General features: G+C 39.5%; 52 protein-coding genes and 2 pseudogenes. 36 read left to right on the forward strand and 18 right to left on the reverse strand.

The window, feature by feature from the left end:
- The first annotated feature begins 355 nt into the window (after positions 1 to 355).
- Both NDQ71_RS16490 and NDQ71_RS16495 read left to right on the forward strand, forming a co-directional pair.
- Complete coding sequence (locus tag NDQ71_RS16490) at positions 356 to 1,267, forward strand: hypothetical protein (RefSeq protein WP_192543198.1); 912 nt, start codon at positions 356 to 358, stop codon at positions 1,265 to 1,267.
- Positions 1,264 to 1,689, forward strand: a complete 426-nt coding sequence (locus NDQ71_RS16495; protein WP_192543199.1) for a hypothetical protein — start codon at positions 1,264 to 1,266, stop codon at positions 1,687 to 1,689. Before NDQ71_RS16490 ends, NDQ71_RS16495 begins: the two co-directional genes overlap by 4 nt.
- A gap of 339 nt (positions 1,690 to 2,028) precedes the next feature.
- Here NDQ71_RS16495 and NDQ71_RS16500 read toward each other — a convergent pair whose 3' ends face one another.
- Positions 2,029 to 3,246, reverse strand: coding sequence for an IS4 family transposase (locus tag NDQ71_RS16500; protein WP_301562681.1), 1,218 nt, complete (start codon positions 3,244 to 3,246; stop codon positions 2,029 to 2,031).
- Between the two features lie 96 nt (positions 3,247 to 3,342).
- On the opposite strand from NDQ71_RS16500, the pseudogene NDQ71_RS16505 reads away from it, so the two are divergent.
- From NDQ71_RS16505 to NDQ71_RS16535, 7 genes and pseudogenes are all read left to right on the forward strand, one after another.
- A pseudogene (locus tag NDQ71_RS16505) lies at positions 3,343 to 3,582 on the forward strand (integrase core domain-containing protein); the annotation flags it as partial.
- Between the two features lie 95 nt (positions 3,583 to 3,677).
- Positions 3,678 to 5,540: a hypothetical protein gene (locus tag NDQ71_RS16510; RefSeq protein ID WP_301561866.1), complete on the forward strand. Its 1,863-nt coding sequence runs from the start codon at positions 3,678 to 3,680 to the stop codon at positions 5,538 to 5,540.
- 71 nt (positions 5,541 to 5,611) lie between these two features.
- Positions 5,612 to 7,426, forward strand: coding sequence for a S8 family serine peptidase (locus tag NDQ71_RS16515; RefSeq protein ID WP_301561867.1), 1,815 nt, complete (start codon positions 5,612 to 5,614; stop codon positions 7,424 to 7,426).
- 195 nt (positions 7,427 to 7,621) lie between these two features.
- The gene (locus tag NDQ71_RS16520; protein WP_301561868.1) at positions 7,622 to 8,092 is read left to right on the forward strand and encodes a hypothetical protein; all 471 of its coding nucleotides are present in this window, start codon (positions 7,622 to 7,624) and stop codon (positions 8,090 to 8,092) included.
- A gap of 68 nt (positions 8,093 to 8,160) precedes the next feature.
- Positions 8,161 to 8,511 carry an IS66 family insertion sequence element accessory protein TnpB gene (locus NDQ71_RS16525; protein ID WP_301561869.1) on the forward strand — a complete coding sequence of 117 codons (351 nt, stop codon included), beginning with the start codon at positions 8,161 to 8,163 and terminating at the stop codon, positions 8,509 to 8,511.
- Positions 8,420 to 9,262, forward strand: a complete 843-nt coding sequence (locus tag NDQ71_RS16530) for a hypothetical protein (RefSeq protein ID WP_301561870.1) — start codon at positions 8,420 to 8,422, stop codon at positions 9,260 to 9,262. The genes NDQ71_RS16525 and NDQ71_RS16530 overlap by 92 nt, the downstream gene beginning before the upstream one ends.
- Before the next feature lie 10 nt (positions 9,263 to 9,272).
- Positions 9,273 to 10,358 carry a DUF4785 domain-containing protein gene (locus NDQ71_RS16535; RefSeq protein WP_301561871.1) on the forward strand — a complete coding sequence of 362 codons (1,086 nt, stop codon included), beginning with the start codon at positions 9,273 to 9,275 and terminating at the stop codon, positions 10,356 to 10,358.
- A 55-nt stretch (positions 10,359 to 10,413) separates the two neighbouring features.
- Here NDQ71_RS16535 and NDQ71_RS16540 read toward each other — a convergent pair whose 3' ends face one another.
- The gene (locus NDQ71_RS16540; protein ID WP_064665711.1) at positions 10,414 to 10,794 is read right to left on the reverse strand and encodes a hypothetical protein; all 381 of its coding nucleotides are present in this window, start codon (positions 10,792 to 10,794) and stop codon (positions 10,414 to 10,416) included.
- A 289-nt stretch (positions 10,795 to 11,083) separates the two neighbouring features.
- On the opposite strand from NDQ71_RS16540, the gene NDQ71_RS16545 reads away from it, so the two are divergent.
- The 4 genes from NDQ71_RS16545 (at position 11,084) to NDQ71_RS16560 (ending at position 14,726) form a co-directional block, all read left to right on the forward strand.
- Positions 11,084 to 12,115 (forward strand): metal-dependent hydrolase, encoded by a 1,032-nt coding sequence (locus tag NDQ71_RS16545; protein ID WP_192542698.1) that lies wholly within the window; start codon positions 11,084 to 11,086, stop codon positions 12,113 to 12,115.
- Between the two features lie 161 nt (positions 12,116 to 12,276).
- Complete coding sequence (locus NDQ71_RS16550; RefSeq protein WP_064665925.1) at positions 12,277 to 12,864, forward strand: ACP phosphodiesterase; 588 nt, start codon at positions 12,277 to 12,279, stop codon at positions 12,862 to 12,864.
- Between the two features lie 256 nt (positions 12,865 to 13,120).
- Entirely contained in the window at positions 13,121 to 13,426 is a 306-nt protein-coding gene (locus tag NDQ71_RS16555; protein WP_064665713.1) for a hypothetical protein, read from the forward strand.
- On the forward strand, positions 13,416 to 14,726 hold the full coding sequence (locus tag NDQ71_RS16560; RefSeq protein ID WP_192542697.1) for a type II toxin-antitoxin system HipA family toxin: 1,311 nt from the start codon (positions 13,416 to 13,418) through the stop codon (positions 14,724 to 14,726). The genes NDQ71_RS16555 and NDQ71_RS16560 overlap by 11 nt, the downstream gene beginning before the upstream one ends.
- Before the next feature lie 18 nt (positions 14,727 to 14,744).
- Here NDQ71_RS16560 and NDQ71_RS16565 read toward each other — a convergent pair whose 3' ends face one another.
- Positions 14,745 to 15,053 carry a hypothetical protein gene (locus tag NDQ71_RS16565; protein WP_064665715.1) on the reverse strand — a complete coding sequence of 103 codons (309 nt, stop codon included), beginning with the start codon at positions 15,051 to 15,053 and terminating at the stop codon, positions 14,745 to 14,747.
- Between the two features lie 220 nt (positions 15,054 to 15,273).
- On the opposite strand from NDQ71_RS16565, the gene NDQ71_RS16570 reads away from it, so the two are divergent.
- Positions 15,274 to 16,497, forward strand: a complete 1,224-nt coding sequence (locus tag NDQ71_RS16570) for a cytochrome C (RefSeq protein ID WP_192542696.1) — start codon at positions 15,274 to 15,276, stop codon at positions 16,495 to 16,497.
- Between the two features lie 255 nt (positions 16,498 to 16,752).
- On the opposite strand, the gene NDQ71_RS16575 is transcribed toward NDQ71_RS16570, so the two are convergent.
- A complete protein-coding gene (locus tag NDQ71_RS16575; protein WP_318782673.1) occupies positions 16,753 to 16,878 on the reverse strand; it encodes a hypothetical protein in 126 nt (41 codons plus the stop codon).
- 398 nt (positions 16,879 to 17,276) lie between these two features.
- Between NDQ71_RS16575 and NDQ71_RS16580 the strand changes: the two genes are divergently transcribed.
- Positions 17,277 to 18,278 (forward strand): family 43 glycosylhydrolase, encoded by a 1,002-nt coding sequence (locus NDQ71_RS16580; protein ID WP_192542695.1) that lies wholly within the window; start codon positions 17,277 to 17,279, stop codon positions 18,276 to 18,278.
- A 76-nt stretch (positions 18,279 to 18,354) separates the two neighbouring features.
- On the opposite strand, the gene NDQ71_RS16585 is transcribed toward NDQ71_RS16580, so the two are convergent.
- Positions 18,355 to 19,503, reverse strand: a complete 1,149-nt coding sequence (locus NDQ71_RS16585; RefSeq protein WP_192542694.1) for a hypothetical protein — start codon at positions 19,501 to 19,503, stop codon at positions 18,355 to 18,357.
- Positions 19,504 to 19,659: 156 nt separating this feature from the next.
- On the opposite strand from NDQ71_RS16585, the gene NDQ71_RS16590 reads away from it, so the two are divergent.
- The gene (locus tag NDQ71_RS16590) at positions 19,660 to 19,905 is read left to right on the forward strand and encodes a hypothetical protein (protein WP_192542693.1); all 246 of its coding nucleotides are present in this window, start codon (positions 19,660 to 19,662) and stop codon (positions 19,903 to 19,905) included.
- A gap of 60 nt (positions 19,906 to 19,965) precedes the next feature.
- On the opposite strand, the gene NDQ71_RS16595 is transcribed toward NDQ71_RS16590, so the two are convergent.
- Positions 19,966 to 21,663, reverse strand: a complete 1,698-nt coding sequence (locus NDQ71_RS16595; RefSeq protein WP_192542692.1) for a diguanylate cyclase — start codon at positions 21,661 to 21,663, stop codon at positions 19,966 to 19,968.
- Between the two features lie 159 nt (positions 21,664 to 21,822).
- On the opposite strand from NDQ71_RS16595, the gene NDQ71_RS16600 reads away from it, so the two are divergent.
- Both NDQ71_RS16600 and NDQ71_RS16605 read left to right on the forward strand, forming a co-directional pair.
- Positions 21,823 to 22,158, forward strand: a complete 336-nt coding sequence (locus tag NDQ71_RS16600) for a zinc ribbon domain-containing protein YjdM (RefSeq protein WP_192542691.1) — start codon at positions 21,823 to 21,825, stop codon at positions 22,156 to 22,158.
- Positions 22,159 to 22,216: 58 nt separating this feature from the next.
- Positions 22,217 to 24,904 (forward strand): DEAD/DEAH box helicase, encoded by a 2,688-nt coding sequence (locus tag NDQ71_RS16605; protein WP_301561872.1) that lies wholly within the window; start codon positions 22,217 to 22,219, stop codon positions 24,902 to 24,904.
- Positions 24,905 to 24,911: 7 nt separating this feature from the next.
- Here the strand turns inward: NDQ71_RS16605 and NDQ71_RS16610 are convergent, their stop codons facing one another.
- A complete protein-coding gene (locus NDQ71_RS16610) occupies positions 24,912 to 26,654 on the reverse strand; it encodes a SulP family inorganic anion transporter (protein ID WP_192542690.1) in 1,743 nt (580 codons plus the stop codon).
- A gap of 465 nt (positions 26,655 to 27,119) precedes the next feature.
- Here NDQ71_RS16610 and NDQ71_RS16615 point away from each other — a divergent pair, with 465 nt between their 5' ends.
- Positions 27,120 to 28,787, forward strand: a complete 1,668-nt coding sequence (locus tag NDQ71_RS16615) for a methyl-accepting chemotaxis protein (protein WP_192542689.1) — start codon at positions 27,120 to 27,122, stop codon at positions 28,785 to 28,787.
- A 122-nt stretch (positions 28,788 to 28,909) separates the two neighbouring features.
- Here the strand turns inward: NDQ71_RS16615 and dps (NDQ71_RS16620) are convergent, their stop codons facing one another.
- Positions 28,910 to 29,434 (reverse strand): DNA starvation/stationary phase protection protein Dps, encoded by a 525-nt coding sequence (gene dps, locus NDQ71_RS16620; RefSeq protein ID WP_192542688.1) that lies wholly within the window; start codon positions 29,432 to 29,434, stop codon positions 28,910 to 28,912.
- 338 nt (positions 29,435 to 29,772) lie between these two features.
- Here dps (NDQ71_RS16620) and corA point away from each other — a divergent pair, with 338 nt between their 5' ends.
- Positions 29,773 to 30,729 (forward strand): magnesium/cobalt transporter CorA, encoded by a 957-nt coding sequence (gene corA, locus NDQ71_RS16625; RefSeq protein WP_301561873.1) that lies wholly within the window; start codon positions 29,773 to 29,775, stop codon positions 30,727 to 30,729.
- Positions 30,730 to 30,881: 152 nt separating this feature from the next.
- Here the strand turns inward: corA and dps (NDQ71_RS16630) are convergent, their stop codons facing one another.
- Positions 30,882 to 31,394, reverse strand: coding sequence for a DNA starvation/stationary phase protection protein Dps (gene dps / locus NDQ71_RS16630; protein ID WP_192542686.1), 513 nt, complete (start codon positions 31,392 to 31,394; stop codon positions 30,882 to 30,884).
- Between the two features lie 96 nt (positions 31,395 to 31,490).
- Complete coding sequence (locus NDQ71_RS16635; RefSeq protein ID WP_086959932.1) at positions 31,491 to 32,459, reverse strand: IS30 family transposase; 969 nt, start codon at positions 32,457 to 32,459, stop codon at positions 31,491 to 31,493.
- A 319-nt stretch (positions 32,460 to 32,778) separates the two neighbouring features.
- On the opposite strand from NDQ71_RS16635, the gene NDQ71_RS16640 reads away from it, so the two are divergent.
- Positions 32,779 to 34,146 (forward strand): alkaline phosphatase PhoX, encoded by a 1,368-nt coding sequence (locus NDQ71_RS16640; protein WP_301561874.1) that lies wholly within the window; start codon positions 32,779 to 32,781, stop codon positions 34,144 to 34,146.
- A 44-nt stretch (positions 34,147 to 34,190) separates the two neighbouring features.
- Here NDQ71_RS16640 and NDQ71_RS16645 read toward each other — a convergent pair whose 3' ends face one another.
- A complete protein-coding gene (locus tag NDQ71_RS16645; protein WP_290210127.1) occupies positions 34,191 to 34,763 on the reverse strand; it encodes a PepSY-associated TM helix domain-containing protein in 573 nt (190 codons plus the stop codon).
- Positions 34,756 to 35,220, reverse strand: coding sequence for a DUF4920 domain-containing protein (locus NDQ71_RS16650; protein ID WP_301561875.1), 465 nt, complete (start codon positions 35,218 to 35,220; stop codon positions 34,756 to 34,758). The genes NDQ71_RS16645 and NDQ71_RS16650 overlap by 8 nt, the downstream gene beginning before the upstream one ends.
- Before the next feature lie 168 nt (positions 35,221 to 35,388).
- Between NDQ71_RS16650 and NDQ71_RS16655 the strand changes: the two genes are divergently transcribed.
- The 7 genes from NDQ71_RS16655 to NDQ71_RS16685 all read left to right on the forward strand — a co-directional run bounded on the left by NDQ71_RS16655 (position 35,389) and on the right by NDQ71_RS16685 (position 41,800).
- Positions 35,389 to 37,617 (forward strand): TonB-dependent receptor, encoded by a 2,229-nt coding sequence (locus tag NDQ71_RS16655; protein WP_301561876.1) that lies wholly within the window; start codon positions 35,389 to 35,391, stop codon positions 37,615 to 37,617.
- Between the two features lie 131 nt (positions 37,618 to 37,748).
- Positions 37,749 to 37,985: a hypothetical protein gene (locus NDQ71_RS16660; protein ID WP_301561877.1), complete on the forward strand. Its 237-nt coding sequence runs from the start codon at positions 37,749 to 37,751 to the stop codon at positions 37,983 to 37,985.
- A 92-nt stretch (positions 37,986 to 38,077) separates the two neighbouring features.
- The gene (locus NDQ71_RS16665) at positions 38,078 to 39,295 is read left to right on the forward strand and encodes an IS4 family transposase (protein ID WP_301562640.1); all 1,218 of its coding nucleotides are present in this window, start codon (positions 38,078 to 38,080) and stop codon (positions 39,293 to 39,295) included.
- Positions 39,285 to 40,070, forward strand: a complete 786-nt coding sequence (locus tag NDQ71_RS16670; protein WP_301561878.1) for a GNAT family N-acetyltransferase — start codon at positions 39,285 to 39,287, stop codon at positions 40,068 to 40,070. The genes NDQ71_RS16665 and NDQ71_RS16670 overlap by 11 nt, the downstream gene beginning before the upstream one ends.
- Before the next feature lie 122 nt (positions 40,071 to 40,192).
- Positions 40,193 to 40,807 carry a catalase gene (locus NDQ71_RS16675; RefSeq protein ID WP_301561879.1) on the forward strand — a complete coding sequence of 205 codons (615 nt, stop codon included), beginning with the start codon at positions 40,193 to 40,195 and terminating at the stop codon, positions 40,805 to 40,807.
- The gene (locus NDQ71_RS16680; RefSeq protein WP_301561880.1) at positions 40,765 to 41,277 is read left to right on the forward strand and encodes a catalase; all 513 of its coding nucleotides are present in this window, start codon (positions 40,765 to 40,767) and stop codon (positions 41,275 to 41,277) included. The genes NDQ71_RS16675 and NDQ71_RS16680 overlap by 43 nt, the downstream gene beginning before the upstream one ends.
- Positions 41,264 to 41,800, forward strand: a complete 537-nt coding sequence (locus tag NDQ71_RS16685) for a cytochrome b (RefSeq protein WP_301561881.1) — start codon at positions 41,264 to 41,266, stop codon at positions 41,798 to 41,800. The genes NDQ71_RS16680 and NDQ71_RS16685 overlap by 14 nt, the downstream gene beginning before the upstream one ends.
- 46 nt (positions 41,801 to 41,846) lie before the next feature.
- Here the strand turns inward: NDQ71_RS16685 and NDQ71_RS16690 are convergent, their stop codons facing one another.
- Complete coding sequence (locus NDQ71_RS16690; protein WP_301561882.1) at positions 41,847 to 42,626, reverse strand: DUF2189 domain-containing protein; 780 nt, start codon at positions 42,624 to 42,626, stop codon at positions 41,847 to 41,849.
- A gap of 272 nt (positions 42,627 to 42,898) precedes the next feature.
- Positions 42,899 to 43,019 (reverse strand): annotated as a pseudogene (locus tag NDQ71_RS16695) (transposase); the annotation flags it as partial.
- Positions 43,020 to 43,196: 177 nt separating this feature from the next.
- Here NDQ71_RS16695 and NDQ71_RS16700 point away from each other — a divergent pair.
- Positions 43,197 to 44,858: a cation:proton antiporter gene (locus tag NDQ71_RS16700; RefSeq protein ID WP_301561883.1), complete on the forward strand. Its 1,662-nt coding sequence runs from the start codon at positions 43,197 to 43,199 to the stop codon at positions 44,856 to 44,858.
- 57 nt (positions 44,859 to 44,915) lie between these two features.
- On the forward strand, positions 44,916 to 45,869 hold the full coding sequence (locus tag NDQ71_RS16705) for a universal stress protein (RefSeq protein ID WP_301561884.1): 954 nt from the start codon (positions 44,916 to 44,918) through the stop codon (positions 45,867 to 45,869).
- Here the strand turns inward: NDQ71_RS16705 and NDQ71_RS16710 are convergent.
- Positions 45,841 to 46,152, reverse strand: coding sequence for a divergent polysaccharide deacetylase family protein (locus NDQ71_RS16710; protein ID WP_301562682.1), 312 nt, complete (start codon positions 46,150 to 46,152; stop codon positions 45,841 to 45,843). The two genes, NDQ71_RS16705 and NDQ71_RS16710, sit on opposite strands and share 29 nt — an antisense overlap.
- 172 nt (positions 46,153 to 46,324) lie before the next feature.
- Between NDQ71_RS16710 and NDQ71_RS16715 the strand changes: the two genes are divergently transcribed.
- On the forward strand, positions 46,325 to 46,657 hold the full coding sequence (locus NDQ71_RS16715; RefSeq protein ID WP_283711081.1) for a GAF domain-containing protein: 333 nt from the start codon (positions 46,325 to 46,327) through the stop codon (positions 46,655 to 46,657).
- Between the two features lie 261 nt (positions 46,658 to 46,918).
- Here NDQ71_RS16715 and NDQ71_RS16720 read toward each other — a convergent pair whose 3' ends face one another.
- The 3 genes from NDQ71_RS16720 to NDQ71_RS16730 all read right to left on the reverse strand — a co-directional run bounded on the left by NDQ71_RS16720 (position 46,919) and on the right by NDQ71_RS16730 (position 51,457).
- The gene (locus NDQ71_RS16720) at positions 46,919 to 49,744 is read right to left on the reverse strand and encodes a S8 family serine peptidase (protein WP_301561885.1); all 2,826 of its coding nucleotides are present in this window, start codon (positions 49,742 to 49,744) and stop codon (positions 46,919 to 46,921) included.
- Between the two features lie 11 nt (positions 49,745 to 49,755).
- Positions 49,756 to 50,853 carry a S8 family serine peptidase gene (locus tag NDQ71_RS16725; protein WP_301561886.1) on the reverse strand — a complete coding sequence of 366 codons (1,098 nt, stop codon included), beginning with the start codon at positions 50,851 to 50,853 and terminating at the stop codon, positions 49,756 to 49,758.
- 64 nt (positions 50,854 to 50,917) lie between these two features.
- Positions 50,918 to 51,457: a hypothetical protein gene (locus NDQ71_RS16730; protein ID WP_301561887.1), complete on the reverse strand. Its 540-nt coding sequence runs from the start codon at positions 51,455 to 51,457 to the stop codon at positions 50,918 to 50,920.
- Positions 51,458 to 51,833: 376 nt separating this feature from the next.
- Between NDQ71_RS16730 and betI the strand changes: the two genes are divergently transcribed.
- From betI to NDQ71_RS16755, 5 genes are all read left to right on the forward strand, one after another.
- Entirely contained in the window at positions 51,834 to 52,424 is a 591-nt protein-coding gene (betI, locus tag NDQ71_RS16735; protein ID WP_064665740.1) for a transcriptional regulator BetI, read from the forward strand.
- 1 nt (position 52,425) lies between these two features.
- A complete protein-coding gene (gene betB / locus NDQ71_RS16740; RefSeq protein ID WP_283711077.1) occupies positions 52,426 to 53,889 on the forward strand; it encodes a betaine-aldehyde dehydrogenase in 1,464 nt (487 codons plus the stop codon).
- On the forward strand, positions 53,889 to 55,559 hold the full coding sequence (gene betA / locus NDQ71_RS16745) for a choline dehydrogenase (protein ID WP_301561888.1): 1,671 nt from the start codon (positions 53,889 to 53,891) through the stop codon (positions 55,557 to 55,559). Before betB ends, betA begins: the two co-directional genes overlap by 1 nt.
- Before the next feature lie 135 nt (positions 55,560 to 55,694).
- The gene (locus tag NDQ71_RS16750) at positions 55,695 to 56,912 is read left to right on the forward strand and encodes a BCCT family transporter (protein WP_301561889.1); all 1,218 of its coding nucleotides are present in this window, start codon (positions 55,695 to 55,697) and stop codon (positions 56,910 to 56,912) included.
- A 9-nt stretch (positions 56,913 to 56,921) separates the two neighbouring features.
- Positions 56,922 to 57,629 (forward strand): TorF family putative porin, encoded by a 708-nt coding sequence (locus NDQ71_RS16755; RefSeq protein ID WP_192542856.1) that lies wholly within the window; start codon positions 56,922 to 56,924, stop codon positions 57,627 to 57,629.
- The last annotated feature ends 42 nt before the right edge of the window (positions 57,630 to 57,671 follow it).

Here is a 57,671-nt window from a genome sequence, read left to right on the forward strand (position 1 = left end):
CATGAAATGCATTACTCATCAATTGCTTATTTTCAGGGCGTGATGACGGGGGAAGGTGTTAAACGTGAGATTGGTGTTTGGTCTTGGCAAGATGCAAGACCTGACCCTCTGTATTTTTTTGACCCTCTGTATTTTTTAGCTGTGAGAGTTCTAGGTATACATTTGAAAAATGCAATTGACTAAGATTAAATGAAAAAGTTAATATGGGTACAATGAAATGGAATGATGTGAATCTTTATTTTTCAAGTCTTAAGGTTTTAGTTTAAAATTTGTACTTTCACATAAAAGCTCAAGTATATTAATGGCTTATCTACGATTAAAATTAATATGCAACTGATATTTATAAAGGATTATTATGATTAACTTATCCCTCAGTAGTTCTGTTGGAGAAAAAGGGTATAACTCTTCTAACGATGTCTATTTAGTCAAAGCATTGCTAAATTCATATGCCCGAAAAGCAAATATAGGCGTACTTTCAATGAGTAGTAAGGTTGATCCTGCTACATTATCATTAATTGAAGTTTTCCAGAGGCAAGTTGTCCGCATGGGAAAGCCTGATCGACTAGTGTCTTCAGGTGGGGGGACATTTAAGAAGCTCGTAGAGCATTTGACGCTAGGTTTCATAAAAAAATCAATAACTGCTCCTTCAAAGGGCCTATTGACATGGGAAGCTGAAGGACAAGAAGGTGGAATTTATCATAGTAGAGTATTACATGTTCCAAGTTCTAGCTCAGGTTTAACGCTTGGGCGAGGGTATGACATGCGAGATAAATCATCTAGCTTTATATCTGCGCAACTTGTAAAAGCTGGACTGAATTTGGTTGATGCTAACCGTTTAGCTGCTGGAGCAAGGCTGAAAGGAAGAGCAGCAGAAAGTTTCATGATACAGAATGATCTTCTCGACTTTGAAATTAATCCTCAAGTCCAGCTTGCTCTATTTCGGGTTGCATATGCAGAGAAAGAGCAAGTAGTTCTCCGTATATGTAAAAAAGCAGACACTGTTGCAGCCTATGGAGCTGTTGATTGGAGCGTATTACCTAGCTCGTTGTTAGAGCTTTTTATCGATCTAACTTATAGAGGTGATTACTCAGGGTCAACGCGAAAATTCTTGCAAAGGCCTCTAGCACAAGGAAACGTCCAAGCATTGAAAGTTTTATTTAGTGACCGTTCTAAATGGAGTTCCGTACCTTACCAGAGATTTGCATTAAGAAGCAAATACGCAAATACCATACCTGTAAACAAGCCAAAAGCGGGAGTTTCCCCATGAAGTTATTGATTAATTACAAAGCAATTATAACGGTATTAGCTATGTTTAGTTGCTCTGCTTGTTCTCAACAACCATTGCAAGAGACTACAAAAAGCATACAGCCTATTGAGGAAGTTCAAGGGACTATCGGCAGTGAGCCAGTGACTTATTTGCGTTATAACACTGAGATAGAACCCTGCATTACCATAAAGTTGAATGATCTTGGAGAATTAAAGCAGCTTTGCAGTTTTACTGATCAACAAGGTAACATAACCGATGTGAGAACAGATGTTGCTGGGGTAGATTACTTATTGCCAGTTTTTACAGAGCATGGCCTTACTGTGACTCTGGACTTATTTAGTTATTACTTAGATTGCCAGATTACACTAAGTAATAAGATCATAGAAGATCCTGTATGTCAGTTTCGAGATATGGAGGACTAGGCTTTTATTACCGTCTCCAGGGCTTTGTGTAGTAGATAACTTTAGCCACGAATGGTTTAACACAAGTGACAGAGTTAACCACCGTAGGCGCTGAGCTTGCTGGCGCGTGTGATTTGTAGGTTGGGCTTTAGCCCAAAAAGTTGTATCACCTTGGCTGATGGTTTTTACTGCTAACTTGTATCGGGATAAATCCGCGACCTACATTAGAAACCTTATTCAAGGTTTAGCTTGCTGGCGGCAACCAAGGGGCGATCGGTTTTCAAATTGATTCTGCTGCAAGCAATTCATCCCTGACGCTGGGTTCCTGTCAGCATCCTAAGGGATCCCCAGAAATAATCATTAAGTTTCAATTACATCACTCACATCCATATTTTTCCAATCGAGTTGCACTACCACCTGTACGAAATAGGCTAGTCCTGCCAAATAATCTCGCCGTCGCAGTTTAATGGACTGTTTTTTGAAGTATCGCAGCCCAACAAATGCCCATGACACTACTCGTCTTTTTTTGGTTGAATTAGCTTGAAAAGCGCCTGTCTTTCCTGCTTTGTCTATCACTGCCCCCAGCATCATTGAGAACCAATGAGCCAGTGTGGCAAGCAGCAACAGTATGTCTAATCGATAGAGTTTGTTTGTCCTGTGCAGATCTGAGCCTAAGCCGAACCTAACACTTTTTTGATCTCGAAATCCTGCTTCTATCTGCATTCTCATACCATATAATTTGAGTACTTTTTCGAGAAAGTGGTGCCTCTTTGGAAGAGAAGAAACGAGTAGCCAAGGCTCCTTATAACCACGTTTTTTATCTCTTTTTAATAACTTATGTCCCTTGCCAACCAGCACTGCATGAGTTTGATATTTTGCACTTTTGGTCAACTCGGTCGCGCCAAGATACTGGCTCTTACGTTGATTGCTCTTGAATAGTGACTGGCATGGAACAAACTCATCGCTGCCCTGCGTTTTCAAATGTGCCGTACCTCGAACACGGCTAATATAATGCCAGCCATTGTTTCGCACGGCTTTGAGCCAAGGAACTTTAAAGCCCGCATCCGTCACAATTACGGGCCGGCAGTCACCCGGCAAAATCAGTTTGAGCATCTTTAAGAACCGTTTTTGAACTTTTGGGCAATGATACTGAAAACTGAATGCACTTTCCTGATACAGGGTCAAAGAACGACCTTCACTGGCAATGCTGGCACGCAGAATACAGTATTTGGTTTGTGTATCTGCATGACTCCAATCAACCAAAATGACGGGATGCTTTTCAGTGACCACAAAACGGCTTAAGCGAACATAAACCGATGTCGACTCACGCAAAAGCTCGTGGTTACTGAGTAGTCGATCAATACGTTTAATATCATGTTTTTCAGTTGTTTTTGAATTCAAGTTGCGGCCGATAGAAGTCAAGGTACATTGCTGACAGTGCAATAGAGATTTAACGGCAGCGACTAAAGTATTAAATCTGGCTTTATGAATAGAGTTAGGGGTGACAGCGCGGAGCATATTGTGCAAAATAGTAGACGCATTCATGGTGTTTAGTTCTGTTGTTTTTAAGCGATTCATAAGATCACAAAACACCATGAATGTTCCCTCACTACCCATATTTTTTAACACTATTAGTTCATTGATATATAAAGGCTAATTTTGGGGATACTTTAGGGCAGTGTGGGTGACTCTTATGACAATGCATTGGCTGAAACAATAAATGGATTATTTAAAACAGAGATTATTCGCAGAAATGGCCCGTGGAAGAATGTTGATGCTGTTGAATACGCAACGTTAGAGTGGGTCAATTGGTTTAATAATCAACGCTTATTATCTTCAATTGGGTATATTTCACCAGCTCAATATGAAACAGACTACTATGATAATTTAAACGAGTCAGGTAAAGTGGCCTGACTTAAACAAACTGGTCTCCGATGAACTCGGGGCGATTCACTGTATTAAAAATGCCTGGGCACATATAAATCGCAGAAAAACAAGGAAAGAAAATAATGAAAAAATTAAAAAGTGCATTAGTGTTAGCATTAACCTTAACACTTACAGCGTGTGGTGGCGGGGGTTCTGATGGCAATAATAGCGCCCCCACATTGACAATCGTAGACACGACAGAGTTGGATGAACTTACTACAAAAAACTTATCATTTTCTACAGAAGATAAAGACGGTGATACCGTATCCGTTTCCGTCTCATCCACAAGTGAATATTTATCCGCACGTATTAGTGATTCACAATTGGTTTTAAACGCGAACAACGTTCCTAAAGAAGAAATTGCTATTTTAGAATTCGTGGCGACTGATGGAAAATTATCGACTACAAAAACTATCTCAGTAAAAATTGTTGATGTACTTGTTTTAGACGTTTCTAAAACAGTCTCATTGAATGAGTATCAAAGTGTGGAATTGGATGTAACATTAACTGAGGGCCTTACACCTAAAGTTACATCATCAAATACAGAAATATTATTAGCAAAATATGAAAATAACAAAATTATATTAAACGCTTTTGATGTTACAGAAGATATTGAAGTAAGTGTTTTGGTAGAACTGGAAGATTCTAGTAACCGACATGAATCAGAAACAATCAATGTGACCGTTTTAAATAACCCTGATATTACAGATGTTGATTTAAGTATCAATATTGAAAAAGAGAAAGATGAAGATGATCGCGTAATTATATATAGCGGAGTTGATGAATACTTAAATATTGAGTTGTTTTCAACTGACGAAGAAGATAAATTAACATGGTCTTTAGAATCTTATAGTGCTAACAATGAGCTTGATAAAGATTATTTAGAAACTGTTGAAAAAGAAGGTGATTTACTTAAAATTTCAGTTAAGTATTTTGACTACACTAAAAGCAGACTTGATTTTAATATTACTTTACGCGTTTCAAGCGGCAGGCAGTTCTCAGAAGAAACATTTAATGTAAGAGTATTAGATATTAATAATAAGGTAGCTAAAATTTCATTTAATGAAAGTCAGACATATAATAATTTTGGTATTGTAGAAGAAGGTAAAATCACTACTTTTGATCTAAATATTCTTGATGACTTTCCTGAAAATGTTAAATTGATACCTGAAACAGTTTATGTATACCAGAATAATGCTGATATAACACATAAAATTGATGTAGAAAATAACACAATTACTATTAATCCAAATTCAGCTGTTGTTGGTGATCAATATGGCATTCTTATTTTTTATAATGATATTGGTTATAGATCTTCATTTAATTTAAACTTTATGGTATCTCACGTTATTGATGAAGAAAGAAAAGACATCTTAGATTTATCAGAACATTTTTATAAAAAAATTGCATCACTAAGAGAATATCAATATCTAGCAGAATTTTATGCTGAACTTTTAGAAAATGAAAATTTACTACCTAATTATTTTGTTGAAAAAGTTATTATTGGCTCTAAAACAGATGATAGTGGTTATTATTTTTCAGCAATTGATATTGCTGATTATATGAGCAGATGTGCATTGTTTGGTGAGAAAAATTATTCAGATCCTGATAATTGTATTGTTTATATTGATAGTTATGTAGAATCTATAGAAAGCTATATAGAATCTGCTGCTAGAACATATACTTTAAAAGCTTATGATTATGTTAATTCATTATCGACATTACCAAGTAATACTTTGCCAAAATTTGAATTTGAAGATTCTTTATATTTATATGATACAGAAAACAATCTTTATAGTAGATTTAATGGAAATCAAAAATATGGTGAATTTATTGATGGTGAGTTTGTTTTTTCAGAAGAGTATGAATTTTTAAAAGCTATTGTTGAAAAGTCAGCTAAACAAGCTTTTAATGTTTATGACTACAATTATAATAAAAACAAGTAAATATATTAAAACATAGTAGGTAATGACTAATACGGCCTATTCTTGATAATTATTTTAGGATAATAAACTCAATGAAAACATTAAAAATAACAATGACTTTAATAGCGTTGACATTATCAACACACGCCATTGCATCATTAGATGAAAATACATATAAATTTGATGTTATGGAAAAAGAGCCAGTAAGATTGATTGTAAAGTTTAAAGATCAGTCAATTCATAATGCTTTTCTTTTAAATCCACAAAAAGAATTAATGCTGAAAAAAGAAGCAGAAATTAAAAACACCAGTGTTTCAAATTTGAAAGAGCGTTATAATTTAAGTAATTCAGGAAATTACTCTCAAGGCTTTGAAAAACTAGAAGTTTTAAGTAATAAAAACAACTTAAAATTTTCACATCTTAATTCATTGGCTTTAAATAGTGATGTTGTTACTGTAGAAGGTTCTGATGTAGATGCTGAGACATTGGCAAAACAACTAATGAAAACAGGTGATTTTCAATATGTTTATGTTGACCATATTGTAAAAAAACAATTCAATGATCCTTTATATCCAAAACAAGTGCATTTTTTAAAGAATAAAGAATATAACTTGTCAGGCCAAGATTATAAAGGTATGCGTGAAATGACTGTTAATAATTTAGGCAGAAAAATTCGTGTTGGCGTTGTTGATTCAGGTTATGCAGCACATGAGGATATTGATCCTTTAAATGAAGGTTATGATTTTTTGGTAGATGAAAATTCAAGCTATTTAAATCCTGAAACAATGGATGATGATCCAACAGATGAAACTGAGTTGGTTGATGGTTCTTTTTGTCATGATGGTCATGGATTAAGTGTTGCAGGTTTAATTGGAGCAAAATCTAATAATGGTTTAGGTGTTGCTGGCGTTGTTAACTCAGAAGATTTAGAACTTGTTTATGCAAGAGTCTTGAATTGTAAAGGCTCTGGTAGATCATCAGGAACATTAAATGCTGTAGCTTGGCTATCAGGTTATGATGTACCTAATGTTCCAAGCATTTCTGAACCAGTTGATATTATTAATTTATCATTAGGTGGTAAATCAATTGCTGGTTGTAACGATTATGAACAAGGTATTTACACAAATGCAATGAATAACGGTGTTGTTGTTGTTGTTTCTGCTGGTAATGACAAAACCGATGCTGCAATGTATGCACCAGCGTCTTGTGATGATGTTATTACAGTAGGTGCAACGGATAATCAAGGTGACTTATCACAATACTCTAATTATGGTGAACATGTTGATGTTTTAGCTGAAGGTACAAATGTTGATATGTTATCAACAACAAAATATGGGAATGAATCACTTTATTTTGTAGGTTCAGGCACATCTATGTCATCACCAAATATTGCAGGTGGTGTTGCTAACTTAATTCTTACTTATGGTAAGCAAAAGCCTTATAAAATTAAAGGAATTCTTAAATCTAATGGTTATGATTATTATAAAAATTATTTATGTTCAACTTTAGGTTGTGGTGCTGGTCTTGTTAATATGCTTGATGTTATGAAATCATTGTCAACGTTGCCAAACATTGAAAAATATACGAAAAAGCATCGTTATGAAGGTTATGAAAGTGCTGAACAGTTAACTTGGTTAGCCTCTATGGATAAATACACTGATGTTTGTAATTCAGTAAAATATACATGGGGCGGCTTAGGCGCAAATCATGAAGGTATTACTTATAAGCTTTATAAAGAAGATCAAGAAGGTTCTATGATTTATGAAGAAACTTTAGAGTTTCCTCAAAAAATATATACGCTTGATGAAAGTGCAGTTGTAGGCGTTCAAGCTTGTGATTCTTATGGTTGTGGTAATATCAAGCGCATGATCGGCAAGATTAAAAAACCAAGCTATTGCGAAGTTTAAATAGTTAATACTTTAAAGAAAGCCAACATCTAGATGTTAGCTTTCTTTGTTTTAAAGGTAATGACATCGCTTCGCTCTGATCACGGGGTTTTCTCGACAACTTTAGATAAAAGCTTTCATTAATTATTTCATTGCGTTATAAAATGGAGTGCATAAGGAAAATAACCAGTACTTAATTAAAAATGGAATGCCGTAATGTCTTATGAAAAATTTGTAAGTGAATTCTTCCAAGGTAAAAAAGTAACTTACCGAGAGCAGCACTTACCTTATGATCAATTATGTAGTGAAGACAGACTCATTCCAATCATTCTAACGTTGCTCAGTTGGTCGTTTAAAGGCACTATACTCGAAAATAAAATAGTGACCTTTGATCTTATAAAAAAAGAGGATTCATTACTTGGGCTTACGGTTGAAAATGTTATTTTTCATAATATGCCTTGCATCAACTATCTATTTACCCACTTTTCTTTTTATGAAGCCATTACGACCGCGCTAACAGATGAGAGTGTGTGTATCACTCAATTTACTCATACCCATCGGTTTGAGAACACACAGATACAAGAAGGCGACAAAGTAGACATAAAAACGGCTATCCATCATATTTTTGATGCAAGTTATACAACGAATATTCCCCTAGAGATTATTTATAAAACCGTAAGCGTCTAGCAAAGTGCACCTGTCAGTAACTAGTTAAAATGATTAAGCTATTTCTGAATTTCAATTAGGAGATAGTCATGAGAAAAATGCGTAGCCTTGAACAGTGGCGCAGTATTATCGAAGAACAACAAGCCAGTGATTTAACTATTACTGAGTTTTGCCTGCAACATGCCTTATCAAAAACAAGCTTTTATGCGGCACGAAGTAAGCTTACTGCTGCATCTGGTAGTTTTGTTCGCGCAAAAGTCACTAAACACGTTGACCCCACTGAACAGCAACAGCCGATCATTCTTGCTATCGGTAACGTGAAAGTCAGCTTGCCATCCACAATGATTGATGCCGGCTTTAGCGCTGGCGGCGGGCTTGAGTCAAGGCGCTTTTGCTGCGCAAGGAGTCGCTTTTGTACACGGTACTGGCGAGCAAAGTGATGCATATAATGATTATTGGACGGGCAGTTTTGTCGATACTGTGCGCCAGGGATTACCTAATACCAATAACTACACGGTTATTAATTGTGATTTTGAGCAATACATGTGGGCTGACGGCGCTGTTGGTTGCTTAGCTGATCAACTCACTACATTTATCAACAATAAAAATATTACTGAGTTAACACTGATCACGCCTTCTAACGGCGGCAATGTTGTGCGTTGGATTTTGTCTAACCCAACATGGGATGGCCGTTTTCCTAATATTATTAATAAAGTGACGCGCACAATTGCACTGGCTCCTTCTAGTGGTGGTACGCCGCTTGCTGATGCGGTGGTTGCTGGGAATTCCTTTGAGCAAAGCTTGGGCTGGTTACTTGGCTATGGTAGTGATGCGGTGAAACAGCAGCAGGTGTCTTGGATGGCATCGTATAATGCGCAGTGGCTCAACGGCACACCGAATCGGCCAAGTTTACCCTCTCTTTTTGAAACCGTTGTAGGTAGTGACGTTGAATCAGCCGTTTGGGACAACGATAGCTACTGCGGCGGATATCAAAATCAAGTGGCACTTGAAGTCACGCAAAATTGGTTAAACAGCTGTTCAGATGGCTTTTTAAATTGCAGCTCTCAATCGTTAGCAGGTGTGGTGTGGTTTACAGATAAATCACGAACTGAAGGTAGTGAACCTTTAAGCCACCAGCAAAGTCGCCGTAACTGCTTTGGTCTGCCAGACATGCTTAAAAATCGAATTTAGGAGCCAAACAATGATTAAAAAATTAACCCAAATAGCTGCTGCGATGATGCTTGTAAGCACAGCGGCGAATGCGAATGAGCAAACGGTGTATCAATTTCCCGAGGTGCAGTCTGCGTCAGTTTCGCAGCTGCAAACACTTGAAAAAGACAGTGTAGAATATTGGCAACATGTTTCAGGAAAAGAGTTAAAACGCGGCGTGCCAGTATTTGTTAATCAAGCTGATAACTTTATTCGTATCGCGCCGAAAGCGCGCTTTGACAGCGGTGAAGTGTTTAAGCCTCATGGTTTACAATTAGATAAGTTATCGGTGCGCGATACGAATTTTAAACAGCTGCCAATGCAGGCCATAGCGGCGCGTGAGCAAATGCAAAATGCGGGATTTAGTGATGGTAGTGTTGGGCTTAAGTTAGGCCAAATTAACGGTAGGGCGATTTTAAAAACAAGCCAGGCTCTTAATGACAATGACACCTATTTAGTGCACGTCATTGAAAAAGGCTCGCGTAATGCCTTGCATGCTAAAAGCCAGTTTAAATTAAAACAGCACCAACAACGCTTGGCCATGCAGCTCAGCATGGGGCAAAAGCGCTTTAAAGATAACGATGTTCAACTAACGTTATTGGCACCTGATGGCGAGCAACTCGATGTAGGCTATGAAAACGGTGAGGCGGTATTTACTTACCCGCTCGAAACCATAGGTGCAGCGAAAGGGTATTATGAACTTGAGGCAAATGTTAAAACGAAAATAAATGGGCAGATTGTAAAGCGCTCTATAAAAATGCCTTTTGTGCATAGTTCGCAAACCATCACTATGGATAATGCCAAAATTGCGTATTTAGGAAACAACCAATACCAAGCACAGGTACCGGTACAAGTGACTGACTATGGCCGCTACGCTATTCGCGCAACACTGACTGGAAAGGGCACTAAAGGACAGCGGGTAAAATTGGCTACGGTAGAAGTTGCCAAGCAGATAGATAATCAAGACCAATTTATGATGCCATTTTCTGTAACAAAAGCAGCCAAAGCGCCATTTGAGCTGATGGATATAGAGCTCACAGACCAAACGCGAATGTTAAAGTTTGCCCAAGGGCAATAATATTCTGTGGCGATAATTTATGGGGTCAGTGTTGCACTTTGTCTGACCCTAAAAACTAATTTTCTTGCGCCTCAGTCCCGAGTAGGGCATCAATATAAGCGAGCTCTTCGCTAAAAACACCACTAAAAAATGCATGTTGTTCAATCATTAAAGCGTCATTAGGTTGGGCTTGGTAATCTTGTTGGCACCTGACAAGTTCGCTTGATATCCATTGGCATACGTCGGTTGCTGTGCTGATTGCTGTTTTTAAAAAAGATGACCATTTTATTTTTTGTAAATTAAAGCGGTAAAGCGTGACGGCGATATGGCTATATGCTTGTTGCTCAGATGAGGGCGTGTTATCACTATTTATTGTGTAACTATTTAGCAGCTTACTGCTGATAAGCGCTTGTTGCAGTGCGACTTGTTGTGATTTACTTAGAAAAGTCGTTGTCATAACGTGATTGTGGCCTCTATCCGCTGGATTAAACGTGGCATTTAAATTGAAAGCTAGGCTAGGCAAGGCGTTGGATGACTCATGCAATAGCGAAGAAATGCAGCAACAGTGATAGCAAATCAGGCCTGACTCTTTACTGAATTAGTAAAATACAATTGTAATTGGGTAGGTAAACTTAGCTTGATGTTGAGTTGCTAATTTGTTCTAAACTAAACACTCATAGCGATCGACTGTTACATTGAGGCCGTACTATCTAGCTAGTACTTACATAGTTTCAAAGGGGTTTTCATTGGATTCACTCACACAGGTTGTGCTTGGTAGTGCCGTTGCTTATTCAATATTAGGCAATAAGCTTGGCCGAAAATCGCTATTGGTTGGCGCGGCGTTTGGTACGTTACCTGACTTAGATGTGCTGATTAATTTTGGTGGCAATGTTGAGAACTTTGTTCAGCACCGTAGCTTTAGCCATTCTATTCTTGTGCAACTATTAATTAGCCCTTTGTTTGCATGGCTTTTACTTAAAATGAATTGGGCTAAAGGGGTGTCGTTAACGCGCTGGTGTATTGCTATATTTTTGATTTTGAGTACCCACGCCTTACTTGATAGTTTTACTGTTTATGGCACACAGTTACTGTGGCCGCTTTCGACATACCCGTTCGGTATTTCGAGTATATTTATAATTGACCCCACGTACACTCTGCCACTTATAGTCTCGTGTATTGGGCTTTGTTTTGTGCGTGCTAAGAGTCAAGCCCAACGCATAAATACCTGCGCGTTAATTATCAGTTCGCTTTATTTAACGTGGGGCTTGGCGGCAAAATGGCATATCAGCGAGAAGATTCATCAGGCGCTAAATAACCAGAACATTACATTTAAACACTTTGAAAGTATGCCGACCCCTTTTAACACCATGCTTTGGCGAGCGGTAGCCGTGACCGATCAAGGGCATTATGAGATTTATGCCTCTGTGTTTGATGACGTTACAAACGTTGATATGCAATTTTACCCCAGCGAAAACGCGCTGCTAGAGAAGCTTGGTGGTGCAAAGCAGATAACTTTACTGCAAAACTTCACTAAGGGGCTTTATGGCGTGTATCAACAAGACGAAAAAGTGATTATGAGTGATTTACGAATGGGTCAAGAGGGCTATTACGTATTCTCGTTTGTGGTCGCAGAGTTTAAAAATAAACAGCTGATAGCAGGGCAGTATCAACAACTTAGCAATCGATTTCCGCGCGATAAACTCGGGCTTATTTTTGCCCGCATCACTGATCCAAATATCGATTTATCAAATACTGTGGCAGCATCCCCATCTCGCTAAAATAGGTTTCGAGGTTATGCCTTATATTTGCTTAAACGTTACATAGGCATCAGGAAAAAATTAAACTCAAGATTAGTGTCGGTATTCGAGGATTATTTTCTAAGTATTTCGCCTAAAGTTGCGTTATGATTTTATTTGCATTAACCGCAGCAAGGAATACTTTGAATTATTTAGCTCATCTTTATTTAGCAAAACCCACTGCCGACTCACATTTTGGGAATTTACTGGGAGATTTTGGTGGCCAACGGCAGTTAACACAGATCCCCGCAACCGTTAAAAATGCGCTAGATAATCATTACTTAGTCGACAAGTTTACGGATTCACACTTACTCGTAAAAGAGGCTAAACAGTATTTTTCATCACAGCGGAAGCGTTTTGCTGGGGTGGCGGTTGATGTGCTATTTGATCACTTCTTAATTAAGCATTGGCACACCTTTAATCATCAACCACTCACTGATTTTAAGCAAACCAGTTATGGGCTTTTGGGTAAACGTATACCTGTTATGCCAGCGCGAATGCAGCGTGTAGTTACCAGCATGACAGAAAACGATTGGTTTAAAGAGTACGAAACTGTTGAAGGGGTAGGATTGGCGCTTGATAATATTGCTGCGCGGATTCGTTTTACTAACACCTTTACTGGCGCTGCGGAAGATATTACTCGTCATTACACTGAATTAGATGCTATTTTTTTAGCATTCTTCCCTGAGTTAATTAAGCATGTGAATCAACAAGGTCTTGAAGGCATTTAACTGGCTGTGCTTTGTACAGGTTTAAAGTCTTGATTTATTATTCTTAGTTTATTTTAATGAACTTTGCTGGGGTTAAGTTTTAATTTGCGTACTTTAACATTGGTAAAGTATGTTTAGTTTTGTTTAGTGTACTTTCCTGTTTTTTAAGTTTACTTTGTTGTACTTTTTTGTTGATAATTGCTTTTTTGTTCACTATAGTAAACTTAATTTTGTTTAAGTTCTTTTTTATGAACTATTAATTTAAGGTTAGAAGATAGTGAGTAATTTATACGCTCTAAAGCAACAGCTTTTAATGCTTTTGCAAGAAGTTGAACGATTAGAGTCTTCATATGCCAACTTAGATGAAGCTTTTCCTTTGTCTGAAATTAAAGCGCGCGTTAATCAATATTGTAAAGATAATAGCATCACGGTAGATATCTTTTGCGAACTTGCCGCAATCAGCAAAGCGACTCTCTATAAAGCATATAGCAGTCCTGGTTCAGCTAAGCGCTCAACTATTGAGTCTATCCTTAGTGTGTTAGGGGATTACCAATTACTGGTAGGACGATGTAATGGAAATTAACCGCAGAGCAACGGTATTTATAAATAATATCAGAGCGGGTGATCTGATTGAATATAGGGATGAAAGTCTGTCCGGTAAAGAAGAGTACACTTTTATTTATGACGAAAATTATTTAACAAAAGGTGCGCCAATTGGGCATCACTTTCCACTAAGAAGTGAGCCGTTTTACTTTGATATTCTTCCTCCATTTTTTACTAATTTGTTATCTGAGGGATGGCTGCGTCAACATCAAGCAGATAAATCTAGGCTAGATAAAAATGATGAATTTGGTTTGCTGTGCGCTAATGGCAAGGAGTTAATTGGTGCTGTTGCTATTGTTGCAGGTAAAGTATCAAACTTAACGGATCGTCAGTCGATAGACGTTCCCATTCCTGATTCTAAAACGCTTAATCAGCGGGAAGTAACTATTGTTGGCTCACCCGCTAATTTTAATGACTATGCAGTTGATCATGCTAATGGGCAGTCGATATCAGGTGTACAGCGTAAGTTACTTATGAAATTAGAAGGTAATAAGCTTATACCTACAGTATCAGGTGGACAATACATTGTTAAACCAGCACCTGAAGCTGCGCCTTTTTTACCAGAAAACGAATTTTTTATTATGCAATTGGCTAAAAAAATAGGCTTTGATGTAGCTGACTGCGGACTCATTCCATTTGAGTCTGGGGAGCTTGCTTATATAACTAAACGCTTTGATGTAATCGACAAGCAGCAGCGCTACTTAATTGAAGATGGGGCATCGTTGTGCCAAGTTCATCCAAAGCACAAAGATAGCGATGCGTTGAGTTACGAGAACGTGCTAATTAAGTTGACTCGTTGCGCAGGTAATAGCAAAGCCGTTACGCTAAAACTGTTTTTACACGTTGTATTTAGCCATATAGTCGGTAACAACGATTTGCATTTAAAGAACTTTTCAATGCAAAGAAAGCCAAATAAAAACAATAACATTATGGACTTAGTTACGCCCATGTATGATATGTTGAGTTTGGCACCTTATCCAGTATTCGATAGAGCGTGTTTTATGTCTTTTGGCGTTCTTGCTATTGAAGAAGGGGAAGAAGGCGATTTTAGCGACGCGTATAATATCTTTGGCTTTTATACTAAAGAGGATTTCGTTCAACTTGGTGTTAATATTGGTCTGCCTAAATCTATGGTAGAAAAACAGTTACAAGCGCTGAAAGTTAAAGTGCTTAAGGTTATTGATGGTGGCTTTCGCACACAGCTCCCTGATCACATATACGATGTTATTATCAAACGCATTCGCGAGCGTTGTCGTACATTAGAGCTTACTCTCCCATAACTGTTTATTTGTTACATTTTAATCATCGGGCCCTTTGAGGGTAAATACCAAATGTTTGCGCATGTCTTTTAAAATCACGCCTTTTTTAAGCATTGCACCACTTAAACGTTTTTGCCATTTTAGTAGCTCAGGTTCTGCTGCCGCTAACGCTTGTTCATCCTCAAACTGAAAGCACATGAGCAGTGAGCCCGGAAATAAGTGGTATTCCACATCAAACCAACATTGCAGCATGCCGGGTATTTCTGCGCGGCCTTGTTCTTCTATTTTATCAGCAACATTAAGGACTAATGCCTGTTGTTTTATTTGCACGGCAGAGAGTTTTTTCATCGTAGTGATCCAAGTTAGAGGCTAAAAAGGTAGCTTTAAAGGTGGATTATAACTGAGCTTTTAAACTGACAACAGTATGATCAGGCTTGCGTAGTAAATGATGTTCAGGTGTGGCAATAAGTTGTTATTAGTGACAGCTATTATCGCTTTTTATGCAAAAATCGCGTTGATGATAGCTGTTTATACCCTATGCTTTAAATAATAAAAGCATGGGGGCGTTATGGATAAAGAGCACAATAGATATATAGTCGCAATGATCTTGCTGGGTGCAGCTACTGCACCTTTATCAGTGATGAGTAAAGAGCCTAGCCAATTAGTGGAGCAGCTTTGTTCTAGCTGCCATAGCCTAAACAATATAGAGCACAGAGCTGGTTACAGTAAAGCGCACTGGCAGACGTTAATGAGCTATATGATTGATACCAGCGCTAATAGTCAATTAACTGAGGAGTTAAGCGCGTATTTGGCAAATAATTATTCGGTAAACGCTAAGCGTGAGTCAAAGGTTGTATCTGGTGATATAAAGCTGCAGTTTAAATACTGGCAAGTGCCCACACTTGGGCAACGTGCGCGGGATCCCGTACAGGGTGAAAACGGTATTATCTGGTGGGTTGGCCAATGGGGGAATATCCTCGGTAGGTTAAACCCAAAAACGGGTGATATGAAAGAGTACACATTGCCCAGCGGTACGTATGCACACAGTGTCTCACTTGATAAAAACCAGACCCCTTGGTTTTTAGGCAATAAAAATGGCACCGTTGGCTACTTAGATTTAGCAACGGAGCAGTTTAAAGTTTATAAAATGCCAGATAACAAAGCCCGCGACCCACATACCGGTGTGTTTGATGATGCTGGGACGTTTTGGTTTACCCTACAACACAGTAATATGATTGGTAAACTCAATCCTCACAGCGATGATATTAAATTAGTTACTTTGCCAACCGCGGGCTCGCGGCCTTACGGTATCAAGCTTGATTCAAACGGTACTCCTTGGGTGTCGTGCAATGGCAGTAATTGTTTGATTAAGGTCGATAAAAGCTCTATGAAACTGACCGAAATTAAACTACCTGGCGCGAATACTCATACCCGCCGACTTGCCATAACGCCGGATGATATGGTTTTTTATGTTAATTCAGGCCTGGGTAAACTAGGTCGCTATAACCCAAAAACGGCTAAAATAACTCAGTGGGATAATCCCAGTGGCGAAGATAGTCACCCGTATGCTATTGAGTATGCAGATAATGCAATTTGGTTTAACGAGTCAGCCAAGCGCCCTGAAACCTTAGTCAGGTTCGACCTTGCAACTGAAACCATGCAAAGTTGGCAAATACCCAGTAAAGAGGGCGTTTATTCAGGCTTAATAAGGCATATGCGAATGGGGAATAATGGGCTTATTATTCATCAAACAGCAACCAATCAGTTAGCTGAGATTACCTGGAGCAAATAATTTACGATATAGCTGCCAACCTACATGTAGACTCCTTTTGCTGTTCAGCTTTTGGGGCTAACTCTGTTTAATAATTAACAGTATTCGCTTGCTTGCTAGTCACTTACCCTCAAAATTAGTTTAATTTCACGAAGTTTAGTTATGTGTTGCTCAAAGCTTTTTAGCTAAACAACTACATTACTTATTAAACAACCCCCGCATGTAAATGCGGGGGGATTTTTGTTGTTAATTTAATCTTGTGGCTAAGCGTTTTTTTTAAAAACGCGCCCTTACGCCAAGGCTAACTGAGCGGCCTGGAAGGGGGGCTTCGTCTTTTAAATATGATGAATGCACACGTGCTTCTTGGTCTGTTAGGTTATCGGCTTTTAAATATACTGTCATATCAACCTTCCCTAAATCAATATAGTAGTTGGCAGCAGCTGATACCATTTCATTGATATTCAATGATTAATTTATCTATATTTGGTACGAAACCGGAGGTGATTAAAAAATTATTTTGTGAACAAATGTTAATTATAATTTGGTGCCTAGCATAGCTGAAAGAGTATACTGCCTGATCGCAAATGATTTAATTTGATGGTTTTTTGTTGTATCTGCTGATAGCAACGCTTAGTGATCTTAGTTTGTAGTTAAACCCAAAGAGTTTGCTTTTTTCTCACTTGTCAGTTGATGTTGTAGTTATAATTGCATTCACAGTTTGTTAAAAATAGTGTTATATTTGTGTTTTACACTAAAAGTAATAAAATAATACAAATTAAAATTAACAATCAGGTTGAGTGATGACAATACAAACAAATAGTCCGCTAGTAGAGCAGCGTGCCGACCCATTTGTGCATAAGCACAACGATGGCTTTTATTATTTTACAGGTTCAGTGCCTACGTATGATCGTATCGAGCTGAGAAAATCAAAAACATTAGCTGGTTTAAAAGACGCAGAAACGGTTGATATTTGGTTTAAGCACGAAAGCGGTCCTATGAGTCGTCATATTTGGGCACCGGAAATTCATTACTTAGACGGCAAATGGTATATCTATTTTGCTGCTAGTGAAGAAGGTGATATTTGGGCTCTGCGTCCGTATGTACTTGAGTGCAAAGGTCAAGATCCGCTCAATGATGAGTGGGTTGAGCTTGGTATGATGCAAGCGGCTGAAGGTGATGATAAGTCATTCACTGATTTTTCACTAGATGCGACTATCTTTGAAAATAACGGCAAGCGTTATTTTTGTTGGGCTGAAAAAACCGGTGGGCAATTTGCAGCATCCAACTTGTATTTAGCTGAGATGGAATCACCAATCAAGTTAAAAACAGTGCAGTTTATGCTTACAACCCCTGACTATGATTGGGAACGTGTCGATTTTTGGGTGAACGAAGGCCCGGCGGTATTAAAACACAACGGCAAAATCTTTATTGCATTTTCAGCCAGTGCCACAGGCGCATGTTATTGTATGGGTTATATGGAAGCAGATGAAAACGATGATTTACTTGATCGTAATTCATGGACTAAAACACGTATGCCGGTGCTTGAAACTGATGTTGATAAGAAGATTTTTGGCCCAGGGCATAACTGTTTTACTGTTGCAGAAGACGATGTAACGCCGCTATGTATTTATCATGCACGTGATTATGAAGATGCTATTGGCGAACCAAGTGTAGTGCCAAAAACAGACACTCGTCCGCTTGCAGAAATAATTAAAGATCCCCTTTACGATCCAAATCGTCATGCGCGGGTATTTGCAGTGAAATACGATGAAAACGGCAAACCTGTATTTGAACTCTACTAAAAAATATAAAAAGCCACCGAGTAGGTGGCTTACTAGCGGCTATTAGTTTACTAATAGCCGTTTTTTAATCTCGGTTTTATAGTGCGACTAAACTTTGCTCTAACATAGCTTGGATTTGTTTAACTATTTTTGCTTCTGTTTCTGGCTCAAATTGCGCGATGCGTGGAGTGTGAATATGTCCTGTTGGGATATCTGAATTAAGCTCATCACGCAGACGAATACTGCGATAAGAGATTTCGTTAGACAAATAACCACCGCCACCGCCTTTAACCGCAATCGCACCCTCTAGTTCAGCGAGTGATTTTGGCTCTAATGCTTTTTCTAGCGTGATCACTTTATGGTTATCATTTATTTTAAATGGCCCTTTGGCCTGCTGCATTTGCTTTACTGGTAAGCTAAACTCAACAAATTCATTGCCAGGTAGGGGATGGTCATTTAAACGCGATATTTTAGGGTCTGTGGCCGTTCCACCATAAACAATATTGGCGTTATCTGGCGCTGTAACACTACGACGTTTACCTGGAAAACGCTCCAAATCGAACTCTTTACCACCCATGCTTACGGTGACAATCATGTCGACATTATTTAGTGCGTAATAGGGCGCGAGTAATTGTTCAATAATACCTTGGTCAAAGTCTTCATAACGCACAGGCACCATCACTGTATTTACTTCGGCAGTTATTCCTTTGTAGCTAATAACTTGGCCATCAAGTAATAATGCCGCAACACCTGATGGATTGCTCTGATTGATATTTCTATCAAGTAAAAATGGGTCAAAGCCAGTGAGTAAGATTTTTTTGTCGGTATTTTTTGTATAAGCAAGATCAGTTCTGCCGCGGCTGCCATTTTCTAACATAGTTAAAAGAGCCGTTAGCTCAGCATCTGTGATAGCAAAATCAGGTTTATGGGAGCGAATAACTTTACTTGATTGCAAGCGTGCCCAGTACAGTTCACGGTCGTCGAAATTATTGGTTTTGCTGATGCGTTGTTTAGCATCGAGCCAAAGTAGCTTTGAGTAGTCATGGATCAAGTCCGTTGCATTTTTATAGCTTTTTAGGCTTTTCCAGTTCTGTTCAAATTGGTTGATATCATCTGAAAATGCACTCAAGACTTGAGGGATAGCCGTGTTTGCTTTTTTTATACGCAGCTCTTCTACTGTTAAAGAGGCACTAATTGTTGAAAAAGACATTAAAAGTAAACTTGAGCTTAAAACTAATTTGATCATGTGAGTCCTAAAATTATCTGCTAATGAGTCGACCTATGCTTACTATCCTACTGATCTAATATAAGTGCAAATTAAAACGATAGTTAGCGAACCTCTAGAGGCGATGCTAGCAAACTGTTATTCTACCCACATTAGAATAGTAATAGAGTAAGTAGCATGATTAATGATAATGATGTAATAAATACCCTTGAAGAACTTGAAGCATTTTTAATTTTAGTCGAAGGCGGTGGTCTTGGTCTTAAAAATGTAGCTGGTTTAGCACTAGCGACGAATAACAGTAATGGCCGACCATTTGTGGCGGTGCTTGATGATAACCATAAATTATTAATGGGTCGTTGGGTAACCCAAGAGGTGTTTGAAAATGGTAAAGAATTGGTTCGCAATGGAATAAAAAAGCATTAATTACTAACCTTGAATCAAATATTAAAAGAGCAATGTAACCTTTAAAGGGCCGCTGCTCTTTTATGATAAAGTGGCTACACAGTTTCGCCCTTGATTTTTTGCGTTATAAAGCGCCTGATCTGCTAATGCGATTGCTTCTAAAATATTATCATCTTCACAAAAAAGTGGATGAACCCCAAGGCTTACAGTAAAACGAATCTCTTCATTTTTTTGAGTTTTTAAAATCGTTTTTTCTGCTTCACTACGAATACGTTGAGCAATATTTTTTGCCGCCTCTAGGTTACAGTTCACGAGCAGTAAAAACTCTTCACCGCCGTACCTACAAGCAATATCATTTGGTCTTTGTTGCTTGGTAATAATTTTTGCAAATTCAATTATGACTTGGTCACCAATGTGATGGCCATAGGTATCATTTATGGCTTTGAAATAATCTAGATCAGCAATTATTACAGATAATTCAGCATTGGCAATTTGGCTCTTGGTGATTAACTGTGAGCTGGCTTTTTCAAAGTAACGCCTGTTGTACAGCTTCGTAAGCGGGTCGGTATCGGCGAGCTTTTTTAATTCTACTTGTGCAGATTTTATGCTTTCTAATGCTTTTATTCGGTAAGATAAAATAAATGCCATCATTAATGCTTCAAGTAAAATACCTATTCCGACACCATGGCTATTTATTTGATTTGATTCAGTTAAACCTTTGTAATACAGCACAGCTAGCATATTGAAAAGGATAAACATCGAGTGACCTAAAAAGAAGTATTTTGCCAAAGGATCGCGTTTTCGCCACAAAGATATTAATACTCCTAAAGTGATAGTCATCATTAATGCAGCTAAACTGCTAGCAGGTTTTAGCGCACTGACTAAGTCAAATAAACTATAAATAAACTCTGCGGCTAATATCGTTAGGATTATTGATAAAGCGATATGCTCTTTTGGATGACGCTTTTTTGTTTCGAAGATGAGCATCATAAAGATGATTAAAAAGCTGGGCATACTATACAAAGTAGAGTTGAATTGAAGTATTTCAGCACTAAAGATACCAAAAAAGTTTGCAGCTAAGCCATAAGAAAGTGCTACCCAAATTGTGCCTGAAATTAGATATAGGGCGTAGACGATATTTTCAACTTTTCTAGCTGATAAATATAAGAAAAAGTTATAAATCATCAATGCGAGCATCATCCCCACAAGTAATGCAGTATAGTTACTGCTACTGACTAAGGCCCGCTTAGAATGTTCTTCATCGTATAATTCCAATGAGTACCATTGATGAGAAAAAGTGACACTTTTAGAGTAGATTGTTTTCTTTTCACCAGCCGCGAGCATGAATGAGAAGATAGCGCTGCCGCCAAATATATCCGCTTTATGGCCTGACTTATCAAGCTCAATATTGGTTTGGTTTAATAGTTTACCTTGTTTTGTTTCATAAAAATCAATACGTTGTAGGTGGTATGCATCTGAATTGTGTAAAAATAAACGCAATGTTTGTGTAGAATCATTTGTAATTATGATTTTTGACCAAGCTGTTTTAGCATTTGGCCCTAAAGTTATTTCATTTTTACTAGGGATAAATGGTTGTTTTTGAATTTGCTCAAAAGTCATTTCTTGGCTTGTATCAATGAAATAACTCATTTGAAACTGGGTTAAGTTAACTGGTGGGGCTTTTATATTTACGCTTGTATGAGAATCAGGCTGCGCTTGCAGATTTATCGCTAGTGATAATAAAAAAAATATAAGTACAAATGGAACTCGATTTTTCATGTATAAAATCCCTATTACGATTAAGGGTATTTTAACTTAAATAGCTTATTTGTCGAGTAACAATCGCTCATCTAATAAATTATTTTACCTTTTAGGTAATTAGACAAACTAATAACTAACAATTACTATAACTGCACCTTTATTAACTTAAGCTAAAGTATGTCTTTACCCATCTGCCCCAGATGCCAATCTGAATTTGTATATAAAGATTTAAATCTTTTAATTTGCCCTGAATGCTCGCATGAATGGGACCCTTCTGCTGATCTTGATGAAGATACTGTTGTAGTGAAAGATGCTAATGGCACCTTATTGGCCGAAGGCGATAAAATCACTGTTATCAAAGATTTAAAAATTAAAGGCAGTTCGCAAGTTATAAAAATCGGCACCAAAGCCGTGATCCGCTGGATCAAAGACACAAAAGACCACCAACTTGATTGTAAAGTTGATGGTGTCGGCGAAATGATGGTAACGGCAAAGTTTGTGAAAAAGGCCTAACTTTTAAAGCCCTTGGCACAACTTAACGATAGCGCATAAATCGAAATGGAATTTAAATGTGAGTAAGCAAAACGTACTTAGTTATTACCGCGATTGCTACAAAGAAGATAGTGCTGACTTAAACCTATGGGATTTGAGTAAATTAAAAAAACAAGACTGCCACGTACTTGAAGGAAGGGATGACTTAGGCTCGGACTTTTTACCCCGATTACCAATATCACAACAATTTGCAGAGCCAATGATGAAGCGCGTTGAGGTTTATCAACGAGAGCGTGTTTTATTATATGTACGGTTTATTTTGGTCGGTAAACTTGAGATAAAAGGCGAGATTAAACAAGTTGTTTCACCGATTTTATTTAATGAAGCAGTAATAGAAAAAGACAATGACGATGACTATTATTTTTCGGTTATCGATTCTCAACCTGAAATTAATGAATCGCTCACTCAACTGTTAATGCCAGAAGGTGAATTGCTTGATGACACCGCAGATATTCAGTCCCCCTATTTTTGGACCTCAATACTAAAACAAAGCCCCATTGAATTAAATTTATTAACGCTTTTAAACTACCCAGAACTCGCCAATTTTGAGGAAATTAAAACCGCCTTAAAAAGTAGCACTGTAACCTTGTTACCGGCATCAATATTGGTGTTTGTAGAGCGCTCAGCTAGTAGTCGGGGTGTACTGCACGAGCTTGAAGAGATCACCGACTCAGCGACGCTTTCACCACCAATTAACGCGTTAGTTGCAGGTTATGAGATGTCCATAAGTACTAAAGAGTTAAAGTATGACTACTTACCAGGCTTATTATCAGCCCCGCAAAAGAAAGTTATTTCGATAGCTGCTAATGCACATTTAGGCTGTGTATCAGGGCCGCCGGGGACAGGGAAAAGCTACACCATTGCCGCAGTTGCTGCTGAGCACATGGCCCGTGGTGAGTCGGTACTGATTGTCGCAAATAATGATCCGGCACTTGATGTGATTGCAGATAAATTGAATGAAAACTTTGCGTTAAGTGATGTATCCATTCGGGCTGGGCAAAAAGCGTTCTTAAAAAAATTAAAAGACTACATTGCTGATTTATTGTCTGGGTATTTAGCGGACGAGCAGGAAAAAGCCCCAGCTATTTTTGAATCAGAACTAAAAGAACACAATGCGCTACTCGATGACTTAGAGCAACGTTTTAATAAGTTTTGTCGCAAAGCAATAATACGAGGTCAACGGCTTAAAAAGCTTGAAGATAAAGATATGCGATGGTTAAGCAATTTATACATCAAGTGGGCGCAGCGCAGTATTAAACAGCTCGCAAGACAGTGGTCTGCTTTAGATAAAATTAACGATCAACAAACAAGCAGAGAATTGTTGGCGAGTCGCTATTTAACCGCGTTAAAGAATAATAATTTGCGGACATTAGTTAACACTCAACGTAAATCGTTACAGGCATTTAATCAGGCTATTCGTAGTCGTACCTCTAAAAGGCAGTTTGAGTTATTTGATAATATAGAATACTCATCATTGCTAGCGGCATTTCCGGTGTGGTTAGTGAGTTTAAATTCGTTATATCGAGTATTGCCCTTAAAGCCGCAAATGTTTGATTTAGTTATTATCGATGAAGCAACGCAGTGCAATATTAGCAGTTGTTTACCAGCCCTTTATCGTGCCAAACGAGCGTTGGTGGTTGGAGATACTAAACAACTACGGCATTACTCCTTTTTAGCCAAATCTAAAGAGACTCAGCTTCGTGCTAAAAATCACTTATCGCTCTCAAGTGAAGGGGTCGTTAGTTATCGTGATAACTCAATTTTAGATTTGACATTAAATGCGCTCAACAGCGATCAGCAATTAGCCTTTTTAGATGAACATTTTAGAAGTAAACCTGAGTTAATCCATTTTAGTAACGCGCATTTTTATCAAGCAAAGTTAAAAGTAATGCAACATCGCCCGTGTACAAGCAGTGGTCATTTATTTATCCACCGCGTTAATGGTGAAAGGGATAAAAATGGTGTTAATCAGCTTGAAGCAAGTGCCATAATAGCGTGTATTAAGCAGCAAATGAGTGATGATCGAGATAGCGGGATGTATCACAGTATTGGTGTTGTTTCGCCATTTCGAAGCCAAGCAGACTTTATCGCTAAGCAAATAGGCGCTAACTTTAGTGAAGCTGAAATAATTAGGCACAAACTGAGAGCCGCCACCCCTTTTGGGTTTCAGGGGGAGGAACGCGATATAATGTTGATCTCTTTTGCGGTGGATAACGATGCTAAACGTGCGGCAGTCTATTTAAATAAAGCAGATGTTTTTAATGTGACTATAACGCGGGCAAGACAAGCACAGCATTTATTTTTATCTATTGATGAAACACAGTTACCTGAACAGTATTTATTAAGACGTTATTTAGGCTCGATAACTGAGTTTTCAGCCGTTCATACGCGTTTATCTGATATTGATGATTTTCAACGTGATGTAATCCAAGAGCTGACGAAGCTAAAGATTGAGACATGGTCTGGTTATGCTGTTGCGGGCACTGAGGTTGATATTTTATGTCGATATAATGGTCAGTATTTAGCTATAGATTTGATTGGTTACCCTGGACCTTGGGCTGACTTTTTTGAACTCGATACTTATAAACTATTTAGTCGTGCAAAAATTGAAATGTTACCCATAAGCTATGGCTTATGGGTTGTTGATAAAGATACCTGCATTCAAGCAATTGTTAGTCGGTTGCAGAAAAGGGCTAACACGGCTTAATATTTATTTAGGCTTGGTGTGTGCTGGTATCCTTAACTTCGTCAGTTTCGAATATGCTTACTTCTGCACTTGACTGGTTGACGCTGTTTTTCTGTAAAGCAATATACAGATCTGAATGGATATAAATACCTTCTCTGCCGGATGTCATACCGGCAACTTCAAACCATGACAGCAGTTGTCGTTTTCTGCCTGCTATTTCTAATCTAATGTTACGCTTTTTGAAGATCACGTCTAAATCGGCGAGCATCGCCATCACGCTTAAATCTAAATGAGTGAAGCAGGGCACAGCATCAATAATAACGCATTGGGTATCGTCTTTTTGCCGTGCATATTGTTCTAGTAATCGCCGCTTAAAGTAACCGGCATTAAAGTAAGTTAACGGGGAATTAAAACGATAGATAAACACTCCTTGCACTGCTTTTGCTTTATCAGTGGCATCAAGGCTTCTTACGACCCCGTTAATATCAACACCTAATATATTGTCTGTTGGGCGCATTACAGTGCGAATAAATTGAAATAAACCCAATAATACCGCGAGCGTAATGCCTGGTATTACGCCAATAAATAACACGGCAAACAAGGTTGCTAATGCAAGATAAAAGGCGTGTTTATCTTTACGTTTTAATTGCCATACGGCTTTTAAGTCTAATAAGTGAACTGACGCAATTATTAGCACAACCCCTAATGCGGCACTGGGGATAAACTCAAGCGGCGCTGTTAAAAACAAAGCAATGATAGCGATGATCCCCGCCGCAATGATTGATACTAATTGTGTTTTACCACCGGCAGCATCGTTAACTGCTGTGCGCGAATCAGCGCCGCTGACGGCAAAACCTTGCGATAAAGCAGAGGCAAAGTTTGCAATGCCTAAGGCTCTGAATTCTTTATCAGCATCGATATCATAACCATTTTTAGCGGCAAAGCTGCGTGCTGTAAGCATCATACTGACAAAACTTACGATTGCTAAGTTAAGTGCCGGTACGACAAGCTCACGAATAACACCAATATCATAAATAGGCGTATTAAACACTGGGAGGCCACCGGTTACAGTGCCAATAGTGTTGATATCAAACTGCTTTAAATTAAAAAGCCACACAAGTACGGCGCCAAATGCGATAGCAAACATGGATGCCGGCCAAGTCGGTTTAAGCCGTTTCATGGCAAAGTAAACAGCAACTGTAAACAACGCCATCAATAAGGTTGGGATATGGGTTTGTGCTAAATAGGTGGGTACGCCACCTAATCGTTCGAGCAAATATTTATCATCGAAGGTAAAGCCAAATACTTTAGAAAACTGACCGACAATAATAGTAATGGCAACCCCGTTCAATAGGCCCATTAAGATTGGTTTAGATAAGAAGTCGGCCAGTACCCCTAATTTAAATTTGCTGGCAATTAAGCACCAAAAGCCAGTCATGGCGGTCATAGTGACAACCAATTGCCAATGCTTAACAGTGTCGCCAGCGGCAAGAGGCGTGACTACAGCGGCAATAACGGCGCAGGTTGCTGCATCAGGCCCAACAATGAGTTGTTTCGAGCTACCAAACAGGGCATAAAGTATCATTGGTAATATGCATGAATACAAGCCAACGGCGGCATTTACGCCGGTCAGTTGTGCGTAGGCGATCGCAACTGGCAAAGCAACAGCGGCAACAGATAGCGCGGCTCTTACATCATCCGCAAACCACTTTCGTTCGTAGTGAAATAACGTGTTCAGACCCGGCATAAAATCATACAAACGCGACAGCACACTCGTTTCCTTGTTAATAGTAAGCACATCTGGATAGTAAATTTAATATACTAACAAGTATAGCTCCCAGGCTGAGGATTTTTTAATAAATAGCAGATACTTAGGCTTATAACTGCTTTTGGTTCAGTGTTAAGTATGATGAAAAAGTTTAAAGGTGAGCGATATTAGATGGTTGCTGTTACCACAAGCCAATTTCATACTAGATGGTGATTAAGGTAAAACCCGTTCAATATTCATTTATAGTTGTTGTTTGTATGATTATTGTGCGATTCTGTTTTTGTTGGCTGCCAATTTTTGCGTTTACTATGCTAGCGCAAACTTATTATGGCAACTTAGCAACTACTATACGTTTGTCTTATACCCAGAATCTATTTATGTGTGAATATGGCTTTTGATTTCAAATAAATACTTAATTGTAATTGGCAGTATAATTACAGTTTTTTACATTGTTACATGCGAGGAAAAATGGGTAATTTAAGTCTGAAAAACAAGCTGTTGCTATTAGCTATTTTGCCGCTCACGCTGCTGTTAATTAGTTTAATGGCCAGCTCATATTATTTAGAGTATCAAAATCAACAGCAAAATTTTGTATCGTTTAAAACAAAATTAATTGCTGACAAAGAAAGTTTATTAGCAACTGAGGTTGAGATAGGCCGCCAAATAATTAATTACGAACTAGCCAAAGGGACGAAACAAGATGCAAAAAATGCCTTGCGTGATCTCACTTTCGGTCAAGATGGTTACTTTTTTATCTATGATACAAAAGGCGTTAGTATTTTCCATGCACTGTTGGGGGATGCAATTGAAGGGCAAAATAAAATAGCCATGACTGATCCCAATGGGAAAAAAATAGTCGTTGGGTTACTTGAGCAAGCAAGGCAAGGTGGTGGTGCTTTTTATTATGATTTTCAAAAGCCTAATACAACGGGTTTAGTTGAGAAAATGGGTTATGCCGCGATGGTTCCGGGTACAGATTGGATGCTCGGAACGGGTGCTTACATGGATGATATTGAAGCTGAGCTAACCAAGTATCAAGCAACAATCCAAGCACACATGAATGAAAAAGTAACGACCCTGTTATTAATTGCATTATTTTGGGTGGTGTTGACGGTGTTTTTTGCCTTAATTGCAGCAAACAATATGGTAAAACCAATTCAAAATATGGTGCAAAACTTGGATGATATTGCAAAAGGTGAAGGTGATTTGACTAAGCGCTTAGAGGTGCATAGTAACGATGAAATTGGTCAATTGGGTAATTCATTTAATGTGTTTGTTAGTAAACTACATAGCATTATCGCCAATGTGGCAGATGTAACCCGTGATGTAAAAGATTCATCAAATGATATCAATACACAAACACAGTTAATTGAAAATCAGTTAGTAAACCATAATCATGAAACTGAGCTGGTAGCAACGGCGATCACCGAAATGTCAGCAACATCTCAGGAGGTCGCGCAAAATACCACGCAAGTAGCGGTATCCACCCAGTCAGCCACGCAAGATGTTGCCAATGCTCAACAATGTGTAGATGTTTCTTTAGAAGAAGTTTCAAATTTAATGAGTGAGATCAATCAAGCTGCTGAACAGGTTAACTCATTAAGTGAACAATCTAAAAAAATTAACAGTGTATTAAGTGTGATCGGTGGCATTGCTGAGCAAACTAACTTACTGGCCCTTAATGCCGCTATTGAAGCTGCAAGGGCAGGCGAGCAAGGTCGTGGCTTCGCGGTGGTTGCAGATGAAGTGAGAAGTTTAGCCAGTCGTACACAAGAGAGTACGTTAGAGATTAATGAAATGCTTAATGAGTTACATACGCTAGTCACGGCTGCGGTAAAGGCAATGTTAGCAAGCCAGCAAAGCTGTAATCGCTCAGTTGAGTCATCTCGGGCTATTTCAGAAAGTTTAGGAGCGGTTACCAGCTCGGTTACCACTATTAACGATATGAGCACGCAAATAGCCACAGCTGCCACAGAGCAAAGTAGTGTAACTGAGGAAATTAATCGTAACGTTTTTGCGATTCAAGAAATAGTTAATGAGCTTACTCGTTCCATTAAAACAACCTCATCAGTTAGTCATCACTTAGCCGGTCGAGGGGAGAGCTTAGGCGCTTTGGTAGGTCAGTTTAAGATCTAATATAAACCAAAAGTGGCGGTATTGTTGTTGATCAGTCATAAATAAAGATCAGGCTTTAAATAGCCTGATCTTTGACTTTAAATATAAATCAGTCAGCTTAAACTGCACAGAAAATCGCGAGATTAACTGCTGAGTTTACCCGTTGACGATTCTAAGTGTGCACGCACAAACCATTGAAACTGTTCTAAATCGGCAAGTTGGCTAATGAGCATATCCTCAGACACCGGATCGAGCTCTGATAGCTTGCCAATCGCACTTCGGTGATCGCCATTAATCCCATTGTATACTTTATCAAGCGCAACTAAGTGATCTTTTACCAAGCCCTTACCAAGTGAGTAATCGTGCCACGAACGACGATCAACTATCGATTTTGGAGTACCAACGGGAACTCCGCCCAACGTAGCGATTCGCTCAGCGATGGTGTCGGTCATTGCTCTGATCACCTCAACCTGAGGGTCGAGCATTTCATGCACGCCAATAAAATTAGCGCCAACCACATTCCAATGAATATGTTTTAGAGTCAATTGTAAATCGAGCAGTGCGACCATGCGGTTATCAAGTGTGGCAATGGTATTTTTTGCAGATTCTTCATTCATACCAGGGGCAGTAAATTCGGCGATTTTATTTGCTTCGTTATTGTTACTCATTATTCCTCCTGCTTTTATAAGGAATGTTCACAGCGTCTAATAAAGTCTATGAACATGCGTTAGTTTATATAAAGCAATGGCTGTGCCGATAAAAATTATTTTTTAAGTTGCTGATATTTAAATGTTTATGTGTTTTTTTAAAGTGGGTGATGAACGCTTGCTTTGAAATGCCCTGAAAAATATGCACTTTTTTGTAAAATCTGCAAAACAAAAGCTGCTGTTACGTGTTAACTAATTGCTTACTCTTGATAATAACTGTGATGCAGGAGTGTATTGTCATTGTTGATTAATCATCAGTTACATATACTCAACTCATCTTGTTATTAAAGGAGCAGTGCATGTTGAGATTTTTTTCTATCGAGCAGGGTGTGATCAAAGAGTTAGAGCCTTCATCCGATACCTCCCTTGAAGCATCAATCAGAAATGCACACTGGATTGACACAATCAATCCAACGGAAGATGAGCGAAACACGCTTGCAAAAACGCTCAATATAACTTTTCCTGAGTCAGGGGATGTGCAAGAGATTGAAGCTTCATCGCGATGCTTTATTGACAATGAAGGCTTGCATGTACATGCATTATTTATGTCGCCAAATGAAGGGCGGTTTAATACCGTCACTGTGGCTTGTTTACTTAAAGATAATTGTTTACTGACTATTCGTGATGATGAGCTCGCTGACTTTCGATTATTACGTTTAAGAGCCCGAAAAGGTCAGGTCATGTGTGATACGGCAAAACAATTACTGGTAACATTATTTGATCAAAAAGTCGAAAACCATGCGGACATGTTAGAAGATATGCATCATCAGTTAGAGAAACTCAGTGCTTATGTTCTTGAAGAAGATGGCTCTGATTTAGAGGAAGCCATCAGTCGTATCGCACGATTAGAAGATGCCAATGGTAAAGTGCGTTTATGCTTAATGGATACTCGGCGCAATATTTCATTCTTGATACGTCAGTTAGGTGTACAAGGTGAGGATCGCGAATCTTTAAGAGAGATTGTACTTGATATAGATACTCTAATGTCACACTGTACCTTTTTATTTGATAAGGTTAATTTCCTCATGGATTCCACTCAAGGTTTTATTAATATTGAGCAAAACCAAATAATTAAAACTTTCTCGATTGCCTCCGTGGTATTTTTACCGCTAACTGTGGTGGCCAGTGTTTACGGTATGAATTTTAATCACATGCCTGAACTTGAGTGGGCGTGGGGGTATCCGTTTGCGATTGGGGTGATGTTGCTCTCTGGTTTTGCACCTTATTTATTTTTTAAACACAAGGGGTGGTTGTAGTATTTAGCTTATGTGGCTTTTGTTTTGTTTGTGATTACTCACTCGCTTAAAATGGTACTAAAAGCTTTACTGCTTTATTTATTTTTGGCTACAAAAATTAAAAGCCCAAACAACTAAGTTATTTGGGCTTTTGCTGATCTGGTTACGATTTATTAACTTTGTAATTCACCAGTTGATGATTCAATGTGAGCACGTACAAACCACTGGAATTGCTCAAGATCAGCAAGTTGCGCGATGATCATATCTTCTGAGACAGGGTCAAGCTCTGATAGTTTTTCAAGAGCTTTACGGTGATCGCCATTTACGCCATTGTATACTTTATCAAGAGCAACGAGGTGATCTTTCACTAACCCTTTACCAATAGAATAATCTTCCCAAGAGCGGCGATCAACAATCGACTTAGGTGTGCCTACAGGAACACCACCTAATGTGGCAATACGCTCAGCGATAGTGTCGGTCATTTCTTGTACTGCGGCCACTTGCGGGTCGAGCATTTCGTGTACACCAATAAAGCTAGGGCCGACTACATTCCAGTGAATGTGTTTTAAGGTAAGTTGTAAATCAATTAGCGCTACCATGCGGTTATCGAGTTGGGCAATTGTCTGCTCAGCAGATTCACTATTCATGCCTGGGGCGGTAAATTCAGCGACTTTACTATTACTCATACTTCCTCCTAAATTAAAAACTAAGTGCTTAGAGATAAATATCGCTAAGCGAGCATACCTTTATAGAGCCTTGAATTCAAGTATTAAGTGCAATCATTATGCAGCCACCAGAACTTCTGATTGCCCCGTAAATAATTCATGAGGGGTTTTATACCCTCTTGTTTTTCTTGGCCGATGGTTGAGCTTATCAACTGCCGCCTGTATCTCTGCTTCACTTAGCGCCATAAAGTCAGTTCCCTTGGGGAAGAAGCGTCTAAGTAAGCCGTTGGTATTCTCATTTATGCCCCGCTCCCATGATGAATAGGGATGAGCGAAATACACATCAGCTTCTAATTTTTGTGCAACATGCTCATGGTGAGCAAACTCTTTTCCATTATCTAACGTCACGGTAATAACCTTACCTTTATATGGTGTCATACACGTGATCAGCGCATCGGCTGTTATTTTCGCATGCTTGCTTTCAATTCTGTGAACGACTGTATATAACGTTTTACGTTCAACCATTGTGACAAGCGCATTTTTACGCCCTTTACCTATCACTGTATCGCCCTCCCAATCACCAATCCTAGACTTTGAATCCACAATACTTGGGCGTTCATCAATGCTGACTCGATTAACTATCTGTCCACGTTTATCATAGCTTCCATAGCGTTTTTTATACTTTTTACATGCACGAGTGAGTGTCTTATGTAGCTTGCCACCACGAGCCTTGTCTCTGTAAATATATTGATAAATTGTTTCATGATGTAAAACGACCTGTTTCTCTAAAGCTAAGCGGCCTGCCACTTGCTCAGGGGAAAGTCCGTCATGCAACAATTTATTAATCCAGTGAGTGACGTCCTCTGTTAACTTACTTGCTTTGAAAGATGACTTACGTCTTTGTTCAGCAAAGTTATTGGCTTGGTTAGGCCGATAGCCTTTAAGTCCTTTATTGCGTTTTAGCTCTCTAGAAATAGATGACGGTGAACGAGTTAGTTCTTCAGCTATCTGCTTTTGGTTATTTCCTGCTTTTATTAACGCGTAAATCTGGTATCTTTCTTCTTGTGTCAGCTGTTTATATTTCATTAAAGCAATTTCCTTTGGCGAGAAAATGGCCGAATTATAACAGCTGGCCATCTAATCTGAGAAATTGCACTTATTATCCGAATTTAGGAGCAATGGCCATGCCGTAATTCGATTGTTTAAATACCTATTTAAATCAGTCTGTTATTTTTTACTGGTGGTTGCTAGCTGGTTGTTAATATGAAAAAGCTGCATGGCTTTGTAAATAATTCACGCTCTAGATTATGACATTTCTATGAATTTGTATGTTGGCCCCATTTTTGTTGCTGATTTTAATTTATGATGTTGGCAAATTTTATCAGTACTTATACATAGAGCAAACATGATTAACAGAAGGCAGTTTTTATTTAGTGCAGGCACACTTGCGTTTGTAGGGTTATCTCGTAGTGCATTTGGTAAAGTCCCCGTCACTGATTTAGGCAGTAATTTACCTGCATATGGGCCGTTGATTGCAGATAGTAATAAGCTTTTAGATTTACCTGCTGGGTTTAGTTACAAGGTGATCTCTGAGCTTGGTGAGAAAATGGATGACGGTCAATTTGTACCCAATAACGCTGATGGCATGGGATGTTTTAAGCTAGATGATGATAGGGTTGCCTTGGTTAGAAATCATGAGCTAAAACCGACTGATTTAGCTAAAGCAGATGCTGCTGCGCAAACGCATAAAACATCGCTGGCTTATGATTCGAATGAACAAGGCGTCGCTTTACCGGGTGGCACAAGCCATATTATTTATAATCTTAAAACGAGTAAAAAAGAGCAAGAGTACTTATCTCTCATTGGCACTATTCGAAATTGTTCTGGTGGTATTACGCCATGGGGTACTTGGCTTACATGCGAAGAAACAACATTAACTAAAGCCGATGGTTTTGGCCAAGATCACGGTTATATTTTTGAAATCCCTGCAAATGCTAAAGGCTTAGTGAAACCTGAACCATTAAAAGCGATGGGACGCTTTAACCATGAAGCTGCCGCGATAGATCCCAAAACAGGTATTGTTTACCTGACTGAAGATAAAGGCGACAGCTTATTTTATCGCTTCATTCCTAATGAGTACGGTAAATTACACAAAGGCGGCCAACTACAGGCAATGGTGATAAAAACTACGCCACAATTTGATACCCGAAATTGGGCTGGCGCTAATATGGCATTGCACCAGAACATGGATGTTGAGTGGATTGATTTAGATAATCCTGAAAGTCCGAAAGATGATTTACGTATACGTGGATACCAGCAAGGAGCGGCATTATTTGCCCGCGGTGAGGGCATTCATTGGGGCGATAATGAACTGTATTTTTGTTGTACCAATGGCGGTAAAAAGCAACTTGGCCAAGTCATGAAGTATGTGCCATCGCAATTTGAAGGAACGAGTAAAGAACAAACAGCTCCAGGGCAAATTCAACTGTTTGTACAAAGCACCGATGGTTCACTTTATAACTTTGGAGATAACTTAACAGTGGCGCCAAACGGTCATTTAATCATCTGTGAAGATCAATACACTGATGTGGTCGATAATCATTTACGTGGCGTTACGCCTAAAGGTGAAGTGTATAACTTTGCAAAATTACAAGCGCAAACAGAATTAGCAGGAGCGTGTTTTTCGCCGGATGGTAACACTTTGTTTGTCAATGTATTTACGCCAACAAAAACACTCGCAATTACCGGCCCATGGGATAGCTTTAAACTTTAATGGTTGTAAAGTGAAGGTTATACCTTCACTTTATTTTGCTGCTTTTACATAAAGATATAAACTGCGGGTAGGGCAATACCACTGATCACCCACAGTGATTTTATCCCCCAAGGGCTGTGTTTACCTTTAATCATAAACAGACCACTCAAAGCCAAAAAAATCAGTAAAGCCGCAAAGGCATCTGAAAATATAACCCAAGATGCCTTTGTCTCGTTCAAGTGCAGACGGTTGAATGCTTGAAATACATGACGAGGAGCTATTTTTTCATAAATTAATTGTTGATCTTTTAGGTTTAATAACAGGTTATTGCCATTTTTAAAAAACAGCTTAAATTGCGTTGGTGATGCCCAGTAAGATGTTTTAACTTTTTCATCAATTTTGCTTATTGCAAGTACTTGATTAGCAAGTTCTGTATCGTTATCAAGTGACCAGTTTTGCGCGGATATAGATGTTATAACTTGCTCAACACGGTAATTAGGATTCCAGTCATCTTTGTGATTAACCGCAATCCCCGATATCGCAAAAATGATCACTAAACCCATACAAAAATAGCCGATATCACGATGCAAACTTCGGTTTAATTTATACCAGTTTATTTTTCTGCTTGTTTTACTCAAGGATTTCTACACCTGTAGGCACAAGTTGATAAATTGCCATTGGCTTTGTTACTGAGTTTTCATCAAACTCATTACCCGCTTGCTGTGCTCTATGTGCTAACAACGCTTTAGTACGGCTCAAGTTGAGCTGGATTTTATTTAGTTTTCCGCTAGCAATGGCTTTACTACCTTTAGCAGTCATAGGAAATACCATATCCCCATCATTAACCTTTATTTGCAGGTTTTCAAAACGTTTGTCAGAGGCAATGGTCATCCAGCAGCCACGTTTAGCGCATACGCCTACAACTGTACCTGCAATAGTGATTGGTTGATCTAAATAGTTATCTGGTGCGGTCATTATAGTCGAAATTTTTAGCAGATTAGTATTATCGACGGGTTCGCCAAATTGTGCTGCTTTGGCAGTTGATAGCCCGACTGTTGTAATAATTAAAATTAAGAGTTTGCAAAAATTCATCATAGATCCCTTTATATTCAGTGAAATTTAGTCAATTTTATAAGGCGTTACGGATTAATAATCCTTTTTTTAATATAACCATAAGTAATTAGTTATTGCAATTTCAATGGGTGGGTTCTAAAATCGCCACGCAAAACTAAATGACAATGATTTTTATTAAGGAGTGATAATATGAAATTTACATATGTTTTTCTATGTGTTGGAGCGGCACTTGCTAACTTTTCTACGCTTGCTACAACAGCTGATACTTATGATGATGAACAAGCCATAGAGCAAATAGAGGTGTTAGGCCACAAAATCACCGCGCTTAATCAAGATGTTGCAAGCTCTGTATCGGTACTCTCTACCGAGCAAATAGATAGGCAACAAGCAGCTGATTTAAATCAAATTCTTAAAACGCTTCCCGGTGTTGAGTTATCAGGAAGTGTTACCCCTTTATCTGGGCAGCCTGCTATTCGCGGTTTATATGGCGAGCGTATTTACATCTCAGTTGATGATGTAAAACGAAAAATTGATTCTGATGGCAGCCAAAATATAGCGCAAATTAACTCATTAGGTATAAACCCTGATCAATTAAAACAAATCCAAGTGCTACGAGGTGCTGATTCACTTACCGTTGGCTCTGGCGCCATCGGTGGCAGCATTCGTTTAGTAACTAAAGACGCAAGCGATTACTTAGGGGGTGAACAAGGCCTTGGTTCGCGATTTTCAGTAACACATCAATCCGTTTCAGACGCGAATGACTTTAATGCTGATCTGTTTTATTTAAATGATGTGAGCGATACTGTTTTATCACTCGGGCAAGTTGAGTATGATGATATTGATGTTGTTGCTAAGGAAGGCGCTACTGAAGACGAACAAATTCAAAAAGTTAGTAAAATCCTAAATAAATCAAAACGACAAAATGCCACCCTAAAAAATACCTGGTACTTTAACCCGCATCATAGCCTTAAAACTAAGCTGGATTACAGTAAAACGGAATCGGTTGATCAACCTTATGGTCAACGACTTGATTTAGCCATTGCATACCCCACATTGGCTGAAGATTACAAAAATGATTATCTCGAAGCTATGCTTAAATATATCTATCAAGGAGAAAGCGATTACGTTGATTTAGATGTACAAGCTTTCTATTCTAAAAAAACTTACGATAAGATCACCAAAGGCTATATTGAGCAAGGCACCAATAAAATAAATTACGATAGTAACAGTGAAGGGCAAAGTACCCGTAAAGGTATTCGATTTGCCAACTTATCGACCTTTGATGGAGTTATCAAACATAAGCTCGCCGTAGAACTGCAATATGATGTGGAAAGTTTCAATCAAACTCAGTGGCAAGATCAGCAACAATCTACTTACTACGGCAATAGCGATGCACAAAACTGGTCATTATCTTTGATTGATCAAAGTCATTTTTTTGATGAGCGCTTGTTAATTACCGCGGGTGTAAGGTTTGATGCGTATGAACGTGAAAGTGACCACTTTAAACAGTTTAATAGCAATGATGATAATGAATTATCGAGCGAACTAGGCCTTACTTTTAAAGTAACTGACTATCTTAATTTATATCTAAAAAGCGCTGAAGCATTCAGAGCGCCCTCGCTGCAAGAGCTTTATAAGCAAGATGAGTGGCGCTGTCATATTGGTGGCAAGATTTGTTACAGCGAACCACAGCCTGACCTTAAACCAGAAGACTCAGATAACCTTGAAATGGGCTTTGGTTTGAGTTGGCAAAACCTGTCTTTTGCAGATAATTTAAGCTTTAAAGCAATTTACTTTGATAACGAAATCAATAATTACATCGATAACGTGCCATTTATGTATTATCTTGATGCCGATGGCGAAAAACAACTTGGTTCGCCTGGGCCACAACCCGCCAATGGTATACCTGTTGCGACTCACCGTGATTATAGCGCTAAAAATATTGGTAAATTATTAAGTCATGGTATTGAAGTTGAAGCGCAATATACCTTCCAATCACTCGATATGTATTTAGGGTATGCAACGATTAATATGGATGTTGAAGGCATGCCTAACTTCTTCTTAGGAACCATCGACTACACACAACAGCCCTATGCAGAAGCGCCTGCTGATAAAATAACTTGGAATACGAACTACCAGTTTACAGAGCAGTTTAATTTAGGCTTACAAATGCTGCATTACCGTGAGCAAAAACGTTTAAGTGATACCTACTTAGAATACGGTTACGGCACCGATACATACACGGTTTATAATCTTAATGCCAAATATCAAGCTACTGGCAGTTTAGACGGTTTCATTGTGAGGTTAGGAGTCGACAACTTAACGGATAAACGCTATCTAAGAGCGCCAGCAACTGAAGCAACTGACCCTGCAGAACTTGGCCGCAACTATAAAGTATCGTTAAGTTATCAATTTTAAATTTTATTATGATTGAATAAATATAACAGGCCCAAATTATGGGCCTGTTTTGATTAAAGAATCATGAGCCGCTTGATAAAAAATCACCATGTCCCCATATAAGGTTTATATGAGACTTGTAAAGGGAAATTATGCGCCATTATCCATTGTATAAAATCGACGACGTGTGTTTACACCGCCTAGGTGCGGGGGTTATTAACACGTATAACCTCACAGATATAACCAATCTAGATACTGAAAAAGCTATCAACAAAGAGTGTCAGGATTTACTCGCATTAAATGACGATTGCACGAGTGATGATTTTATTGAATTACGCCAGCGACGTAATATCAGCGACAACGTGCCTGACGACGACTTATTTGCCTAAAGTATCCCCAAAATTAGCCTTTATATATCAATGAACTAATAGTGTTAAAAAATATGGGTAGTGAGGGAACATTCATGGTGTTTTGTGATCTTATGAATCGCTTAAAAACAACAGAACTAAACACCATGAATGCGTCTACTATTTTGCACAATATGCTCCGCGCTGTCACCCCTAACTCTATTCATAAAGCCAGATTTAATACTCTAGTCGCTGCCGTTAAATCTCTTTTGCACTGTCAGCAATGCACCTTGACATCTATTGGTCGCAATTTGGATTCAAAAACAACTGAAAAACATGATATTAAACGTATTGATCGACTACTCAATAACCACGAGCTTTTGCGTGAGTCGACATCGGTTTATGTTCGCTTAAGCCGTTTTGTGGTCACTGAAAAGCATCCCGTCATTTTGGTTGATTGGAGTCATGCAGATACACAAACCAAATACTGTATTCTGCGTGCCAGCATTGCCAGTGAAGGTCGTTCTTTGACCCTGTATCAGGAAAGTGCATTCAGTTTTCAGTATCATTGCCCAAAAGTTCAAAAACGGTTCTTAAAGATGCTCAAACTGATTTTGCCGGGTGACTGCCGGCCCGTAATTGTGACGGATGCGGGCTTTAAAGTTCCTTGGCTCAAAGCCGTGCGAAACAATGGCTGGCATTATATTAGCCGTGTTCGAGGTACGGCACATTTGAAAACGCAGGGCAGCGATGAGTTTGTTCCATGCCAGTCACTATTCAAGAGCAATCAACGTAAGAGCCAGTATCTTGGCGCGACCGAGTTGACCAAAAGTGCAAAATATCAAACTCATGCAGTGCTGGTTGGCAAGGGACATAAGTTATTAAAAAGAGATAAAAAACGTGGTTATAAGGAGCCTTGGCTACTCGTTTCTTCTCTTCCAAAGAGGCACCACTTTCTCGAAAAAGTACTCAAATTATATGGTATGAGAATGCAGATAGAAGCAGGATTTCGAGATCAAAAAAGTGTTAGGTTCGGCTTAGGCTCAGATCTGCACAGGACAAACAAACTCTATCGATTAGACATACTGTTGCTGCTTGCCACACTGGCTCATTGGTTCTCAATGATGCTGGGTGCAGTGATAGACAAAGCAGGAAAGACAGGCGCTTTTCAAGCTAATTCAACCAAAAAAAGACGAGTAGTGTCATGGGCATTTGTTGGGCTGCGATACTTCAAAAAACAGTCCATTAAACTGCGACGGCGAGATTATTTGGCAGGACTAGCCTATTTCGTACAGGTGGTAGTGCAACTCGATTGGAAAAATATGGATGTGAGTGATGTAATTGAAACTTAATGATTATTTCTGGGGATCCCTTAGCTTATTTGCCCAAGTAGTTGAAGGTAATAATGGTAATTTATTTAGCGTCAGTGTTTGTCGTAATGATGATGACGAAACCATGCTTGAAATATTTAGTGAACATTCAATAACTGAATCGGTTTTAAAAGAACTTGTCAGTTATATTCGCAAGGTATTTTGCTGGTGCAGGCCGAAATACATTTGTGTGTGGCCAGCACCTGCGTCACCACAAGCACAGCAATTATTGTTATTGCCAGGGGCTCGCGCTGTTGACTCCTTATTAGGTAGCCAAGCACCATTGCTTGATGTGAGTAATACCTTAAAAGCGGATATCTCTGTACAGCCCTTTGAGTTTGAAAAAGATTGGCCTTGGTATGAGCAAGAATACAACCAGTTTCTAACTGAAAACCCAGCAATGGCAAGCATAGTGCCAATCAGTGATAAAGAAGAATTGAGCGAGTCTATTGAAGCAGGCTTATGCAGCATGGCATTTTATAAAGGCCAGCCTTTGGGAATGGTTATGGGGGAGGCAAGTGAAGAATTGGGCTTTGATGGTTTATTGGTGAGTGATATTTTTATTGCTAAACAGTTTAGAGGCCAAGGTTTAGCTTCACCGATGCAGCGTTTATATTACCAGCTACATGAAGCAAATTTTGAGTTCTTTTTTGGTTATATCAATGCAGCTAACAAACCATCTTTTAACAATGCGCTTAAACAAGGACGTAGTTTACTTCGCCAAGAGCTAAACCTGCCAGCTCAATTATTTATTTGATTATTGGCTGTCATAAGCCAAAAACGAGCTCTTTTTAATTTATTGAAATAGTTTCTACCTTTAGTCGGTCTTTGCTGGGGAGTGTTGATAATAAATGATGAGATAGAAGGGCTGGTTTTAATATGACAAAAGATAAACACGGTAGCGATGGCGGCTCCTTAATCGTACGCAAATTTTTATTGGTTGCTTCGATCGCAAGTTTTGCAACTGCAACCTTGTATTTTGCCGGCGCATTTAATGGCGATACAGTGACTGCGCAAAGATTTGTTGATTTACAGCAAGGTGATAAGCCTCATTTAGGCTTTCGCCGAGCGCATGCAAAAGGAATGTGTGTTTCAGGCCATTTTGAGTCGACAGGTGAATTAGCGAGTTATTCCACTGCAGCAATATTTGCTCAGGGCCACACGGAATTTCTAGGGCGCTTTTCAATTGCAGGTAATAACCCTACGGCGCCTGATTTAAAAGCACCGGTGCGCAGTTTCGCTTTTGTGGTTAACCCTGCAACGTCGCAGGAATGGCGAGTAGCGATGAATACTCCACCGGTGATGGCTGTTGCAACACCTGATGCATTTTTTCAGCAATTACAGGCATTATCGCCTGATCCAATAACTAAACAACGTGATCCTGAAAAAATTAAAGCTTTTTTAAAGCACACGCAGAAAGCAAAGCATTTAACGAGTGGAAAGCCGGTTACGTGCCGACAAATAGTTTTGCTACAGAGCGCTACCACAGCATAAATGCATTTTATTTACACAACGCGCACGGCGAAAAGCAAGCCGTGCGCTTTGAAGCAGTTCCTGATGATGATTACAAAGAGTTAGTTGAGCTTGATCAGACTCCTGCTGACGCCTTACAACAACAGCTTGCGGAGCAGCTAAAAAACCAACCGGTAAAATTTGATTTGCTGTTTACCTTGGCAAATAGCAGCGATGATGAAAATAATCCGACAATACCATGGCCCGCAACTCGTAAAACAGTTAATGCTGGCACATTAGTGATCACTAATTGGCGCCCCCAAAATGAAGGGAAGTGTGACGCTCAAAACTTTGATCCACTCGTTTTACCTGAAGGAATGAGTGCGACAGCGGATCCTATTTTGCGTGCCAGAGGTGCGGCGTATGCGCAGTCTTATCGTCGTAGAGCCACTGAAACACTGCTTGATGCTAAATCAGAAAATCAACAAGGAGCACGTAATGGCAGTAAATAAAGGTTACTCAGCAACCAGTCGAACTTTGCATTGGACTATGGCGTTACTTTTGATTTCGATGCTCTTTTTAGGGTTATCAATGGTGCAAAGCTTGGCTGTTTGGCAAGTTGAAGCTGTCGCACTGCATAAGTCATTTGGCTTTTTGGCATTGTTGCTGGTGGTTGTAAGGCTGATAAATAAAGCGTTTAGTGTCACACCTGAATTACCTAATGAGTTACCAGCAATCCAGCGGTTAGCGGCATCGATAACGCATTTGGGCCTTTATATCGCGATGATCCTCATGCCGTTATCAGGTTGGTTGATGCAAAATGCCGATGGGCGAGTAATTCAAGTATTTGGGCTTTTTACTTTACCTAACTTAGTTGATGCGGATATTAAATACTTTGCGTTTTTTCGAGAATTACATGGGATAACTGCGTGGTTATTTTTAGCAATGATCTTTATGCACATCAGCGCGGCGTTATATCACGGCTTAATAAAGCAAGATGGCGTAATGAGCGCAATGTTAACAGGTAAAAAATAATCACCAAAGAAAAGCTAACCATAGTTAGCTTTTCATATACTGAAGATTACTCATAACCTCTAGCTTTTTTGGTTTTTATCACAGCAATGTAGCCGTGCCAACTGGCGTAGCTTAGCAGCGGCATAATCACAATAAACCCGGTAGCACCGGTGACAAAACCTAAGGCAACTAACACAAAAATACAGATAGACCACACTAACATGGCTGCAAAGTTAACTCGCACAGCATGCATAGATGAGACGACCGCAGTCATGATATCAACCCGTCTTTCCATCATAATTTGCGGTGTAAAGGCTGAAATCGCAAATACGGTAACCAATAATACACCACCAATAATTGAACCGACGGTTAGAAATGCGGATAACTCTTCAAAGGTAGGATTTGCGTAACTTGGGTATAGGGCATGAACCAGTGCCGCAAGGCGCATCCATACAATCATAACAACCATAAGCAGTACGGCAAAGCCCCATTCACCCACTGGGTTTCTGAACATGGATTTGAGTGAGTGACTAAGCGTTGGCTTATAGCCTTTTTCAAGCTCCCATGCAACATCGTAAAGTCCTACGGCAAACACGGGGCCAATCAACGCAAATGCAACTGTGGCGGGTAACACCACTAAGTGGCTGCCAGTAAATACAGCAGAATATATAATAGCCAGCGGGATCAGTGTGAAAACCAGTCCATAAATTAAGCTCAAAACAGGGGCTTTCATCATGTCTTTAAAGGCTAATGATAGCCAATGAAACGCTGCAAATGTACTAACCTTATTACATTCAATGCATGCAGCGAAGGGGGTTTGTTTATCAAATGTCTGCGGCGTTGGCATGTTATGCTCCTAATCAAAGCGCTTCTTTAAGGTTTAGAACAAAGTGTGATTATTTACAAATAATCAATATAGGAAGGAGGTTATTTTTTATTTGTTCTTATCAGCAGATTGACTTGTGATCAAGGATACGAATTTATTACCCGATTTTAATTAGACCTTTCGCTTAACAAGGATTTTTATACCAATCTGAATAAAGATTAAGTCAATTTTATCCAGTCTCTAGAGCATATGCTTTTAACCGTATCAGGAACTGAGAAGAATTTATTCCACGCTTGCTCTATTGGGTTTAACTCTGGGGAATAAGGTGGAAGCTTTATCAACGTTATATTATTATCCCTTCATCAACATGCCCCTATGCCAGCTTGCGCGATCAATAATGGCCACTGCGTGCCGTTTTTAATGTAATGGCTTTTAGTGATAAAGCAAGATAAGTTAGCTAATATGTTAATAATGACGCGGCTGAGTTGTTAGAGTAAGTTTAATGTTTATGAGGTGTTTAGTAAGTGGTGATAGTGATGCCTGTTTTATTGAAAATACCATAGAAATAACGGTAAATAAAAGGATATAGTTTTGACTGAGTTAATTGCGCAATCTGCTTTTATTGAGATAACGGTATTGCTGGTATTAGCGGCAATTGTTGGATTTATTGGCATTCTTTTAAGGCAACCACTGATTATTGCATTTATTGCGGTAGGGTTACTTTCTGGCCCATCTGTATTTGATCTTGTTCATTCTGAAGACAAAATTGAATTATTATCAGACTTAGGGATTGCCGTGTTGCTGTTTTTAGTTGGCATAAAGCTTGACGTTAAGTTAATAAAATCAATTGGTGGTGTTTCTATCTTAACGGGTTTAGGGCAAGTTGCATTCACATCTGTATTTGGCTACTTTATTGGTATTTTAATCGGTTTGGATCATATTACTAGTGTATATATTGCTGTTGCGCTGACATTTTCGTCGACCATAATTATAGTTAAGTTATTATCAGATAAGCGAGAAATTGATTCTTTACATGGTCAAGTTGCATTAGGCTTTTTGATTGTACAAGATCTTGTGGTTGTTTTCGCTATGATTGCACTTGCAACCATTGGTATGGGGTCTGATGATAGTGGTGATGATTCCTCGATACTTAGTGTCGCTTTGTCGGGAATTGGTTTATTATTATTTGTTATTGCTTTTGTTAGATATTTAGCAACTCCGCTTACAGAGCGACTGGCAAAAACGCCAGAGTTATTGGTTATTTACGCAATAGCACAAGCTGCTTTATTTGCCGCAATTGGTGAGCTGATTGGTTTAGGTATGGAGGTGGGGGGATTGTTAGCAGGAGTTGCTTTAGCATCAACACCTTACCGAGAAAGTATTGCAGCTAGGCTTGGGCCTTTACGTGATTTTTTATTGCTATTTTTCTTCATTGCTCTGGGCTCTGCGTTAGATTTATCACAACTTGGTGCACACACAAGTGGCGCTATTATTTTTTCATTATTTGTCTTGATCGGAAACCCTATTATAGTGTTAGCAATAATGGGAGCAATGGGATACCGAAAAAGAACAGGCTTTTTAGCTGGTTTAACTGTGGCTCAAATTAGTGAATTTTCATTAATTTTTATTGCTATGGGGGTGAGTTTAGGGCATTTAAAAGCGGATATTTTAGGTTTAGTCACATTGGTTGGTATTATTACCATCGCTATTTCTACTTATATGATCACATACTCTCATCAACTGTACGCATTTTTTGAACCTTTTATTTCTGTGTTTGAGCGAAAAAACACCCTTCGAGAGCAAACCTCTGCCCATGAAGGTGAACACTACTCGGTGATTATTTTTGGTTTAGGGCGCTTAGGTACAGCTATTGCACTACAATTAAAAAGCAAAGGAGTAACAGTGCTTGGGGTCGACTTTAATCCCTCAGCTATTAAAGAGTGGCAAGCGTTGGGTCTAGATGCAACATATGGTGATGTGACCGATGCGGAGTTTGTTAGTGATTTACCCCTAAGTTATGCTAAATGGATTCTTTCTTCAATACCAAAGCACCACACAGGGCTGACGCTCGAAGATACAAAAAAAACAATAATACAATTAACACGTTCAGCTGGATTTATTGGCAAGCTTGCAACGGTATCACAAAGCAAAAAAGAGACTGCTGAATTTGAAAAGTTAGGGGTGGATCTGGTGTTAGAGCCATTTCAGGATGCCTCTGAAAGAGCCGTTGAATTACTACTTGAAGGTTTATAGATAGGCTTTGGTAGTAAAAAGAGCTGGTAGCATTTATTGCTTTTATAAGGATCAACCATGAAAAGATTTAAAAATATAGTGTATGTTGTGAATAACAACAGCCACAGTTCGAGTTCATTGTTACGCGTAGTGTCGTTGGCCAAAAATAATCAAGCTGATTTAACATTATTAAGTGTTATACCTAAGTTGTCGCTATCATCATACCCTGAGATAATTGGGGCAAGTAAAAGTGAGGTTGAACAGACACTATTAGAGCGTAATAAAGTAGCGCTTGAGCAAGTGGTTGCTTCACTTGAGTTACCAAGCAAGGTAACGGCAATGGTAGCAATGGGTAAAGTTTACTTAGAAACTATGCGTGCAGTGCAAGACAAAAATTTTGATCTAGTGATTAAAGAGGCTGGCTCTGCTAGTTGGCTGGATCGACTATTAGGCAGTGATGATTTAAACCTGTTACGCATGTGTCCAACCCCAGTTTGGTTAATGAAAGAAAATGAGCAAGCCGATTATAAAAATATTCTTGCGGCTGTTAGTTTTGATGATGATGAAGGTATTAATACTGAGTTGAATAGCACACTCGTGGAGTTAGCCAGTTCACTGGCTTTGTCTGATTTTGCCTCATTACATATTGCGAATGTATTTGACACAGGGAATGCGGGGTTTATTGGCTTGTGGGCTGAGGACCCAGTACAAGTTGAAAAACAGTTTTATGAAGCGGAACTTTTGCAGAGTAGCCGTAAAATTAATGTACTTTTAAATAGTTTACAACGTAGTGTTGGCGAACATTCTTACCAATACTTAGCAACTAAAGTTCATATCAAGCAAGGTGAGCCAGCTGAAGAATTAGTTAAGCTAGCATCGCATATAACTGCTGACTTAGTTGTAATAGGCACTAATTCTAGAGGCGGGATTGCGGCAGCGGTTTTGGGTAATACCGTTGAAACGGTATTATCGCAATTAAATTGTTCCGTCTTGGCTGTTAAACCTAGCGGTTTTGTGGCTCCTGCAATATAGGAAATGTATAGTTATTGTGCAGTTTGTTTTCAGTTTCAGCGAGTTGTATGTATTTACGTTGTACCAGTTGTGATAATGGTACAAGTTCGAGGTCTTGTTGTAATGTTGGAATGGCGTGCTTTAGAAAAGCAATGGTTTCAGGATGCTCGATAGCAATAGCGAAGCTGTATAGTTCAGCTTTGTGTTTTAGCTCACTGATGCGCATTGAAAGTTGTTGTTTGGTTACTATATTGTCTAAAAAAACGTGAAGGCTGACATTTTCAACACCGTATAGATTAGCAATTTGTTTTGCTGAGCATAGTAATTAAATGCTTTGTTATTAGTTGCTTTTTACTCGGCTCCCATTGCTCTGTTCGATACTTCCCAGTCCTTAGTGATGGCACTTAAGCGTAGCTCTTTTAATAATATGGGTAAGCTTTGAATATTAGTCACGGATGAACGTGCGACTTGGTTAGTTGAGTAGCGTATCAGTAAAAAGCAATCTGGATATCCCTTCTACCATTCCACTGCCTGTAGATTTCACGCTCACGGGGCGTGCCTTTAAAACCAAAACTTTAATTACCTGTCATCAATTATCCGCCAGTACAGAACAAGATTGTCGAATGTTACATGAAGGCGGTTTAACAACCTGTATGGATGCGCCAATTGTTTTTAATGATCACTGCTATGGCACATTAAATGTTGCGCGAACGCAAGGACGTTTTAGCGAGCAAGAGGCTATTCAATTATTTTGTATCGCGAGTATATTAGGGTTAAGCTTTAGTGTTTGTGATAGTCGCTCAACATAGCTGATAAATGCTAATCATCTAACGTATGGTTGTAAGCATATGTGGAGTTAATAAAAGCAGGTGAGCTAACTCAGCTGCTTTATGATTAATACCAATCGACTTAAATATTTAGCCATTCTAGCGTGCTAAATAAAGTCCTAACTGCGTTATAAATTTCTTATGTAGAGCAACTACATGTCAAAATTTATGCCTTGTTATCACTCTATTTATCTGTCGCTATAAATGACCAATAACTTAACACGACTGGTATAGATTAACGGGTTAATCTAGCAAGTAAGCACGTAATACCGATTGATCTGTGTTGTTGTTATTCTCATCAGTGATAATAATGCGCAAATGCACAAAATCACCCGAAATAGCGTTATTTGGAATAGTTGCGTACCAATCGCCATTGACTTTTTTAACGTCAGCCACAGTAGATATATCTTCCGGCAGAACTTTATTTGTATTAAAAGGGTAGCTTTGGTTTTCGTCAACTCGACATGAACTGTAACGGTACATAAGACACTCACGGCCATAACGGTACATTACTTTCACATCAGCTAAATTGACTTGGCCAATACCCTCAATCATCCCATTGATTTTAATACGGACCGGTGTGTTTGCAGACGCGGTATTTTCAAGATCAAGTGGAATATCGATTTGCGGCATTAAAATAGGCTGCACACCTTGAGAATCAGCACTTGAAGTAAATGTGTGGGTTACATACATTTCAGGGGCTAATAACTCTTTTGCTTGATGAACATTACCGACACCACGTTTATAAGTATTAATTGTGTATTCTATTTCGGCGTTTTCATCTGGCATTTCTATATAGCCATTAGTAGGGTGGGCCTGCTCACCGTTAAGCTTAAAGCTTACAGATGAACTTAAACTATAACCTGAACCGCCATCATGGCCATTTGCATCGCCATAAGGTGCATTCTTTATATAAAGCAGGTTTGTATCACGGTAGCCTCTTGGTGAACCATTCGTTAAAGGGGTCGCACTCATAGGTGCTTTATCCCAGTTAGTTACTTGTTGCGCATTTTTAGTGTATTCACGTGGGCCATCAAATAAACCACCATCGGTATTATAATTTACTGATGGCATAACAAGGCTCGTCCAAGTTATACGCGGCAATTGTGTCTTGGCTTTATCAACATTACTCGCTGTAAAGTACTCAGTTCTAACTTGCGGTGTTGCAATCATTTGTGGGCTACCAGTACTGTAAAATTCCCCTGTACTTGGTAATGATGTGTAAGTGTCACTGTACTTTATACGCGCGTTTCCTTGCGTATAATAAGTTGCTTCAACTTGCGCTAAATCTTTATTTTTAATTTTTATTTGGCCTGTTTCGATGCTGCCGTCAGTCCAGTGTGCAATACTATAAACATAAGGAGAGTGCTCATGCGCAGTACCTGACCAGCTGATAGTTAAGTTTTCGTTATTCTCAAGCTCAGCATAGATTGCAGCCATTTCCTCTTGAGTAATTGAAACAACAGGAATATCTAAGCGACCTGGAATATTTGGTTTGTAACGACCACTTCTATTAATGACAGAACCGATAACGCCAACAGCGCCATGCTCTAGCGCTTTTGCTACTTGATTAGATGTTACATAGTAATCGGCATCTACGAGAGCAATTTTTCCAGCAACATCAAAGTTGTTCCAATCTGTGTTATAGCCGCCATCGCCGACAGCAACCACTTCTGCACTGCCAGTGCCATTAAACGATAATGCAGCACCTGCTAAAACGTACTCTAGTTGATGGCCACCTTGGGTGGTTAATATAGGTTTTGGTGCATAAGCGCGGGTAGTGACAAAACTACGGAAATGTTCATCAGTGCCTTCTGAAAGCGCATAAAAGCCCGTAACATAGTCAGGTGCAAGTTCCATTGCGGCTAATTTTAATACCTCAGCATCACTTAACGCATAAGTAAAACCAAATGAGAAACCCTGCATTTGTGAAGGTTTATCGGTTTTAAATGTCACCGGTTTTGCTTGATTAGCATCAAAATTAATTGCTATATCCGTATCCAAGTTAACATTAAGTTTTGCCATCATTGCTGCAGACTCAACTAATCCCCCAAATTGCGTTGGATTATCGTAAGTCATTATGTTGCTTATAATACTATAATGGCCTTTGGGCACTTCAATTGTGCTGCTACCGTTTATGAATTGGCCTGATTGACCCCAGCTATCTTCGCCACTCATGATGTAAAATTTAGATGGGCTTGCTGCTGGTAAGCCTAAACGGTCAGTTGCATTGATTGTTAAATTAACTGTAGGTGGTTCAATCCAGAATGATACCGGCACAGTGACTTTCTGTAGCTCAGAGAACTTACCATTTTGGTAATGGCCTTGTTTTTTGCCATTGTGGCTTCTTACTTCTTTACCAACTAAACGGCCAGTGATAGTACCGTATGCGGCATTATCAAGGGCAACCGTTGGGTCGATCCAAACTGGCACTTCTGCATTGCTATTAGCGGGTACTGTTATCTCATGTGTACCTATCCCTGCCAATTTATAAGCATTGAGTGGCTTGTCATCTTCGCCCACAAATGTAATATCTAAATCAAAAGTAACATCATCATCACTTAAGTTTGTTAAGGTAACCGTTGTTTCATGTACTTGAGACTCACTTTGTGAATCAAAAAAGCCAAGCTCAAGATTTGGCGCGCCGATCACCGATTGGATCATCGCTTGGTTCACATCCATAGGACCAGCACCTTGATCAAGAACATGGGCGCGGGTTGAGGCAACTGATGATGTTAACACTGCTTTGAGTTGTGCTGGGGTTAAATTTGGGCGAGCTTGTAGCACTAATGCCGCGCCACCGGATACATGTGGAGCAGACATTGAAGTGCCTGAATTTGCACGATACGCATATTCACCCTTACCGGCAGATGCTGCCGCAATAACACTTACGCCTTGTGAGGTAATATCAGGTTTCGCTGAATGGCCATCAGGTGAAGGACCACGGCTTGAGAATTCAGCCGTATTACCTGTGCGGTCAATTGCACCCACAGTTAATGCACTCGGTGAACAACCCGGTGAGCCAATAGTTTCGCGGACAAAGCTATTACCAGCTGAGATAACAAACAAGGCGTCGTCGCTTAAAGCTTCACCATATCAACCATTGGGCCGTCACACGATGTAACAGTGCCACCTAGTGACATACTGACAATGTCTGCGCCATTATCAACAGCCCATTGCATACCGGCTAGAATGCCAGATGTAGTGCCTGAGCCAGTATCGCTTAATACTTTACCAATAAGTAGCTGCGCACCTGGCGCCATACCAACATATTTACCGTTTGACTCGACACCTGAGCCTGCCACAGTCGATGCGGTATGGGTGCCGTGGCCGCTAAAATCATCAATACCTGTGGAGCCATAGCTGTTAAAATCTTGGTATAAAACTACATTATTTGATAGATCAGGGTGATCGGTATCGTAGCCGGTATCAAGTACAGCTACTTTAACCCCTGCGCCATTGTAGCCAATCGCATAAGGGCCATAAGCGCCAGTCAGTGGCACTGTCGGCGAGATTTCGTCTTCTTCTAACAGCTTTTTCCACCATTTATTGCGGTCTTTGGATCCTGGTTTATGCTTACCTTCAGAGCGTTTATAAGCTTGAACCATGCCATCAAGCCATACACCTTCAACTGCCGTATTGCTTGAGAGGCCACTTAGTACATCACTCAGTTGATCTTTTTCAACAGTCATTACCACACTGTCAATAACTTCAAAGGTGGCTTTTACTTTCGCGCCAGGCATTGCCATTGAAAACGGCTTTTTAGCTAACGTGTTTGCACGGTATTCAACAATTACTTGTAATGAATCTGAGTTTGCATCGTCATAACCTGCTTGATAAAGCTTATCAATATTGAACAGCTCCATATCTAAGGCGCCAGAGTCAACTTTTGCTTGTGCAGTAGCAGGAATAACGTAGCTTTCCCCACCACGTTTAAATAAGCTGGTAAACACTTCTTCGCCTTCTTGACCAAGTAGACGGATACCGCCAATTGTACCGTCGGTGTTTAAACGTGCTGCAACTTTATCACCCGTGATTAAGGTAAAGCTTAGGTTTCTTTCTGAGCTCTCAAGTGGTGCATCTGCAAAGGCATGGCTGCTGATGGTCGATAATAATCCAACATAAAGCGTTTTTCGCAATGTTTTCGTTAAAGTGGAAAGTTTTGGTTTTCTTTTCATTATTTATCCTTAGGTTGATGATTTATTTTGTTTTTCTATTATTAATGTTGATAGTTGGTAATTATTAGTGGTGGGGGATTTGCTTATCTAATGTGATTGATTTAATTACTCGGTTAGTGCTGAGCTGTTGCCAGGTTTGCGCTAATTTAGTTTTATCTAAACGAATAAACTGTGTATTTATTGCTGGATAAAACTGACTGTCTACTCCTGCCTCTAAGCGTTGATCTGCAACTGAGAATTTCACTAAAACAGGGAGGTACTGACTGTTGCGATCATCAAGGTTTAGCGACACTAATTTTGATACATTGAACAGTTCAGTATCGACAATCCCTTGTGCGATAAGTGCTTGGGCATGGCTGGGAATTAAATAGACTTGTGTGTTTTTTACGTAAGAAATAAAAGTACTTGAAGGGTCACTTAATCGGGCGTGGACAATCGATTGCGTTTGGCTGATATCGAAAATAGCAACATCACCCGTGATCAGGGTTATTGGCTGCTGCGCTATTTTATTAGCTGAAACTACAGGGCGCACCAGCGCTGCTACATGAGTACTGGCAATACCTGCCACAATAACTAATACAACCAGTAAGAGTCTATTACTCAAATTTTTAATCCAATTCTTTATTGTTATTAAATCAAATTTTACTAATGATTTATTGTTAGCGTATGGTTAATTATTTTGTATGGAAAACCAAGTCCACATATGTAGCATTTTGTAGCATGTTTTTTACTTCAGCTTTGGCACTACAAAAAGTAAAATTAAACAGCAATGTTTGCAGATCTCCTCCTAAGCTTGCCATTAGTTTCCTCTCTAGCCATTTTTTTGAATCTTTTTTCTAAGCCAATTTATAAAAGCCAATACAGTTACTTAGAGGCACTTTGTTGATGTCACTTTAGCTTGTTCACAGTTTGTCAACCTTGAATTATCAGTTCTCTTACTCTAACCTTGTTTTTTATTGAACGTTCAATTAATAAAAATTATGCCTAAAGTTGGAATGGAACCTGTTCGTCGTCAGCAGTTAATTGACGCCACAATAGAGTCGGTTGCTGAGCTTGGTTTACAAGGCACAACGATTAACAGCATTAGTAAAAAAGCGGGTTTGTCGTCAGGTATTATTAGTCATTACTTTGGTGGTAAGCAGGGCTTGATTGAAGCAACGGTGCGTTATTTATTAACCAACTTGAAGCGTGAGTTGATTGAACGTGTCACAGTAACCACGACGCCAGAGCAACGGCTGATGTTTATCATTGAAGCAAACTTTGCACGCTTACAGTTGCAAAGCGATACCACTAAAACCTGGTTAAGTTTTTGGGCGCAGTCAATGCATGACGTGCAATTGCATCGTTTGCAAAACGTTAATAGTCGCCGCCTTTTTAGTAACTTAACCAGCTCATTCAAAGCATTGATGAATGATGCCGATGCCAAGCTCGCTGCTGAGCTTTGTGCAGCCATGATTGATGGGCTTTGGTTAAGAGCGGTGCTAAGTAAGTCAAACGAAAATCAATTTGAACATTGCGAACGCTTAGCCAAAGGCTATGTAAATTCACTTATCAAACAGTATGGAGCTTAATGTGACAACGCCTGTTTATCAAAATTTTATCAATGGTCACTTTTTAAAGAATCAAAGTGGCGAAACTTTCGCAGTTAAAAATCCTGCTACAGATGAAGTAATTTACCATGTAGAAGTCGCTGATGCGTTTGTACAAAACGCGGCTATTGAAAGTGCTAAGCAAGGTTTTGCTACGTGGTCTGCAATGGCACCCATTGAGCGTAGTCGTATTTTATTAAAAGCCGTTGAATTACTTCGCGCTCGTAATGACGAGTTGGCAAAAGTAGAAGTACTCGACACGGGTAAACCATGGCAAGAAGCTGAATGTGTTGATGTGCAAACTGGCGCTGACGTAATTGAATATTTTGCAGGGCTGGCACCGGCTCAAGTAGGCCAACAACAAATGGTTGGCGAAGACTTTTATTACACCCGTAAAGAGCCGCTAGGTATTTGCGCAGGTATTGGCGCATGGAATTACCCATTGCAAATAGCCTGTTGGAAATCAGGCCCTGCACTTGCAGCAGGGAATGCATTTATTTTTAAGCCTTCAGAAGAGACGCCGCTTGGCGCAATTAAACTGGCAGAAATATTTATTGAAGCGGGTGTACCTGCTGGCGTGTTCAATGTTGTTCAAGGCGCGGCTGAAGTTGGCCAATGGTTAACGCAAAGCGCTGATATCGAGAAAGTATCGTTTACCGGTGAAGTAGGCACAGGCAAAAAAGTAGTGGCCAGTGCCGCAGGTTCACTTAAAGACGTGACCATGGAACTTGGTGGCAAATCGCCGTTATTAGTGTTTGATGATGCCGATATATCACAAGCGGTGAGTGCGGCAATGCTGGGTAACTTTTATACGCAAGGCGAAATTTGCACTAACTGCACACGTATTTATGTACATAAAAATGTCTATCAGCAATTTATTGATGAGCTTAAAGCGCGCACTGAACAAAATATTATTGCTGGCGACCCAATGGATCCTGAGGTGAACTTTGGTGCGCTTATTTCAAAAAATCATCACGATTTAGTGATGGGTTACATCGACAAAGGCATTAGTGAAGGCGCCACCTTACTTACAGGCGGTAAAGCGCTTAGTCCTGAATCTGCACCAAATGGCTACTTTGTTGCGCCTACGGTCTTTACTGATTGCAGCGATGATATGACTATCGTCAAAGAGGAGATTTTTGGCCCGGTGATGAGCGTGCTGGTATTTGAGGATGAAGATGACGCAATTCGCCGCGCTAATGATACTCACCTAGGCTTAGCCGCTGGTGTATTTACTAAAGACATTAAGCGCGCACACCGTGTTATTCATCAGTTACAAGCTGGTATCTGTTGGATCAACAGCTATGGTAACTCACCAGCCGAAATGCCTGTAGGCGGTTATAAGCAGTCAGGTATCGGTCGTGAAAACGGTATCGAAACCTTAGATCATTACACCCAAACTAAATCAATTTATGTTGGTATGACTGATATAGAGAGCCCATTTTAATGACTGCACAAACATATGATTACATCATAGTCGGTGCAGGCTCAGCTGGGTGTGTATTGGCTAATCGTCTATCTGAAGACAGCAACAATCGTGTTTTATTGTTAGAAACGGGCGGCAGTGATAAAAGCATTTTTATTAAAATGCCCACGGCGCTGTCTATTCCAATGAATACTGATAAATACGCATGGCAGTTTCATACCCAAGCAGAACCGTTTTTAGATAACCGTAAAATGCATTGCCCACGCGGTAAGGTATTAGGTGGTTCATCATCTATCAATGGCATGGTTTATGTACGTGGCCATGCTAAAGATTTTGACGAATGGCAACAACACGGTGCAAACGGTTGGGATTATCAGTCGTGCTTGCCGTATTTTCAAAAAGCAGAATCATTCTATTTAGGTAAAAACGACTATCGTGGTGATAGCGGCCCTTTAGGTGTGAACAACGGTAACGAAATGGCGAACCCGCTTTATAAAGCCTTTATCAAAGCGGGCCAGCAAGCCGGATATGCAGCGACTGACGATTACAATGCAGGGCAGCAAGAAGGTTTTGGCCCGATGCATATGACCGTAAAAAACGGTGTGCGCAGCTCGGCTAGTCGTGAATATTTAGACCCTGTTAAGTCACGCAGTAACTTAACGGTTGTGACCGGTGCGCTTGCTGAAAAAGTATTACTTGAAGGCAAAAAAGCCGTTGCTGTGCAGTACAAAGTGAATGGCAAGATTGTTAAAGCGAAGGCCAGTAAAGACGTTATTTTAAGTGCCGGTCCAATTGGCTCGCCGCATTTACTGCAACTTTCGGGTATTGGCGACAGCGAAATACTTAAAGCCGCGGGTATTGAGGTTAAGCACCACTTACCTGGGGTTGGGCAAAACCTGCAAGATCACTTGGAGTTTTATTTCCAGTATAAGTGTAAGCAGCCAATTACCTTAAACGGCAAGCTTGGGTTAATTTCGAAAGGTCTTATTGGCGCACGTTGGTTATTAAACCGCAGTGGCTTAGGGGCGACCAATCACTTTGAGTCATGTGCGTTTATTCGCTCAAAACCAGGTGTTGAATGGCCAGATATTCAGTACCACTTTTTACCGGCTGCTATTCGTTATGATGGTAAAAGTGCCTTTGCTGGCCATGGTTTCCAAGTACATGTGGGTCATAACAAGCCGAAAAGCCGTGGTGCGGTGACGATTACGTCTGCCGATCCTACGGTTGCACCAAATATTCAATTTAATTATTTGCAGCATCAAGATGATATTGAAGGGTTTAGAGCGTGTGTGCGCTTAACTCGTGAAATCATTGAGCAAAATGCGTTTGATGACTACCGCGATGATGAAATTCAACCGGGTAAGGCGATTCAAACTGATGAGCAAATTGATGCTTTTGTTCGCCAAGCGGTTGAGAGTGCTTATCATCCATCTTGTTCATGCAAAATGGGTGAAGATGAGCTCGCTGTAGTAAACTCAAACACTCAAGTACATGGTATTGAAGGGCTACGGGTGGTGGATTCATCAATTTTCCCCACTGTACCAAACGGTAATTTAAATGCGCCAACCATTATGGTGGCAGAAAAAGCGGCTGATCTGATTTTAGGTAAGCCACCACTTAGTAAATCGCATGCAGCGGTTGCCATCGATTCACAATGGCAAACTGTGCAGCGTAGCTCGGAGATCTAATAAAGTCACCTGAGACATATGTTGTGTCTCGGGGCTTGCAGTGGCGCGCATCATGAGTTGTTTGTGGTGCGTTAATGCGAGGTTAAAAACACGGAGAAAGAATGACGTATTATCATTTATTTTGGGGAGCAAATTATGACCATATGGCTTAGTGCTGGCATTATTTTTACCCTACTGGCAATTATCGCAATTTTAGTAAAATGGGGCAATGTAAGGTGTGTAGGAGTCACACCAGTTAGAACATTTACCTTTATCGCAATCTTATTTACATCAGGCTTAGACGTTGGCTTGATCATGTTTCCATTGACTGAGTTTGCAGGTTATGCAGACATAAAAGCAAGCCCAGAGTATGCATTTGCCAATCCATTGGCCATTGAGTTTGGTTATTGGGGCTTTCTGATCTGGGGATTTTATTTCCTCACGTGCTTTTATTTCTGTGTAATAGAACCTAAAGTGAAATTTTTTGAAATTCCTTGGGTTAAATTAATCAATAACGTTGTTATTATTGGTACTTGTGCATTTACTGCTTTTTTATTGCTGTCTAACTTACCTTGGTACTTGCCGAGTCTCGGCGATGGCGAATCGCTCATTCCTTCGTTTTATTTAATCGTCTTTGCAGCGATTTGCTTTGCTGTGTATTCCAGCACGGATATTAAATATGTACGCTTTTTAAGTATCGCAACGACTTGGCTATTCATTGCCTTAATTGGCTTTATGTGGGTTGGTGCGTTTATGGGGGAAAGCGGGCAAGTGTCTGACTTTACTAATAACCTTGCATCTATTGGTAATTACTTTGGCAACATTAATGAGTTTGTTTTACCGCTTAATGATTACCATGAGTTTTACTTATTTTGGTGGTTTGCGTGGAGCATTATGATTGGTCAGTTTACCTCTCGTTTTGTGGGTGGCTTAAAAACTTATCAGGTATTGGGCGCGATGCTTATTTTCCCGTCAATCCCAATTGCGATTTGGTTTAGCGTGCTTTATCAATATCACGAAGCGGGTTTACCAACGCAAGGTATTAAAAATATCGCCATGGTATTTGTTGGGGTGGTGTTTGTGATCAATTCACTTGATTCGCTGATCCGTTTATACACTGACAATATGAATATCACCGTTAAGCGATTAGGTAAATTTAACTATATTGCACTAAATATAGTGGCTCTTTCATTGTTAACTTTGTTATTTAAACTAAACTTTTTACAAATACAATGGGTTGGGGCACTGGTAATTGGCTTGTTTTTTGGTTGCGCAGCATATATTGCATACAGCAAGTTTAAAACAGTGAGCAACATTGATAGCTCGCCAAAAGATAACAAAATTGACTATGCAAAAATTGAATCAGTAAGCTAAGGAATTAACATGACAACACAAAAAACATTACTTGCAGTTGCACTGCCAATGGCACTTTTTTCGGCATCTGCACTAGCTGACTGGTCAACGACCATCACGGGGGTATCTGACTATACCTTTAACGGTGTGAGTCAAACCAACAATGATCCTGCAATTCAAGGTAGCCTTGATTATTCATTTGGTGAGTCGGGTATGTACGCCGGCACGTGGGCATCAAATGTGGATTTTGGTGATGATACTAATATTGAATGGGATGCTTATTTTGGCCGTTACGCGCAGTTAAACGATGCATTTAGCGTTGATTATGGTTTAGCGTATTACAGCTATCATGGGCAAAGTAATTCAAGCGATGGTAATTATTTTGAAGCCTACACAAAATTTGGTTATGTCAGTGAATTGGGCCAAACCGAGCTTAACTTTTGGTACAGCTGGGATTACTTTGGTACAGGTGCAGGCCATGTGATCTCTATGGTTGCACATACGATTGAACTTGCGCCAAATCATGCACTGCGCGCTAGTTTTGATATTTCTAATTCACTCGATGGCGACAAATTTGCATGGGATACCGATGGTAAGTCATACAATCATTATCGTTTAGCATATCAGACTAGCTTTGAAGGCTTTGATATTGAGGTTGCTGCAGAAAATACCAGCTTAGATATAGATACTGCCGATGAGCGTATTGTACTGTCTATAGGCCGTACTTTCTCACTATAGTTCTTAATAGTTTGTTTAAGCACCAAAACGGCCAATTAGGCC

It is taken from the genome of Pseudoalteromonas sp. KG3 (assembly GCF_030436385.1).
Classification (GTDB): Bacteria; Pseudomonadota; Gammaproteobacteria; order Enterobacterales; family Alteromonadaceae; genus Pseudoalteromonas; species Pseudoalteromonas prydzensis.

What these genes read in the sequence shown, in the direction of transcription:
- NDQ71_RS16725 (WP_301561886.1), bottom strand. Translation starts at nt 50,853, where the DNA reads ATGAAAAGAAAACCAAAACTTTCCACTTTAACGAAAACATTGCGAAAA.
- NDQ71_RS16615 (WP_192542689.1), top strand. Translation starts at nt 27,120, where the DNA reads ATGGGTAATTTAAGTCTGAAAAACAAGCTGTTGCTATTAGCTATTTTG.
- NDQ71_RS16665 (WP_301562640.1), top strand. Translation starts at nt 38,078, where the DNA reads ATGAATCGCTTAAAAACAACAGAACTAAACACCATGAATGCGTCTACT.
- NDQ71_RS16705 (WP_301561884.1), top strand. Translation starts at nt 44,916, where the DNA reads ATGAAAAGATTTAAAAATATAGTGTATGTTGTGAATAACAACAGCCAC.
- NDQ71_RS16585 (WP_192542694.1), bottom strand. Translation starts at nt 19,503, where the DNA reads ATGATCAAATTAGTTTTAAGCTCAAGTTTACTTTTAATGTCTTTTTCA.
- dps (WP_192542686.1), bottom strand. Translation starts at nt 31,394, where the DNA reads ATGAGTAATAGTAAAGTCGCTGAATTTACCGCCCCAGGCATGAATAGT.
- NDQ71_RS16500 (WP_301562681.1), bottom strand. Translation starts at nt 3,246, where the DNA reads ATGAATCGCTTAAAAACAACAGAACTAAACACCATGAATGCGTCTACT.
- NDQ71_RS16525 (WP_301561869.1), top strand. Translation starts at nt 8,161, where the DNA reads ATGAGAAAAATGCGTAGCCTTGAACAGTGGCGCAGTATTATCGAAGAA.
- NDQ71_RS16560 (WP_192542697.1), top strand. Translation starts at nt 13,416, where the DNA reads ATGGAAATTAACCGCAGAGCAACGGTATTTATAAATAATATCAGAGCG.
- NDQ71_RS16510 (WP_301561866.1), top strand. Translation starts at nt 3,678, where the DNA reads ATGAAAAAATTAAAAAGTGCATTAGTGTTAGCATTAACCTTAACACTT.
- corA (WP_301561873.1), top strand. Translation starts at nt 29,773, where the DNA reads ATGTTGAGATTTTTTTCTATCGAGCAGGGTGTGATCAAAGAGTTAGAG.
- NDQ71_RS16570 (WP_192542696.1), top strand. Translation starts at nt 15,274, where the DNA reads ATGGATAAAGAGCACAATAGATATATAGTCGCAATGATCTTGCTGGGT.
- NDQ71_RS16755 (WP_192542856.1), top strand. Translation starts at nt 56,922, where the DNA reads ATGACAACACAAAAAACATTACTTGCAGTTGCACTGCCAATGGCACTT.
- betA (WP_301561888.1), top strand. Translation starts at nt 53,889, where the DNA reads ATGACTGCACAAACATATGATTACATCATAGTCGGTGCAGGCTCAGCT.
- NDQ71_RS16495 (WP_192543199.1), top strand. Translation starts at nt 1,264, where the DNA reads ATGAAGTTATTGATTAATTACAAAGCAATTATAACGGTATTAGCTATG.
- NDQ71_RS16650 (WP_301561875.1), bottom strand. Translation starts at nt 35,220, where the DNA reads ATGATGAATTTTTGCAAACTCTTAATTTTAATTATTACAACAGTCGGG.
- NDQ71_RS16685 (WP_301561881.1), top strand. Translation starts at nt 41,264, where the DNA reads ATGGCAGTAAATAAAGGTTACTCAGCAACCAGTCGAACTTTGCATTGG.
- NDQ71_RS16675 (WP_301561879.1), top strand. Translation starts at nt 40,193, where the DNA reads ATGACAAAAGATAAACACGGTAGCGATGGCGGCTCCTTAATCGTACGC.
- NDQ71_RS16515 (WP_301561867.1), top strand. Translation starts at nt 5,612, where the DNA reads ATGAAAACATTAAAAATAACAATGACTTTAATAGCGTTGACATTATCA.
- NDQ71_RS16490 (WP_192543198.1), top strand. Translation starts at nt 356, where the DNA reads ATGATTAACTTATCCCTCAGTAGTTCTGTTGGAGAAAAAGGGTATAAC.
- NDQ71_RS16640 (WP_301561874.1), top strand. Translation starts at nt 32,779, where the DNA reads ATGATTAACAGAAGGCAGTTTTTATTTAGTGCAGGCACACTTGCGTTT.
- NDQ71_RS16660 (WP_301561877.1), top strand. Translation starts at nt 37,749, where the DNA reads ATGCGCCATTATCCATTGTATAAAATCGACGACGTGTGTTTACACCGC.
- NDQ71_RS16530 (WP_301561870.1), top strand. Translation starts at nt 8,420, where the DNA reads ATGCCGGCTTTAGCGCTGGCGGCGGGCTTGAGTCAAGGCGCTTTTGCT.
- NDQ71_RS16595 (WP_192542692.1), bottom strand. Translation starts at nt 21,663, where the DNA reads ATGAAAAATCGAGTTCCATTTGTACTTATATTTTTTTTATTATCACTA.
- NDQ71_RS16750 (WP_301561889.1), top strand. Translation starts at nt 55,695, where the DNA reads ATGACCATATGGCTTAGTGCTGGCATTATTTTTACCCTACTGGCAATT.
- NDQ71_RS16590 (WP_192542693.1), top strand. Translation starts at nt 19,660, where the DNA reads ATGATTAATGATAATGATGTAATAAATACCCTTGAAGAACTTGAAGCA.
- NDQ71_RS16565 (WP_064665715.1), bottom strand. Translation starts at nt 15,053, where the DNA reads ATGAAAAAACTCTCTGCCGTGCAAATAAAACAACAGGCATTAGTCCTT.
- NDQ71_RS16535 (WP_301561871.1), top strand. Translation starts at nt 9,273, where the DNA reads ATGATTAAAAAATTAACCCAAATAGCTGCTGCGATGATGCTTGTAAGC.
- NDQ71_RS16600 (WP_192542691.1), top strand. Translation starts at nt 21,823, where the DNA reads ATGTCTTTACCCATCTGCCCCAGATGCCAATCTGAATTTGTATATAAA.
- NDQ71_RS16655 (WP_301561876.1), top strand. Translation starts at nt 35,389, where the DNA reads ATGAAATTTACATATGTTTTTCTATGTGTTGGAGCGGCACTTGCTAAC.
- betI (WP_064665740.1), top strand. Translation starts at nt 51,834, where the DNA reads ATGCCTAAAGTTGGAATGGAACCTGTTCGTCGTCAGCAGTTAATTGAC.
- NDQ71_RS16580 (WP_192542695.1), top strand. Translation starts at nt 17,277, where the DNA reads ATGACAATACAAACAAATAGTCCGCTAGTAGAGCAGCGTGCCGACCCA.
- NDQ71_RS16520 (WP_301561868.1), top strand. Translation starts at nt 7,622, where the DNA reads ATGTCTTATGAAAAATTTGTAAGTGAATTCTTCCAAGGTAAAAAAGTA.
- NDQ71_RS16690 (WP_301561882.1), bottom strand. Translation starts at nt 42,626, where the DNA reads ATGCCAACGCCGCAGACATTTGATAAACAAACCCCCTTCGCTGCATGC.
- dps (WP_192542688.1), bottom strand. Translation starts at nt 29,434, where the DNA reads ATGAGTAACAATAACGAAGCAAATAAAATCGCCGAATTTACTGCCCCT.
- NDQ71_RS16575 (WP_318782673.1), bottom strand. Translation starts at nt 16,878, where the DNA reads ATGACAGTATATTTAAAAGCCGATAACCTAACAGACCAAGAAGCACGT.
- NDQ71_RS16540 (WP_064665711.1), bottom strand. Translation starts at nt 10,794, where the DNA reads ATGACAACGACTTTTCTAAGTAAATCACAACAAGTCGCACTGCAACAA.
- NDQ71_RS16635 (WP_086959932.1), bottom strand. Translation starts at nt 32,459, where the DNA reads ATGAAATATAAACAGCTGACACAAGAAGAAAGATACCAGATTTACGCG.